Here is a 55,954-nt window from a genome sequence, read left to right on the forward strand (position 1 = left end):
CCCCCGACCTCGCCCTGCTGGCCGGCGACGTCATCGTCGTCGTCGGCACGGCCGAGTCCACCGCGGCGGTCGCCGAGATCCTCGCCACCGGATAGAAAAGACACCGCGTGCACCACACCGCCATCCTCATCCTCGAACTCGGCGCCATCATCCTCGGCCTCGGCGTGCTCGGCGCCTTAGCGGTACGGGCCGGCATCTCCCCCATCCCCCTCTACCTCGTGGCCGGCCTCGCCTTCGGCCAAGGCGGCATCCTCCCCCTGGCCACCAGCGGCGAATTCATCGCCACCGGCGCCGAGATCGGCGTCATCCTCCTGCTCCTCACCCTCGGCCTCGAATACAACGCCTCCGAGCTCGTCTCCTCCCTGCGCAGCAACGCCCGCGCCGGCCTGGTCGACCTGGTGCTCAACGCCGCGCCCGGCGCGATCGCCGCCCTGCTGCTCGGCTGGGGCCCGGTCGCCGCCGTCGCCATGGCCGGCGTCACCTACGCCACCTCCTCCGGCATCACCGCCAAAGTCCTGTCCGACCTGGGCTGGATCGGCAACCGGGAAACCCCCGTCGTCCTGTCCCTGCTGGTCTTCGAAGACCTCACCATGGCCCTCTACCTGCCCATCCTCACCGCCATGCTGGCCGGAGTCAGCTTCGCCGGCGGCGCGGTGACGGTCGGCATCGCGCTGGCGACCGTCAGCGTCGTCCTGCTCATCGCGCTGCGCTTCGGCCGCTACATCGAAAAGTTCGTCGCCAGCCCCTCCAGCGAGGTCCTGCTACTCAAAGTGATCGGACTCGCGCTCCTGGTCGCCGGCATCGCCACCAAACTCCAGGTCTCCGCCGCGGTCGGCGCCTTCCTCGTCGGCATCGCCCTGTCCGGCGAACTCGCCCACGAAGCCCGCACCCTGCTCGCCCCGGTACGCGACCTGTTCGCCGCCGTCTTCTTCGTCTTCTTCGGCCTGCAAACCGACCCCGCCGCCATCCTGCCCGTCGCCGGACTGGCCATCCTGCTGGCCGTCGTCAGCATGATCACCAAACTGCTCACCGGCGCCTACGCCGCCCGCCGCGCCGGCATCGCCAAAGCCGGCCAAGCCCGCGCCGGCATCGCCCTCATCCCCCGCGGCGAATTCAACATCGTCATCGCCGGACTGGCCGTCGCCGCGGGAGCGCACCCCGACCTCGGGCCGCTGGCCGCCGCCTACGTCCTCATCCTGGCCGCCTTCGGGCCGCTGGCCGCCAAACTCGTCCAGCCGCTGATCACCGCGATCGCCCGCCGTACCTGAAACTGAAAGACATGGGGCGGTTCGAACGGTGGGCGGCAGGCTACGACGACAGCCTGCCGGCCGCCGTGAGCGAGCCCGTGCAGGCCGCTCTGCTGGACCTGCTGGACAGCCATCGGCCGCCGCCCGGCGTACTGGTGGACGTGGGCTGTGCCACCGGGCGCCTGCTCCGGCGCGCGCGCGAGCGCTATCCGGACGCGCGCCTGATCGGGGTGGACGCCGCCCACGCCATGCTCACCGCCGCCCGCCCCCGCCCGTCCGGTTCCTGGCTGGTGCGGGCGCGGGCGGAACGGCTGCCGCTCGCCGACTCCGGCGCGGACGTGGTCACCGCCACCCTGAGCTGCCGCCACTGGCACGACCTGGCGGCCGGGCTGCGTGAGATCGCCCGCGTGCTCGCCCCCGGCGGGGTGTTCGCCTACGCCGACCTCACCCACCCACCGCCCCGCCGCCTGAACCCCCGCCCACGCCCCGACGGCCTGTCCCGCCACCTGGCCGCCGCCGGACTCGCGATCCAGGCGCAGCGCGTGATCAGCGGGACGGTGCTGTTCCCCTGGTTCCGCCTGGTCATCGCCGGGAGATGACGCGACACCGGCCTCTCCCCGGATCGGCACGGGTGGGGAGCGTCGTCCCACGGTCCTCGACGCGGCTGGGAGCAGGCCGTACCCACGAGGTGACGGTGACCTGCGAGGCGTTCTCCCTCGACGCGAAGGTGTCCGGCACCTTCGACGGCATCCTCTTCGGCTAGACCCGCCGGTCCTTCGCGGTTGCCTCAGCCTGACGACATGGCCTGGGGGCGCTCATGCTCACCGACGCCGGGAATCGCGACTCTCTCCGGGCGGCTGATGATTCCCAGGAGATTCGCGGCGGGCCGCTTCGCCGTACCGGCACGACTGGAAGGGTACGGCGGAGCGGCGCGGCCGTGACCTCAGCCCGCGAGCAGGCTGAGTGCCTTGGCCAGGGCGGGGTCCTTTCCGGTGCTCAGGTCCTTGGGCGTCGTGGGGACGTGGTGGTCGGGAGCCACGCCGATGCCGTCGATGACCTCCCGGTTGGGCCCGAGGTCGTGGGTGATGGGCAGGCCCAGGACGCTGTTGTCGTTCAGGAGCAGGGGACGCGCCGGGCCGGAGACCAGGCCGGCGGTGCGGGTGCCGACGATGGGGCCGAGCTTGAGGTCGCGGACGGCGGCGGCGGTCGCGTCGCAGGCCGAGGCGCAGTCGCGGTCGGTCAGCACGGCCAGGGGCAGGCCGAGCAGCGGAACGCTGTCGTCCACCTTGTACGGCGTGCAGACCTCCTTCTGGTCGCAGCCGTAGCGCCAGACCTTGCCGTGCACGAACGCGCCGAGCAGGCGCGGGACCTCCATGGCGGCGCCGCCGCCGTTGCCGCGCAGGTCCAGGATCAGGCCGGTGAGTTTGCCGCCCTCGCGCAGCTTCTTGATCTGCTTGAACACCTCGTCGGCCACGCCGCGCCCGAAGCCGGCCAGCTTGACGTAGCCGATGCCGTCTTTCAGGCGCTTGCCGGAGACGTACCGCACCGGCATGCTGAACAGCCCCGGCCGCACGGTGACGGTCCAGGTACGGCCGGTGGAGGGGCGCCGGACCTTGAGGCGCAGCTTCTCCTGCTGCGGATACTGCTGGTTCAGCCAGCGGGCCACGCCGGGCGAGAGCATGCCGTTGGCGAACGGCGGCACCCCGTTGACCGCCTCGATCACGTCACCGGGACGCAGCCCCTTCCCCGCGGCGGAGCTGTTGGGGCTCACCCCGGTCACGTGCAGCGGGGGCGTGGCGCGCTCCGGGCCGGACTGCGCGATGGCGCCGGAGGGCGAGGTGATGAGTCCCGTCCCGTAGAAGGCGGGCTTCGTCGGGTCGATGCCGGGCGGATCGACGTTCCTGTTCCACATGACGTGGTTGTCGTGCAGGCCGGCCAGCATTCCCCGCATGGTCGACTCGCCCACGGCCTGACGCGCCGCGGGGTCGTCCGGCAGGGAGTCGATGACCTGCTCGTACACCTTCTTGAAGGCGTCCCAGTCACGGTCGCGGTCACCGGACAGGACCGGCATGGTCGCCTCGGTCCTGTCCAGGCCGCGCCGGTGGAGCTCCCGTGTGAGCCCGGCGAACGCCCCGGTCAGCAGGTCGCGGTGGTTGAGCTTGGCGCCGGCGGCGTAGTGGGTGAACAGGCAGAAGTAGCCCTGGCCGACGGTGTCGGCCGTGGTCGGCTTCAACGGCAGCGGCTTCGGGGCCGTGGGTTCCGCGCACGCCGGTGGCCGGTCGACGGCCGCGGAGGCCGTGGCCGAGCTTGACAGAACGGCGACGGCGCACAGCGTCACGGCCAGCCAATTCTTCATGAGGGTGTCTCCTCGCATGGGATTCGAGCTGCACTTTCACGCTAGGGAGCGCCGGGAGCGGCGATCTCCCCTCCGGGGACGAAATGTGCGACGGGCCAGTTGGCGGGCGTCGTCCTTCCCGGGGATGAGGCCTACGGGCAGAGCACGGCGGCCGCCGCCTTCCGCATCCCCTCAGGATCGGACAGCGCGTCGCCGCGCAGCTTGTCCGGCCCGCTGAACGTGACGGAAAGGGCGAACTGCCGCCTGCCGTCCTTGGAGGAGACGGTGGCGCTGATGTAGCCGGGGAAGCTGCCCGCGTTCGTGTGGACGTCGCACTTCTCCTGCGGCCCGGTGGGCACGCCTTCCGGCGGGTCGGTGAGCACCTTCATCAGCTCCGGCGGCAGCAGCGTGCCCCGCAGATAGGCTCGGGCGAAGGCGCTGAGGTCGCGGGCCGTGGAGACGACGCCGCCCGCCGCACCGCCGAAGGACGGGTTCTGCCTGGTCACGTCGCGGAGCCTGCCGGAACGGTCGGGCACATAGCTGTGCGCGTGCCTGCCCTTGATGCCCGGCGCGGTGGACAGGTAGCTGCGCGTCATGCCCAGCGGCCTGAAGACCCGCCGGTCGAGCTCGCCCGGCAGTGAGCGGCCGGTGACCTTCTCCACGATCATGCCGAGCAGCGTGTAGTTGGTGTTGGAGTAGGAGAAGCGCTCGCCGGGCGCACCGGTGCGCGGCAGCCCGCTCGACATCTTGACCACCTCCAGCGGGCGGTAGTCGCGATGGACGTTCGTGAAGAGGTACCGGTCGGGGTCGGCTGCCATGGTGACCGACCAGTCCGGGATGCCCGAGGTGTGGCGCAGGAGCTGCCGCAGGGTGATCTCGTCCGCCTTCTTCACGACGGCGTCGCCGGCGACCACGGGCAACAGCTCGCTCAACGTGTCGTCCAGCCCGATCCTGCCTTCCTTGACCAGCTGCAGCACGGCCACGCCGATCATGAGTTTGGTCTGGGAGCCCGCCCGGTAGCGGGCGTCGGGCGACACCTTTCCGCCCTTGCCGTCACGCAGCCGGGATCCGGCCGAGCCGCGGCCGACCACGCGCCCGTCGACTCGCGCCTCGCCGATCGCGGCCAGCACACCCGGCCGCCGGGCCAGGGCGTCCAGCGCCTCCTGCACGTCGCCGAGCCGCTCCCGGTCCGCCGCCCGCGCCGTCGCGGGCAGCCCGCAGACCAGCACCACCGACAGCGCGGCCACCATGGTTCGCTTCATGTTTCGCTTCCCTTCTCACGAGGTCCTTTCACGCTAGGAAGCGGGCACGGCGCCGGAATCGGCCCCTGGAACCGGATCGGCGGCAGGCCGGTCGGCGGGGCTCTCACCCGCGAGGATGACGGGCCGGCTCACAACGGCCATAACAGCGGGTCCGTATCTTGGCCCGCATGGAATGGACGGTCGGGCTGGGCGACAGAGGCGTCACGCTCGGGCTGTCCGACCCGGCGCAGTTGTGGTGGCCGGCCGCTCTCCTGCTGGTCATGGTTGTGCTGTACGGCCTCGCCGTACGGCACCTCGCGGAGACGGCCGTGCTGGCGGCGGGGATCGCGGTGGCCACGACGGCCGTCGTGATCGCGGCCCGCGGCCACCAGCCCCAGGCCGTCGCCGGGGCGACGCTGCTGACGGCCGGGCTGGCGGCGTCGGCGTGGGCGCTGGGCCGCGCGTCCAGGCGGCGTGCCGCCCGCCGCCGCGCCCAGGCCGCGCACCGCGCCGGGATCCGGTCGGTGCCCGGGTTCGCCGCCGACACCGAACGGCTCAGGCTCGCCACCGAGCTCCACGACACCCTCGTCCACCGGCTCACCGGCATCGTGGTCGGCCTGTCCGCCGCGCTGCGCCTGCGTGACCAGGACCTGCTGGCGCGGGCCATGCGGAACGCCGGGGAGGCGGGTCGCCTGGCCGTCACCGAGCTGGACGCGCTGGCCACCGGCCGCCCCGTCCCGGTCGAGCCGGCCGCCGTCGACGCCCTCGTGGCGGCCTGGCCGCAGCCCGGCCTGTCCTACACCAACACCGCCGGCCGGATGCCGCCGCCGGTCGCCGCCCTCGCGTACCAGGTCGTGCGTGAGGCGCTGACCAACACCGCGCGCCACGCGCACGGCGGCCGGGCGCGGGTCGTGATCGAGGAACGCCGGCACGGCCTGCTGGTGACGGTCACCGACGAGGGCGGATCCGCGCTCGGCGGGCCCGAGGGCGGTCAGGGCCTGCGCGGGCTGGCCACGGTCGTCGCCGCGCGCGGCGGCAGCCTCACCGCCGGTCCCCGGGGACGCGGCTGGCGGGTGCGGGCGGTCCTTCCCCTGTCCGGGGAGGAGGCGCGGACCCCGATCCGGTCCTGGCGCGGCGCTCGCGCGGCCGACCACGCGCTGGTCCTGCTGGCCGTGGCGCTGTCGCTCGGCTCCATGCTCCTGCCCGGACGGCTGCCGCGCGTGACGGGCGAGCAGGTCATCGTGCTGGCTCCGCTGCTCGTCCTGCACGCCCTGCCGCTGGCCTGGCGGCGCCGCGCGCCCGGACCCGCTCTGGCGATGGCCCTGGCCGTCCATCCGCTTCTGCTTCTGTGGCCGGTCCAGCATCCCGGTGACGTCTTTCTCACCGGTTGCTGGGTCGAGCTCACGCTCGTCTTCACCCTCGCGGCCGTACGGCGGCGCGCGAGCCTCCCGGCGTCTCTGGCCGTCACCGTCGTCGCCGCCGCGACGCTCACGACCGGGCCCGGGGCGGCCTCGGGGGCCCTGCTGACCCTGCTGACCGCGGCGCTGGCGACGGCGGTCTGGGGTTTCGGCCTGGCAGCCGGAGCCGCCGGGGCGCGCCGCCACGCCGCCGACGCGCGCGAGCGCGCCGTACTCGCCGGACGGGCGACGGCCGCGACGCTGTCCGAACGCGAACGCGTGGCCGCCGGCCTGCGGGAGTCGGTGGCCACGCGAATCAGGACGGTCGCCGCCACCGCCCGGGCGGGATGTCCCGAAACCACGCTCGCCGAGGCCCGCGCCGCGCTCGCCGTGCTCAGGCAGGTGCTCGCGACGATGCGCGACCCGGTCGGCGGCGACGACCCGCCGCCCACCCTGCCGGGGATCGCCGCCCTCGCCGCCCGGCACGGCGTCTGCGCCCGCTACACCGGGATCCGCCGCGACCTGCCCGCTGCGACCGAGGTCACCGCCTTCCTCGCGGCCCAGGCGATCCTGCCTCATGAGCCGACCGTGTCCTACCTGCCCGCGGGCGTCACGGTGTCGGGCAGCGCGGGACACGACGCCCGGCGCCGGCTGCGGGAGCTGGCCGACGTCGCCGGCGGCCGGATGACCCGTTCCGACGGCGGGGTGCGCGTCTGGTTCCCGGCGTGAACGCCTTACCGAGGAGACTTCCGCGTCGTCAGCATCGTCCGCGTCGTCAGCGGAGGTAGCGGGGTGGCGGCGGCGGGGCGCAGCGCGTCCAGCAGAAGCACCAGGTAGCGCCGCCACCCCTCATTGGGCTCGCTGCCCAGGCTCCTGGCGCCGATGAGCAGGTCTCCGGGGTCGCTGCCCAGCCGCTGCACCGCGATGAGCATCGTGAACAGCCTGGGCACGTCCTCCCCTGTCAGGTCCGCGCGCACGAGCCCCGCCTCCTGCGCGCGGCCGAGCAGGACCGTCAGCGAGTCGAAGTACTGCGAGGCGAGCCCGAGGAAGGCCGCGGGACCTCGGGCGGCGGCGAACGTCGCCCTCTCCCCCGCCGCCACCTCCAGCACCGTTTCGAGCAGCAGCACGATCCCCGCCCAGGGATCGGGGTCGGCCAGCGCCCGATGCATGGCGGGTTCGACGTCCTCGTCGAATCTGCGCCTGACGATCGTCAGGATCAGGTCCTCCTTGCTGGCGAAGTGGCGATACAGCGTCGCCTGTCCCACCCCCGCCCGCCTGGCGATGTCGTCGAGTTGCGCCTCCGCGCCCTGCTCGGCGAACACCTCACGCGCGGCGGCGATGATGCGTTCGACGTTGCGGGCGGCGTCGGCGCGCAGTCTGCGCGGGGCTTCGGCGTTCACGGAGTACATCCTACCTGAGTGAGAGTTGGCTCCCAGTTGTGCTACCGTCGAAATCAGCCATAAACGAGAGTCGACTCTCACTCATGTTCGTGCGAGAAAGGACGACACCATGGCCCTCCACGTGCAACGCGACGGCTACCACCCCGGCGAGACCCTCTACCAGCTCCGTGACGAGGCCCCCGTCGCCGAGTACCGGCTGCCGATCGGCCTCCAGTCCATGCCCGCCTGGCTCGTCACCCGCCATGAGGACGTCCGCCGGGTCCTGAGCGACTCCGCCCTGTTCAGCAGCACCGGCGGGGCGCAGGTCGCGTACCTGGGCGAGGAGTCCGCGGCCCGGCTCAGCATGAGAGCTCCCGGCAAGTTCATCGAGGAGGACCCACCCGAACACACCCGCCTGCGCCGCCTGCTGACCCGGGAGTTCACCGTCAGGCGCATCCAGGCCCTGGTGCCGCGCATCGAGACGTACGTGGACGACCTGCTCGACACCATGGAGAGCAGCGGCGGGCCCGTCGACCTGATCGAGTCGTTCGCGCTGCCGCTGCCCTCCCTGGTGATCTGTGAGCTGTTCGGCGTCCCGTACGAGGACCGCGACGAGTTCCAGGAGCGCAGCAGCGCCCAGCTCGACTTCCAGCGCAGCATCCCGGAGAGGGTCGCCATCGCCGCCGAGTCGCATGCCTACATGGCCAAGCTGGTCGCCCTCCAGCGTGCGGACCCCGGTGACGACCTGCTCGGCATGCTGGTACGCGAGCACGGTGACGCGATCACCGACGAGGAGCTGTCGGGGATCGGCGCGTTGCTGCTGCTGGGGGGTCACGAGACGACCGCCGCCATGCTCGGTCTCGGCACGCTGCTCCTGCTCGACCATCCCGAGCAGGCCGACCAGGTCCGCGACCGGCCGGGAGCGGTCGAGCAGGCGGTGGAGGAGATGCTGCGCTACCTGTCCGTCGTGAGCATCCCCGTCATCAGGACCGCGACCGAGGACGTGACCCTGGGCGGCCGGCTGATCAAGGCGGGCAGCGCGGTCGTCTGCTCACTCGCCATGGCCAACCGTGACCACACGCTCGCCGAAAGTCCCGATGTCTTCGACATCACCCGCGAAGCCGCGTCGCACATCGCGTTCGGTCATGGCATCCACCACTGCATCGGCGCGCCCCTGGCCAGGACGGAGATGCGGATCGCCTTCCCGGCGCTGCTGCGCAGGTTTCCCGGCCTGCGGCTGGCCGTACCCAGGCAGGACATCGTGTTCCGCGTCAACTCGGTCTCACACAACGTGCAGGCCCTCCCGGTCGCCTGGTGAGCGGAGCCTTGACGGGGGAAGGCTCACTGTGGATCGCTGGCTGATCGACGCGCTCACGGGAGTGAGCCCCGGATGGCTGTACGTCGTCGTGGGCGCGCTCGTCACCGCCGAGTCGGTGCTGTTCGGCCTCGTCCTGCCGGGCGAGCTCGTCCTGCTCCTCTCCGGCTTCCTGGCCTACCACCAGAAGGTGAGCCTGGTGGTCATGCTCCTCGTCACCGGCGGGTCGGCGGTCGGCGGATACCTGCTGGGCTACGAGGTCGGCCGCAGGTTCGGGACGGGGCTGCGGACCCGCGGGATCGGGCGGCGCATCGGCGAGCGCCGCTGGAGGCGGGTCGACACCGCCCTGGCCACCAAGGGCGGCAGGGCGATCCTGATCGGGCGCCTCGTCGGCCTCCTGCGCGCGATCATGCCGGTCGCGGCGGGCATGACTCGCATGCCGTACAACACCTTTCTGACCTACTCCACGCTGGGTGGCCTGGTGTGGGCGCCGGGGTTCGTGCTGATCGGGTACACGGTGGGCGGCTCGTACCAGAAGATCGCGCAGGTGGTCGGGCCCGCCAGCCTGGGGCTTCTCGCCGCAGGCGTCGTGATCCCCGTCGGCGTCATGATCATCCGCAGGTACGCGCGCCGTGACAGCCACCGCGGGAGCGACAGTGGCTGACCGCAAGCCCGGTTCGATCTACTTCGGCGTGTTCGGCCTGATGCTCGGCATGTTCCTGGCGATGCTCGACGGCATGATCGTGGGTACGGCGCTGCCCATGATCGTCGGTGACCTGGGCGGGCTGGAGCACTTTTCGTGGGTGGTGACGGCCTACCTGCTGGCCACCTCCGCGACCACGCCCCTGTGGGGGAAGCTCGGCGACATGTACGGCCGCAAGGGCGCCTTCATGGCCGCGATCACGCTCTTCATGATCGGTTCGGCGCTGGCGGGGCTGGCCGCGAACATGGGCCAGCTCATCGCCTTCCGGGCGGTACAGGGCCTCGGGGCGGGCGGGCTGATGGTCGGCGCGCTGTCGATCGTCGGCGTGCTGGTGCCGCCGGGAGAGAGCGGCCGCCTGCAGTCGATCACCGGCGCGATCACGCCCATCGCCTTCGTCGGCGGGCCGCTGCTCGGCGGCCTGCTGACGGAGCGGCTGGACTGGCGCTGGACCTTCTACGTCAACCTGCCCGTCGGCCTGATCGCCCTGCTGATCATCGGCATCGGGGTGAAGCTGCGGACCGAGCGGATCAAGGCGAGCGTCGACTACCTGGGCGCGACCCTGCTGACCACCGCCATCGTGGCCCTGACGCTGGTGGCGGCCGGCACCGTCGCGTGGACCTCGCCGCAAGGCCTCGTCCTGTCCTTCGTCGCGGTCGCCGCACTCGCCGGGTTCGTGTACGCGGAAAGGCGCGCCGCCGAACCCGTCATCCCGCCCCGCTTGTTCGGCGACCGCGACTTCACCCTCGCCCAGATCCTCACCTTCGTCTTCGGCGCCGTCGTCTTCACCGTGACGAACTACCTCCCGCAGTACATGCAGTTCGTCCAGGGCGCCTCGCCCACCGCCAGCGGCATGCTGCTGCTGCCCCTGATGTTCGGCATGCTCGCCACCCAGCTCACCGCCGGCCATCTCATCGGCCGCACGGGCCGCTACCGCGTCTACCCGATACTCGGCGCGGTCGCGATGGCCGCCGGTTCCCTGCTCCTGCTTCTGCTCGACGTGGACACCGGCGCGATCCTCGCCTCCGCCCTCACCCTGGTCGTCGGCCTCGGCCTCGGACTGCTGATCCAGAGCACCATCCTGATCACGATCAACGGCGCGGCCCCGCGCGACATGGGCGCCGCGAGCGGAACCGTCACGCTGATGCGGACGGTCGGCGGTTCGCTGGGCATCGCGGTGTTCGGCGCCGTCTACTCAGGTCGCGTGGAAGGCGTGCTGACCGACCGGCTCGGCCCCGCGGCCGCCCACCGGCTGGCCACGGGCGGCGAACGGCTCACGCCCGCCGTCCTGCAGTCCTTACCCGGCCCCGTCCGCGAGGCCTTCCGCACCGCTGTCACGGGCGGCATGCACGCGCTCCTGATCGGCTGCGCGATCCTGTCACTCCTCGCCGTCGTCGCGGCCTTGTTCCTCAGGGAAACCCCGCTCCGCGAGTGACCCACCGGCGGCGCGGCCCGATCCCGCCACGGCCGTACCAGCTGATGGAAGGGAACCGACGCGGGAGCGCAGGCGGGCCCTTGCGCGGATCACAGCTGGGACAGGACGCGCTGCTCGGCCGCCGGGTCGGCCCAGGTGCCGGGGTCGGTCCCCGCCGGGTGGATCGGGGGGTCGCCTTCGGACTGGAGCCAGGCCCAGGTATCGGCGAGGGTGTCGCGCAGCGGGCGGACGGTCAATCCGGCGTCGAAGACCGCGGTGGTGTCGGCGTCGTGCATCCCGGCCGGTGGCGAGCCGTCGGGCATGTACATCGACAGCTCCTGGCCGAGTGGCAGCTTCTCCCGGGCCAGCAGGTCGCCGGGGGCCCAGACGAGTTCGGCGGTGGAGCCGGTCACGTCCATCGCGGTGGTCAGCATCTCCCGCGTCGTGACGGCGTGGGGCCGTCCGGTGACGACGAAACCGCCGCCGAGCCCGTGTTCCGCGGAGCGCAGCAGCCAGTCGGCCATGTCGCGCACGTCGACGTACTGCAGGGGTGTGTCGGCCGGGCCGGGGGCGAGCACACGGCCGCCCTTTTCCAGGCGGCGCAGCCACCACGGGATGCGGCCGACGTTCTCGTAGGGGCCGAGGATCATGCCGGCCCTGGCCAGCAGGGCGCGCTCGCCGAAGGATTCCAGGACGGCGAGCTCGCCGCCGCGCTTGGCCGCGGCATAGTCCGAGCTTTCGGCACTGGCGAGGTCGCCCTCGACGAGCGGGGCGCTCTCGTCGTCACCCGGCGACCAGGGCCAGCTGTACACGCCGCGGGTGGAGACGTAGACGTAGTGCCGCGCGCGGCCGGCCAGCAGGCGGGCGCTGTCGCGCACCACGCGCGGCGCCCAGTACCAGGTGTCGAGCACCGCGTCCCATTCGCCGTCGCCGAGGGCGCCGGCGACCGAGGCCGGGTCGGTGCGGTCGGCGATGAGCGCCCGGACACCGGGAGCAGGCGGACGGCTGACGCCGCGGTTGAGCGTGGTCACCTCGTCACCACGGCGGAGCGCGGATTCGACGACGGCACGGCCCACGTGATGGGTGCCGCCCAGAACGAGCAGTTTCACGGGCTTCCTCAGATCATGGAGGGGTCGAAGGGGATGGGAGCGAGCCGGTAGTCCTCCGGGGGCTCGGCGCCCATCAGGTGGCGGACCAGGAAGTCCCAGCACCGCCGGGTCACAAGGTCCCCGGTGTGGTCGAGCCGCAGGTCCCCGCTACTGGCGGAGGCCCGGACCTCACCGAGGCGGCCGTGGCAGAGCAGGTTCCCCTCGACGAGCCTGACGGTCAGCTCGCAACCGCTGGGCAGGTCGAGGGTCACCGCGACGCGGCCGGAGCCCGCGCTTGAACCAGGTGCGGGAGCTGTCCTTCACCGACAGGCGGCCGTCGGCGAACTCGACCGCGACGCGTTCGGCCGCGGCGACGTCGCTGGTGCCGGCCGGATCCCGCGGGCGTACCTCGGCGGTGGTCCGGGCGGACGCGCCCGCGCTGACGGTGACGTCGGCGGCGGCCACTTCGACTGTCACGCTGATCGGTCCCGGCGTGTCGAACGTGGGCATGAGGCGCTACATCCCCTTGCCGAACTCTGCCTTGACGAGGTCGAAGACGATGTCCCAGGTCTTCCATTCGGTGTTGGTGTGCAGGGAGATCGCATGGTCGCCGTCGGGGGTGGCGATGGTGCAGGTGTAGGAGCCCCAGAGGCTTCCGCCGGCGCCGCGCAGGGTGAGGCCGTTGGTGATGTCCCGGTCGAATTCGAAGACGCCGAGGCCGTAGCGGGCGTAGGGCATCCAGTGGCCGCCCTCGGTGGAGATGGTGGTCCACATCTTGTGGTGCTGTTCTTCGGGCAGGAGGCTGCCGGAGGCCAGGGCGTTGATGAGGCGGATCATGTCGGTGGTGGTGGAGACGACGTCGCCGGCCGCCCAGCCGAGGGAGGTGTTGAACTCGGTGACGTCCAGGGGCGGGGTGCCGGGGTCTTCCATCACCGTCTGCCAGTTGTCGGCGGTGACGGCGGCGGGGTCGGTGCCGTCTTTCATGAACAGGGAGGAGTAGGCGCGGGGATGGGGGTGGGGGTAGGTGGATTCGTCCTGGCGGCGGACGTGGGTGTGGGTGAGGGCGAGGGGCTGGATGACGGTGCGGTCGACCTCGTCGGCGTAGCTGTTGCCGGTGACCTTTTCGATGATGGCGCCGGCGAGGTAGAACCCGCCGTTGGAGTAGGTGAAGGCGGTGCCGGGTTCGAAGACGGGTGGCTGGGAGACGGCCAGTTTGAGCAGGTCGTCCTTGGTCCATTGGTCGAGGTGGTGCCGGGCGAAGCCGGAGCGGGTGGCGTAGCGGTGGCTGGCTTCGGGGGCCAGGCCGGTGGCGAACAGGCCGCTGCTGTTGCTGAGCAGGTGCCGGATGGTGATGTTGTTGCCGTCGTAGCCGTTGGTGAGGATGCCGGGTAGGTGGTGTTCGACGGTGTCGTCGATGTTCAGCCGTCCTTCGGCTTCCAGGGTCAGGAGCGCGGTGGCGGTGAAGGCTTTGCCGGAGCTGCCGATGTGCAGGTGTTCGCCGGGGACGCGGCGGGTGCCGGTGGTGAGGTCGGCGACGCCGGCGGTGCCGAACCAGGTGTCGTCGCCGTGGCGGATTTCGGCGACGATGCCGGGCACGCCGTGTTCGGTGACCGCGCGGTCGAGGGCGTTCTGGATGTCGGTGTGGGTCATGGGGTGTCCTTGCTTGACGGGTCTTTGCGACATCTCGAAAGTTACGTTGCATACACGGAATCGTCAATCACGATTCTGCGAATCATCATGCAAATATGCAGGTCAAAGCGATGATATCGTTGCTTGGCGACTGTCAGCTAATGCAACGATCGTTTGCATGCAGCTGGGCTCACTCGGCGGGACCGTGGGCAAGGTCAGGGCTCTGCCCGTTCTCCGGGGTGTGCGGGACGGAGCAGTAGGTTGTTCGTCATGCTCTGGGGAAGGCGGCGGGAGACCGCCGAGATCGAGCGGCTGGTGGCGGGCGCCCGGTCCGGGCGCAGCGAAGCGCTGGTCCTGCGCGGCGAGCCCGGCATCGGGAAGTCGGCGCTGCTCCGGCACGCCGTCGACGTCGCCGGTACCGCTCGGGTCCTGCGCGGCACCGGGATCGAGTCCGAGAGCGAGCTGCCGTTCGCGGGCCTGCACCCCCTCCTGCACCCGTACCTCGCCCGCGCGGACACGCTGCCCGGCCGCCAGGCCACCGCACTGCGCGCGGCGCTCGAACTGGGCCCAGGCGCGGACGGTGATCGGCTCCTCGTGAGCGCGGACGACGACCGATCCCTCGTGGACGCGGACGGTGATCGGCTCCTCGTGAGCGCGGACGACGACCGATCCCTCGTGGACGCGGACGGTGATCGGCTTCTCGTGGGCGCGGACGGTGATCGGTTTCTTGTGGGTCTCGCGGTGCTGACCCTGCTCGCCGACCTTGCCGAGGGCGGGCCCGGCGCCGCCACCAGCAGCGACACCATGACCGGCACGCCCGGCAGGAACACCGAACCCCACCAGAAGTACTCCAGCAGCACGCCGCCCACCACGGGGCCGAGCGCGGTTCCCACCGAGAAGCACGCCGTCGAGGAAATCCGGCAGCGCAGGCTTCGGGCATGTTCCTCTCCGGGACGCCCCCCGGAGAGGGTGACGCATTCTCGTCGCAGGCCCTGCGTCATGGCCTGTCGGATGCGCCCGCCGAAGGGAGGTGCGCCTGGCTGTCCGGGTGGGTCAAGGCCCGGACATGAGGAGACCAGGCGGGAAGCTCGGGCGCGGATGGAGCTTCAGGTCATGGCTTGTATGGGCGGTCGGTCGTCCGTGTTCGTGATGTGGTCCGCGCGCGCCTCCGGTGTGACGCGTGCGGCCTCCTCCAGGTAGAGCGTCAGTCGGCCGATCTGCGGCGTCGGGTCTGGGATCGGAGCCAGAACAGAGACGCGGTGATACAGCCGGTGGTGGTTGCTGCTGCGGCGACGGCGATAAGCCAGGGTGGGGCGGTGGCCAGCCAGAGCAGGATGCCGATTCCCGTGCCGGGGACGAGGCCGGCGAGCGCGATCAGCAGGATGGACAGGGCCGGTCCGAAAGAGGCGTCATCCCTCGATTCTGTGGTGATCGTGAAGCGCAGGTTCTTCAGGTCAAGATCAACGTTGATCTTCTGGCGGGCGGGCAGTACGTCCGCACGCGAGGTGGGCTCACCTTCCTCTTGCGTCAGATCTGTGTCGGCGTCGACTTTTGATTTACGCACTGGCGGGTGGCTTTCTGATCATTGCCTGCGCTGGCGCGCGGCAGGTAAACGAACAGCGACTAACCCCATCGACCAGCACACACAGTGCACCTCACGTGCCTGGGCGTGGTCTCCAGGCCGCACTGTAGCACCCAACATCACATCAAGGCCACATCACGCGCACATGATGAGTGGTTTACGTATGCCTGTCTGCAGTCTTCTGCACGTAAAACAGAAGCTAACATGCAGGTAATTGCTTGACGTACGATGTATGCCTGCGTACTGTGGTGCGCGTGCATCCCGACGAGTTAGTTGGAGGTCGTATGTCCCCGCATCCCTCGAAACGCAGGTGGAGATCGGTGCCAGATCTACCACCCACGTGACGCACCATCGTTCTACGAGCGCGCCGCCGGCGCCCCAGGCCCAGCGTGCCCCCCTCCGCGAGTGAAACCTTCCTCCGCGAGGCTTTGGGCGTTCGCGCCACCAAGAGCGCGCGCTGAATATACGCAGGTCGACTGCGCGATCGACCACCCCTCCCCACCAACCTGACATTTCAATCGTTCCCCCCGGACGCAGACAGACGTGTGAGCTCGATCCACGTTGGTCTGCCTGGCTGTGCGATGGCGAAGCAAGACACAGCCCCTTATCGCGAGGGATCACGAATGACCAAGAACGGACCTGCTGTCGACGGGACTCCCACCACTACAGCGAAGCTTGAGCGCGTAACGGTCAACCTGACCCAGCGCGCAGCCCGCGCACTGGAAGAGGCAGTGGAGTTGTCCGGCGACAGCAAGACCGACATCATCAACCGCGCTCTGCAGGTCTACGCCTACCTTGAGCGCATCGACCACGACGGTGGCAAGGTCTACGTCCATGACCCCGATCAGGAACACCCTGAGCGCCTGAGATTCTTCTAGGCCCGTCCTGTCTCCGCGTTCATCAGAGCCCGCCTTCTCGCCTGGTGAACCACACCCGAAAGCGAACCGTTGACGAGATCACTCAGACAACCACGGCAGCCGCCCTGAAGCGGCGTGTAGCCCGCACAACGATCGTCGCGTGGCCCGACATCACCTGACCGGGGTAGGTGAGAGTCGGGCCACGCGCATGTTCGAGGCCGATCTGCTGCCGGCGAGGTCGCGCGGCGGGTCGGCGGCGAGATCGTTCCCGGCCGGGCCCAGGACCGTGGCAGGCGTGATGCCCGGCGCTTTTGGTCAGGAACTGGACGGCGAATGGCCTGGGAACTGGCCGGCCGAAAGCTCGACACTCGGCAGGCTGAGCCGGCGACGCCGAACACCACGGCGCCGGCGGCGCAGTCTCCGTGTCGCTGAGGAAGGCTGATCAGATCGTGACTGAACGCGTACGCGTGGCCGTGCTGGCGGGTGGGCCGTCCGCGGAGCATGAGGTGTCGCTGCAGTCGGCGAACGCCGTGCTCGACGCTCTGCCGAGGGATCTGTACGACCCCGTCGCCGTCATCATCGACCGGCAGGGCAGATGGCCGGTGGAGCTGCGACGCGATCGGGTGGACGTGGTCTTCCCCGTGCTGCACGGGCCGTTCGGCGAGGACGGCGTCGTCCAGGGCCACCTGCAGACCCTGGGCATCCCGTACGTGGGCTGCGGCGTCCTGGCCTCCGCCGTGGCCATGGACAAGGTCGCGATGCGGCGCGCCTTCCTGGCGGAGGGCATTCCGGTCACGCCACACGTGTGGTTCACCGAGCACGAATGGCGTACCACCACCGACTCCTGGGGTCTGGTGAAGTCGCTCGACTGGCCGATGTACGTCAAACCGGCCGGCATGGGCTCCTCCATCGGCATCTCCCGTGTCACCTCCATGGAGGAGCTGCGCGCGGGCGTGGATCTGGCGCTGGCCTACGACCGGGTGGTCATCGTCGAGCAGGAGGTGGCCGCGCGCGAGCTCATCTGCAGCGTGCTCGGCGGCTACGACACTCCGGACGCGTCGGTGCCCGGCGAGCTCATCGTGCCCGGCGACTGGCTCGACTACGAGGCCAAGTACCTCAGCCAGGCCGAGATCGCCGCCATCCCCGTCGTGTTGCCGGAACGGGTGGCCGAGGACGTGCGTGAGCTGTCCCTGCGCGCCTTCCGGGCGATCGGTGGCTACGGCCTGTCCCGTGTCGACTTCCTCTATGAGGAGGGCACGGGACGCCTGTACGTGCTGGAGATCAACACCATGCCCGGCTTCACCTCCCGTTCGGTGTACGCCAGGACGTGGGCCGCGAGCGGTGTCCCCTACCCCGACCTGCTGCGCCGCCTCATCGACCTCGCGTTCGCCAGGAGCGGCTCATGATCCCCATGACCCTGGACACGATCGCGCGGGTCGTCGGCGCCCGCCTGTGCGACGTGCGCGACCCGCGGGCGACGGTGACGGCGCCCTCGGCGGTCGACTCCCGCGAGGTGGTGCCCGGCGGCCTGTTCGTCGCGACGGCCGGCGCCCACGTCGACGGGCACGACTACGCGGCCGGCGCCGTCGCGGCGGGCGCCGTCGCCGTGCTGGCCTCAAGGCCCGTCGGCGTGCCCGCCCTCGTGGTCGAGGACGTCCAGCTCGCGATCGGCCTGCTGGCCAAGCGCCTGCTCGAACACATCAGCCCGGCCGTGATCGGCCTGACCGGCTCGGTGGGCAAGACCACGACCAAGGACCTGCTGGCCCAGGTGCTCGAACGGCACGCCGCGACGGTCGCCACCGACAGGTCGTTCAACAACGAACTGGGGCTGCCGCTCACCGTGCTGCGTGCCGATGCCACGACCCGGTACCTGGTGCTGGAAATGGGCGCGGGCCGCAAGGGCGACCTGACGTACCTGACCGGGCTCGCGCCGCCCCGGGTCGGGCTGGTGCTCAATGTCGGCAGCGCGCACGTGGAGCGCCTGGGAGCCGGGCCGGCCGACGTGGCCGAGGCCAAGGGCGAGCTGGTCGAGGCGCTTCCGGCGGACGGGTTCGCCCTGCTCAACGCCGACGACCCGTACGTCATGGGCATGGCCGACCGTACCAAGGCCACGATTCTGTTGTACGGCAGGCCGGCGCAGGCACACGTGCGAGCCGAAGACGTGCGGATGACCGATCGCGCGCGAGCCGCGTTCGAGCTGGTGACGCCCTCCGGCCGCGCCTCGGTCGAGCTCGACCTCATCGGCGAGCACCAGGTGAGCAACGCCCTGGCCGCCGCCGCCGTCGCCACCGCGCTCGGCCTGGGCGCAGCCGAGATCGCCGATGGTCTGAACGCCGCCCGGCGGCGCTCGGCGGGCCGGCTGGAGATCGTCGAACGGCCTGACGGCGTCACCGTCGTCAACGACGCCTACAACGCCAGCCCCGAATCCATGCGGGCCGGGCTGCGGGCGGTGAAGGCGCTGGCCGGCTCCCGCCGTACCGTCGCCGTGCTCGGCGCGATGGGGCAGCAGGCGGACGCCTCCCGCGCCCGGCACGCGGAGATCGGCCGGCTCGTCGCCGACCTCGGCTTCGACGTGCTGATCGCGGTCGGGGCGGGGGATCCGCTCGCGTTGGCGGAGGCGGCGGAGTCCGCGAACCGGGGCGCGGCCGTCCATGCGGTCGAGGACGTGGCCGGTGCCCTCAGCCTGGCCACCGCGCTTCTCCAACCGGGGGACGTGGTGTTCGTCAAGGCTTCCAGCGAGATCGGCCTCGGTGTCTGCGCCCGCGCCCTCGCGATTCTTTGAAACGGAGTTTCATGCGCACGATCGGTCTCATCGGCGGGCTGAGCTGGGAATCGACGGTGGTCTACTACCAGATCATCAACCAGCGGGTACGCGAGCGGCTCGGCGGCAGCCATTCCGCCAACAGCCTCATCTGGTCGGTCGACTACACGACCGTCGAGGATCTCATCTTCGCCGACCGCTGGGAGGAGGTGAGCACGTTGCTGACCGGTGCGGGCCGGAACCTGGAGGATCTCGGCGCCGACCTCCTGCTCGTCTGCAGCAACACCTTCAGCCGGGTCAGCGACGACGTGGAGCGGGCCGTGAACGTCCCCGTGCTGCACATCGCCGACACCCTGGCCGACGAGATCCGCGCCAGCGGGATGCGCAAGGTCGGTCTGCTGGGCACGCACTTCACCATGGAGCAGCCCTTCTACCGCGATCGGCTGGCCGCCCACGGCCTCGACGTGGTCGTCCCACGGCGTGAGCAGCGGGAACTGGTCCATAACGTGATCTTCGACGAACTGGTGCGCGGGACGCTCCGGGACTCGTCCAGGGACGCGTACACCAAGATCATTGACGACCTCGCGGACGACGGCGCTGAAGGCGTCATCCTGGGCTGCACGGAGATCGAGCTGCTGATCGGTGCGAAGGACAGCTCCCTTCCGGTGTTTCCGAGCGCCCGGCTGCACGCGGAGGCGGCGGCCAGTTTCGCGCTCGCCGACTGACGCGTCCGCGGCGGTTCAGGTGCCGTACAGCTCCCGGTGCCACAGGCCGGCGCGGACCCGTTCGATGCCGGCGGTCAGATGGCGGCGGTAGGTGGTGAGAGGAAGGCCGAGCCGTTCCGCGGCCAGCTCCTGGGTGGGCGTGCCACGCAGGAACGTGACCGACAGCGCCCGGTGGAGCTTGGCCGAGCGCGGGTCCTCACCCAGGTCGTCGATCGCCTGGCGGAGCAGGTCGCCCAGTGCCGTGGCCGGGTTCTGCCCGCCCCGCTCGGCGATCAGCCTGGTACGCGTCAGCGGGGAGCCGGCCAGCGCGTCCTTGCGCGGCAACTGGCGCAACGCCTGGCGGACCGCCTCGGCGAACTCCGCCTGGGACAGCACCTCCAGTGCCGCGACGGCGGGCCGCTGGTTCCTCCCTTCCAGCCACGCCCGCGCCGGCACCGCGCGCCAGTCGTGCGCGAACAGGGTGTGCGCGTCGTCGGAGACGGCCCGCATCCCGTAGCGCTCCGCGTTCTCCAGGTAGGACCATGCCAGCCGCTCGGACCGCAGGCAGTCGCCGATCGCCCGGCACCGGATCAGGTCCATCACCGGCGAGTTTCCGCGATACGGCGGCAGCGCCCAAGTCCGGCTGATCGCCACGTGCTCACCGGCGCGCAACGGCGTGGTGGCACGCGCGTGCGCCCACGCCATGGCCACGACGGGATCGGCCGCCAGTTCCTCCTCGTCGGGTTCCGACAGTCGCAGCCACGCCGTGAACGCCACGGGCTCGCCGGTCTCGGCCCGCCGGTACAGCCGGAACGCCTCCGGCCGGCGTTCCGCCCAGAATGCGGCGCCCTCCGTTCCGGCCGCCACCCGGAGCAGCGTGCCGACGTCCTCCTCCCGCAAGGGCTCTTCCCGGAACCGGTCGTCGGCCGGCTCTCCGTGGTCGCGGTGCAGGTAGAGCAGCGCCGCCACCGCGCCGGGCACGTCCGCGTCGCTCACCGTGCGCACCCTGTCCGCGAGATGCGCGTGGATGCGGTCGTGCATCGCCGCGTACCCCTGGGGATCCCGCCAGCGCAGGTCCGCTTCCAGGACCTCTCGCACCACGTCGAGCGGAAACAGGCCGAGCGGGCCGGACCGCACGAACGGCAACCGCCGCAACCAGCGGAACAACGTCCCGGCGTCCTGCGGCAAGGCCGCGCGCAGCAGGTCCTCCGTGGTCGTGTGCGCGTGCGCGCAGATCTCCAGAGCGTGCCGGTGCGCCGCCGACGGCACCTCGCCCACCAGCTGATCCAGCAACGCGGCCACCACGTCCTGATGCGGCGTCCACCGACCGCCGTCCTTCACCGCCACGGCCGCCCCGAGCAGCAGCGCCAGCGGATGACCACCGGCGAAGGCCAGCAGCGGCTCGCGCGCCTCGGCCGGCACCCCGCTGGAGTCCAGCAGGGCCCGCGCGTCTCCGGGCCGCAGGCCGCGCAGCGGCAGCACCTCCAGCGCCCCCGCCCATCCGGGATCCGCCCGCCACCGCAGGTCAGGAGGGTTGCGCCCCGCGATGACCACCAGCGCTCCCATGGGCACCCGCGGCAGGTACCACTCGCGCAGCCATTCCTCCCAGTCCCGCACGCGTTCGACGTTGTCGACGAGCAGCACCGCGTCCGCCTCGCGGACAACCGGCATGCGCCCGTCCACCATGGACACCGGCCGGCCCGCCGCCTCGGCCTCGCGGGCGAATCGCCGCAACAAGGCCGTCTTCCCCATGCCGCCGGGACCGTGCACGTACAGGACGCTGCTGCCGCCGCCGTACAACGCCGTGGTGAAGACCGCGAGCTCTTCCTCCCGCCCCGCGAACGCCGTCTCGCGCGCTGCTCGCAGGCGGCGTCCCAGCAGTTCGTCACTCCCCGCTGACATACCGGTTCCCGTACTCGCTCATGTGGGCCACGCCGGGGTGAGGTCGTCGTCGTGGTGGTATGCCGCAGCGCTGCGGGTGGTGCTCGAAGTGCCACCACTCGTTGTCGTACATGCGGTAGAGGTCGTAGCGGGCGCCGTGCTCCTCCAGCCATTGCGCGCCCTCGTGAGGGCGCACGTCCAGCGCGATGCCCTTGACGTGGCAGGATTCCGCCGGTGGCAGCACGAGCATGCGTGCCAGGGCCGGGGAGCCGGTGCGGCGTACCTCGTCGTCGAACATCCGTTGCTGGACGACGGGGTCGCGGTGTCCCGAGGTGAGGCCGATGAGCTGGCCGTAACGCCAGAACGCCTCGGTGCGCGCCGCGGTGAACGCCGCCAGCGCGCCCTCGGCGAGCCCGGTGAGGTCCTCGGCGGGAAAGCGCATCCGCAACGCCCAGCCGCAGGCCAGTTCGCGGGCCCGGCCGGGGTCGCGGGCGAGCGCCACGGGCAGCAGGAGTACGGCGAGCACCTGCGTGACCACGGCGAACAGCCGATCTCGGGGCCGGGACGGGATGGTGCGTGGTTCGTCCATGACGAACTACGATTGGCGCCGAATGTGTGTGCGTCGTCTGTCGTTTGTCACCGTTTGACGACGGCGGCCACCGCCGGCGTGACCGTGACACAACCATGACATGGCACGGACGAGGCGGGGACATGACCGGCCGACAGTGGATGGAGTTGACCGGCGGACGAGTTACGGAGCGTGCTGTGGTACTCGGCGGCGTGTCGCGAGTGTTGTTGATCGAGGATGACCCGGCCGTGCGGGAGGGCCTTGAGCTGGCCCTGACCCGGCACGGGCATCGGGTGGGCGCGGTGGAGTCCGGCGAGCAAGGGCTGGACCGGCTGCGTACAGACCCTCCCGACGTCGTCGTGCTCGACCTGATGCTGCCCGGCATGGACGGGTTCGAGGTCTGCCGCCGCATCCGGGCCATCGGGGAGATACCGATCATCATGCTGACCGCCCGCGGCGACGACATGGACGTGGTGGCCGGGCTGGAGGCGGGCGCCGACGACTACGTGGTCAAGCCGGTGCAGCCCAGGGTGCTTGAGGCGCGCATCCGCGCGGTGCTCCGGCGGATCGGCCGGGACCAGGCGGAGCTGGAGCGGCACGGGGACCTGACCATCGACCGGGCCGGCCTGGTGGTCGCCAACCGCGGGGTGCCGGTCAGGCTCACCCCGGCCGAGCTGCGCCTGCTGCTCGAACTCTCCGGTACGCCGGGCCGGGTGCACAGCCGCCAGCAACTGCTGGACTCGGTGTGGGAGCACGGGTACTTCGGTGATTCGCGTCTGGTGGACGCGTGCGTGCAGCGGTTGCGCGCGAAGATCGAGGACGACTCGGCGGCGCCCGTCTACGTGCAGACGGTGCGGGGGTTCGGGTACCGGTTCGGGCCGGTGTGAGCCGCCGATGACGCCTCGGCCGAGCCTGGGGCTGCGTGCCCGGCTGCTGTCCGCGTTCGCGCTGCTGTGTGTGGTCACCACGGCGGCGGTGGCCGGCGGGATCTACGTCCAGGCCCGCAACGACATCCTGCAGCGGGCCCAGGACGCCGCTTTGCAGGCGATGAAGGGCCGCCTGGAGGCGCTCTTCCCGTTGCGCACGTCGACGCCGGACCAGACCGAGCTCGGCAGGATCGCCGAGAACATGACCGAAAGAAACAGCGCCACGCTCGTCATCTACCAGAAAGCGTACGCGCAGGTCGGCCCGCCGGAGGGCCCACCGCCCGGCGCCCCGCCGGGCCCGCCGTGGGGCAGGGGGCCGGGCGGGAACACGCCGCCGTCTCTGGGTCCCGGGGACGTCTCACGGGGGCTCCGGCAGGAAGTGGCCGGCGGCGACATCGCGTGGCAACGCGTCGTGCGGGAGGGCAAGCCGTTTCTGATCATCGGCGCGCCGTTGCTGATCGTCGAGCGGGACGGGACGCGGAACTCCGGCATCGAGGTCTACACCACGCGCAGCCTGCTTCCCGAACAGCGCAGCATCGACTGGCTCGCCACGAGCGCCTGGCTCATCGGCGGGGCGGCCATGGCGTTCGCGGTTCTTCTCGCGTTGCTGGCCACCCGTAGCGTGCTGCGCCCGGTGCGCGAACTCGGCCGGGCGGCACGCCTGCTGGGAGAGGGCGAGCTGCGCACCAGGATCGCGGTCAGCGGCTCCGACGAACTGGCCGACGTGGCACGTACGTTCAACAACACCGCCGCGGAGCTGGAACAGCACGTCACGCAGCTGCGTGAGATGGAGGCCGACGCCCGCCGGTTCGTGGCGGACGTGTCCCACGAGCTGCGCACCCCTCTGGCCGCGCTCGCCGCGGTCGCCGAGATCCTCGACGAGGAGGCGGCCCGGCTGCCCGAGACCGCCGGCAAGGCCGCCAGGCTGGTCAGCCGGGAGACGCTCAACCTCACCGAGCTGGTGAACGACCTCATCGAGATCAGCAGGTTCGACTCCGGCGTCGCGGCCCTCACGCTGAACGAGGTCGACGTGGCCGAGCTGGTGCCCGCGACCCTGCGTGCCCGGGGCTGGACGGAGCAGGTGCGCACCGAGCTTCCCCCCGCGGTGACGGCCCGGCTGGACCCGCGCCGGGTGGACGTCATCCTCGCGAACCTGGTCGGCAACGCCCTGCGGCACGGCGCGCCTCCGGTGTCGGTACGGCTTTCCGCCGACCCGCACTGGATCACTCTCGAGGTCCGCGACCACGGACCGGGGCTGGACGAAGCGGTGCTGCCGCACGCGTTCGACCGCTTCTACAAGGCCAGCGCGGCCAGGACCAGGTCAGAGGGCAGCGGCCTCGGCCTGGCCATCGCGATGGAGAACGCGCGGCTGCACCGGGGCGACCTCACCGTCGTCAACGCCCCGGACGGCGGCGCCCTGTTCGCCCTGCGCCTGCCCCGCCGGGCACCCGACCCGGAAGGAGACTCCGCATGAGGGCCGGGCTCTCCCGCCTCGTGCTGGCCGCGGGCCTCGTGTCGTTCGTCGCCGTGGCCGGCTGCGGCGTACGACCCAGTGACGCCATCTCCGCCGGCGAACCGCCGAGCGGAGGCGTCGCGCTGACCAAGACGATGACGCTCTACCTGGTCAAGGACGGCCGGCTCAGCGTGGTGACGCGGCCGCGTATCCGTCCGATGTTCCTGACGGACACCCTCGCGCTGCTGGCGGAAGGCCCCACCGCGGAGGAACGGGCGCGCGGGCTCACCACCGACGTCCCGCCCGAAGCCGGCCCGATCGCGGCGACCGTCAAGCCGGGCGACCGCCTGGTGCTGAACCCGTCCGTTCCGGGCGACGAACTGTCCCCTCTGGCCGTCCGGCAGATCGTGTGCACCACCGCCGCGCTGCAGGAGGGCATTGCCCAGATCACCGTCGTCGGCGCGGGGAAGAGCATCGACCCCAGGGACTGCCCGGAGTAGCGGCAGCGCGGATCAGGTCGCCGAACGTCTCCTCCTCGGCTCCTTCGCCGTTGGGGGCCAGCAGGTGGGCGGCGTCGCCGATCAGCGCGCGGGGACGAGCATCGTGCCGCCGCCCGCCGGGCGATCCCAGGACGGCGTCGACCTGCGCGGCGCGTTCGTCTGGGGACTGCTCGACGGCTGGGAGGTCTACGGCGCTACGCCTGACCCGGGTCGAAGGACCCGTCCGGAGCGCTCCGGACGGGTCGTGCTCGTTCCGCGGTCAGACGCAGTTGGTGACGCCCCAGCGGGTCGTGTCGGCGGGCGGGAACTTGGACGGCGGGATCTCCCACCACCTCGTCGCTCCCGGCGCGACCACGTAGCAGTTGCCGACGTAGGTGTAGGTGCCGTCGAAGGCGACGGCGTGGCTGTTGGGGGTGATGACCGCGGAGGCGCCCCCGCAGTTCCGGTAGTACACGGTGATCGTGGTGCCGTTGCCGCCTGGCTGCGCGATCGTGGTCCAGCAGTTGACGGCCGCCACGGCCTTCTGCGTGCTCTCGCCGCTCCTGATCTCTTGGCCCGGCGATGGAGGAGCCGCCGCGGCGGAGGCGCCGCCCATGGGGGCGAGAAGACCGAGGCCGGCGAGGGAGAGCCCGGCCAGGACCCTTCTGATGCGCGATCGGTGTGCCATGAAGCGACCTCCTGGGTCGGCTGCGGGGGGTTGGGCACGCGGCGTCGATGAGTCGCCGCCGGCGTCCAGCGCTGCACTATAGTTGTGCGAGCAATACAAGGGACATAACCACGCCAACAGACAGCAGTCAACCATTGTGCAGTGGCGTTGATTGTGATTCACAATAGTCAACCAAGGATGATCGAATGGCCTCGCCGGCAGACGGCCGCAAGAGCTTCGCCGACAAGCTGAACCTTCTCTTCGAGACGGTCCGGCCGCCGGACGCGCACAGGGAGTACACCAACAGCGAGGTCGCCGCCGCGACGGACGTCTCGGCCAGTTACGTCGGCTACCTCCGCAAGGGCGTACGGGACAACCCGTCGGTGGAGACGATCCAGGCCCTGGCACGCTTCTTCGAGGTGCGCCCCAGCTACTTCGTCGACGAGGATGTCGACGAAGAGCACGCCGCCGCCGTCGAGGCGCGGCTGAAGCTGGTCCAAGCCCTGAACGATCCGGGGATCAAGCGCCTGGCCATGCGCGCCATGGAGGCCGAGCTGTCCCCCGCCGCCCTCGACGCGATCACCGCCATGATCGATCAGGTGCGCCGGCTGGAGGAGACGATCGCGCCCAGGCCGCCCCGCAAGCGTGACCCGGACCAGTCTTGACCGGTCGAGATCTTCGGTCAAAACTGAGGTCGTGGCGTCGGGGGAGCTCATGTGCGCTGTTCGCGGGCGGCGGCAGGTAGGCGCGTTATGCCGTCAGTTCGAGGCGCTGCTCGACTCCCTGGGATTGCCGGGAACGTTCACGATCCCCGAGTTGTGCCGGCGGATCGAGGAACGCCGCGACCGCTCGATTCACCTCATCGCCCGAGAGCTCCCGGTGCGCGCACCGCACGGGCTCTGGGTCGCCGGCGAACACGCCGACTACGTCTTCTTCGACAGCTCCATCGGGCCCGTCCGGCAGTACCAGATCATCGCCCATGAACTGGGCCACATGCTGTTCGACGACGACACGGCCGCCGCGGACGTCCGCGAACTCCTGGCGATGCTGAGCCCGGAGATGGACCACTCGACGGTGCGGAAGATCCAGCAGCGCAACAGCTACGCGGAGCCGGCCGAGCTGCGGGCGGAGTTGTTCGGCACGGTGACGGTGCGGCGCGTGCAGACCTGGTCCTCGTTGTCCTGGAGCCGGACGGCCGCTCCCGAGCAGTTGGCCCGGCTGACCGAGACGCTGGAAGGCCGAGCGTCCCGGCCGTGACGCCGGTCCAGGTGGCCCAGCTGGCCGTGGCGCTCGCCTGCTGGGTCATGACCGCGATCAAGATCGCGCATCTGGTTCACCGGCTGCGCGACCGGCCCCTGATCTTCATGTGCCTCACCCAGACGGCGATCACGCTGGCGTTGACCGTCCAGCCGATCGCCCCGCAGCTCGACCAGGCGCTGGGAGTCCTCGGTGTGAGCCGGGCGCTGGGGAACTGCCTCGCGCTGGTCGCGGTCGCGGCGGGACACGCTCTGATCATCCTCCTCACCGCGCAGGACCCGGCCGCGCTCCGGCAGGTCCGCCACGACCTGGCCCTGGCGGCGGCCTCCGTGGCCGCCATCGTGGCCGTGTTCCCGCTGGCGCCCGCGCCGTACGACCTCGCCGATCATTACGTACGCAGCATCGCCTACTACACCGCCACGCCGACACCGGCCGAGGCCCCGCACACCGTGCTCTACCTGATCTGCCTCGGCTGGTGGGTGGTGCATCTCGCGATCGCCGCCACCCGCTACGCCCGCATCGCTTCCCGCCCGCTCCTGGCCGTCGGCACCCGGCTGATCGCCGCGGGCGTGCTGATCGGCCTGGCGTACGTCGTGGCCAAACTCGCGGCGATGATCGCCGCGAGCGTGGGAGCGTCCACCGTCGTGCTCGACCAGCTCGTTCTCGCGCTGTACGTCGTGGCGATCCTGACGGTGCTCATCGGCGGCACCGTTCCCGCCTGGGGCCCGAGGGCCGGCGTCGACCGCCTGCTCGACAGCCTCCTGGCCCGCCGCGACTGCCGGCGCCTCAGGCCGCTCTGGCAGATCATGCACGACGCGGTGCCGCAGATCGCGTTACGGCCCCGCCCGGTCGAACCCCGGCTACGGCGCATCCGGCTGACCGTGGAGATCCTGGATGGCTACGTCCTGCTCAGCCCGTGGATGTCCGCGGGCGCCGAGCAGGAGGTACGGCGGCACGCCTCGGGCAGGCCCGATCCGGAGGCCGCCGTCGCCGCCAGGATGCTCACGCTCGCCATCTCCCTCAAGCGCGCGGGCCGGCCACCGGTGGACGACCCCGCCGCGATCCGGAGCTTCGTCGACGCGGCGCCCGGGGAGCACCAGGCGAACGCCGCGGCGCAGGTGCAGTGGCTGGCCCGGATCGCACGGGTAATGCGCCGGCAGGCGGGCATCCGCGTTCGACAGCCCCCGTGATGACCAGCTGATCACCACGTTTCGTGGGTCCATCCCTTACGCCAGCTGCCATAGGTCATGCCGCCCGCGTTGCAGCCCCCGCTGTAGCAGAGCTGGGTGCGCTTGGTGAGCCGGCTGACCTTTCCGGCGTCGATCCCGTAGTAGATCTCCTGGATCGTCTTGGAGCAGACCCGTTCGACACGGGCCTTCACGAAGCCTGTTTCGCGTCCCAGGGTGTACTTGTAGTTCCCGACGGACCAGGTTCTGATGAAGCTCCCGCCGTACGAGTGCCGCGGAATGTCCTTGCTCGGGATATGGGGAGGGCTGACCTTACAGAGGTTCGCCGTGTTCCGGTAGTACAGGTAGTAGGGCGGTGACGCGCTCGTGGCTCCCGCTGCGACGGCCGGGAGCGCGGTGAGGGCGGCCGCGACGACTAACGCGAGCTTGGCAACCGATCCAGTCTTCATGTGACCTCTTCACGTCGGAATGTTGGCCCGAAGCTATAGATCACGGCTTTTGATTTGCTTTTGCGCGACGTTGGCGGGATCGCGGCTGCCAGGAGGCGGTCGGGCGACGGCTGCGGCCGGTGTGGTTCTGGCAGCCGTCGCCGGACGGGCCCGCCCCGCAAGCCGGTTACATGGTGGCGGAGGTGTTGGTGAAGCCGGTTCTGGCCACGATGTCCGCGTAGCCGTTGACGTTGAAGTCCTCGGTGTAGAAGTAGGTGAAACCGCCCGGCCCGGCGCTGACCGCGGTGGCGAACTGGTTGCCGACGGTGTTCGGGTTCATCCGCTCGGCGGGAAAGCGTCCGGTCGCGGATCCGTCGGCGTTGAAGCCCTTGGCGTACACCTCGTGCGTGCGGTCCTGGTTCCAGATGTCGGTCTCGGTCCAGCCGACGACGAAGCTTCCGGACGGCTCCGCGGCGATCGACGGCGTCCCCTGCACGGCGCAGACGTTCAGGTGGCAGAGGGGCGGGTACTCCAGGTTGCCGTCGGCCTGGTCACCCAGGGTGTAGCGGCCGTTCTTCACCGGCTTCTCGGCGAACCGGCCGGCGAGCGACGGGGTGAATCCGCGGGCCCGCACCCGCCAGATGCCGCCGAGGTTGTCGCTCCAGGCCACCACGCTGTTTCCTGACGAGGTGGTCGCGACCGCGGGTGCGAGGTGCTGGCCCGCGTTGTTGGCGTTGATCTGGGTACGGCCGGCCACCACGGCCCCGGTCGTGCCGAGCCGCTTGCCGTACACGTGAGGGGCCTGTTGCCAGACCACGGTGGCGACGCCGGAGGCGTCCACCGCGACGTCGGGCCGGTTGCCGGCGCCGACCTCGTCCGGGCCCCAGAGCCGGGTGACGGTCGAGGAGTATCCGGCGGCGCGGACGGTCGAGGTGTGACCGTCCTCCCAGGCCACGGTGAACGCTCCGGCGCCGGTGACCGCGATCCTGGGCCGCGTCTGGTCACCGCGCCATTCCGGCTGGTTGACCCAGATCGTGGCGCCGAGCTGGCCGGTGACGGAGAGCTTGCGCACGGCGATGTTGTGCTCGCCGCGGCAGTCGCCGTCCTCGGCCCAGGCGACGTAGGCGTTGCCGCCGTCGTCGACTCCGGCCGCGGGCTGGACGTGGTTCCAGCCGGTGGCGCAGCCCGCTCCGCCCATGTCGACGCGGATCGGGCCGGTGACGGGCTGGCCGTACCGGAAGATTCTGGCGAAAATCCGTGCGCCGCTCTCCCAGGTGAGGGCGGTGTAGCCGTTGCGTTCGGCCGAGGCTCTGGGGTTGCGCTCGTCGGCCGCGTCGTTGGCGGCCATCCGCAGGGCGGCGTTCGGGTAGGCGGCGGGCACGACCTTGATGGCCTGCGCGTACAGCAGATCCATGGTGGCGGTGTAGGCGGCGTAGATCGCGGCATCGTCGATCTTGACGAAAGAGTCGTCGGCCGTGGTCAGCGAGCCCATGTTGATGTTGTGCGAGCCGGTGTAGACGTACTGCCCGCCCAGCGCGTCCTCGGTCAGCATGATCTTGGAGTGGAGTGTACCCACGTCGCAGGTGGTGACGGGCTCGTGGCAGCCGCCGGGGCGGAAGGTGTGGACGACGAGGCCGTCCTTGGCGAGTTCCTTGGCCACGTCCGTGGTCTGGTTGCCCTCCGGTACGAAGATCTGGATCGAACAGCCCCGCTTCTTGCGGTTCACCAGCGCGGTGCGGACCGCGACGCGGTCGAGCGCGAACTGGGAGTGCGCCAGCCGGATCGAACCCGGGCACTCGACCGCGTCGATCGCCTCCGCCATCGGGTCGTCGGCGCGTGGTGTCATCCAGACGGTCACCTTGCCGCTGTCGGAGGTGAAGGAGCCCGACCAGGTGTGGATCTGCTGCGACCACAGCTTGTCGAAGACGCCGCGATATCCGGCGGCCAGCCCGGCGTCGCCCGAGCTGACCAGCATGTTCTGGTGGGCGCCGAACTTGGCGTCGAGGTTCTGCGAGCTCTGCGCCACCACGTCGGTACGGCCGTCCAGCAACCGGCTGAAGACGGCGAACTTGTGGTGCATGACATCCTTGGCGGTGCTGTTGCAGGCGTCCGCGCACAGCACCACGCGGCCCGGACCGAGATCGTTGGCCAGCTGGTCGAGAAGGGGGTTGTGCCCGGTCTTCTCCGCCACGACCCGGACGTCCACGCCGCGCCCCGCGGCCTGGACGAGCTTGTTCTTGATGACCGCCCGTTCGAGCACGAACGTGGCCAGCCGGAGGGTGGAGCCCGGCGCCGCCTGGTCGATCAGCCCGGTGAGCTGGGTCTCCAGCGAGTCGTCGGTGGGGCCGGTGACGCCCGGGGCGGCGAAGTACGCCTCGAGCTGCGGGGTGGCTGCCGCCTGAGCCGGTACGGCCAGGCCGAGCAGCATGACTAAGCTGGCAAGAATCTTGAGCATGTGACCTCTCTCGCGGGAAGAAGCACCGGCCGTGTCAGTTCGTCCCCCGAGCCGGACGGGTGCGGAGGATAGTGGGGGGTGACCGGTTCGAAGGTGGCGGACACAAGATCGTCTCTTAGCGCTGATCCCCGAAATCGCATTTATAGTGGACTCCACAATTAATAACCGTCAAGAGGGGATCAACGCAGTGACCCTCGCTGTCAGCGGTGGCGACCTCCAGCGACTGCGGCGGCTCAACGCCCTCGCCGTCGTCTCCGCCCTGCGCGGGGCCGGGCCGCTCCCGCTCACCCGGCTCGCCGAGCACACCGAGCTGGCCAGGGCGACGATCAAGGAAGTGGTCCGCGACCTCATCTCCATGGGCTGGGTCGCCGAGATGGATCCGAGCACCGGCGGCGGCAAGGGCCGCCCCGCCCGCCGCTATCGCTTCCGCGCCGAGAACGGCCGGGTGCTCGGCCTCGACATAGGGGCGCACAAGGTCCTGGCCGCCATCAGCGACCTCGACGGCGAGGTCCGGCACGTCTCCCGCGAGCCGATCACCCCCGGGCACACCAGGCGGGAGCGCCTGGCCGCCGTCGACCGGGCCGTCGACGCGTGCCTGGCCGCCACCGGCACCTCACCGGCCGACGTGTGGATCACCACCGCCGGGAGCACCGGCTACGTCGACAACGAGGGCAACGTCGTCATCTCGCGCGCCATCCACGACTGGTCCGGCGTGCCCCTGGCCGGCCACCTGTCCGGCCGTCTGGCCGGTGAGGTCCTGGTGGACAACGACAGCCGTCTCGCCGCGCTCGCCGAATGCCGGCGCGGGTCCGCCCGCGACGCGCGCAACATCGTCTACCTGCACATCGGCCGCCGGGCCGGCGCGGCCATCATCCTGGACGGCGTCCCGCTGCGCGGCTCCACCGGAGCGGCCGGTGAGATCGGCCTTCACCCGCTGTTCCACCTGGCCGACTCCAGTGACGTGCTGACCGCGGGGAACTCGGGGCAGGCGGTCTTCGACGCGGCCCGGCGCGGTGAGGCCGACGCCCTCAACGCGGTCCTGCGCTACGTCAAGGTGCTCGCCCTGGCCACCGCCGCCATGGCGCTGACCGTCGACCCCCAGGTGATCGTCATCGGCGGCGGGTTCTCACGCTCGGCCGACGTCCTGATGCCGCCGCTGCGCGCCGAACTGGAGACGATGTGCCTGCGCACCCCCGAGCTGCGCGCCTCGACGCTCGGGGACGAATGCGTGGCCATCGGGGCCGTCTGCCTCGGGGTCGAGCACCTCAACCAGCGGTTCTTCAACCCGGAGGACGGACCGGTGGCCCCGCTTCGTTAATTATGGCCTCCACCATATATAGCGATCCGTGCGCGAAATCGCTTCAAGTCTTGTCTTTTCAATCACCATTAGGCATCTTGATCGCAACGGCATCACGCCTTGACGACTCAACGTGATGGAGAGGCCGACAGAGCATGGACGATCTCCGCATTGCCGCCATCGGGCTGGGACAGAGGCGCAGCCTCGCCGTCGCCGCCCACCGAGAGTCAGGCCGCGGATCGCGTGTCACCGCCGTCTGCGACCTGGATGAGACCACCCTCCGCGCGGAGGCCGGCTTCTTCGGCGCGAACGCCGCCGAGACCGACTACCGCCGCCTGCTGGACCGCGACGACGTCGACGCGGTGCTGGTGGCGACCCCCGACCACACGCACGCCCGGGTGGCGATCGACGCGCTGCGCGCCGGCAAGGCCGTCTACCTGGAGAAACCGATGGCGACGACGGTGGCGGACGCCGACGCCGTCCTGCGTGCCGCCAGGGAGTCGGGCTCCCGGCTGTACGTCGGGCACAACATGCGGCACATGGAGGTGGTACGCCTCATGCGCCGGCTCGTGCTCGAAGGCCGGATCGGCACCCCGAAGGCGGTGTGGATCCGCCACTTCGTGGGCCACGGCGGCGACTACTTCTTCAAGGACTGGCACGCCGAGCGGTCCAAGGTGAACAGCCTGCTGCTGCAGAAGGCCTGCCACGACCTCGACGCCATGCACTGGATCGTCGGCGGCCACACCGAGGAGGTGCAGGCACTGGGCGGGCTGACCGTCTACGGCGACCTGCCGCGGCGCGCGGCCGGGGTGCCCAAGGCGGAGAACTGGCTGAGCCTGGAGCACTGGCCGCCGTCGAGTCAGCGTGACCTCAACCCGGTGATCGATGTCGAGGACCTGGCGCTGCTGAACCTGCGCCTGGGCAACGGGGTGCTGGCCGCGTACCAGCAATGTCACTACACCCCCGACTACTGGCGCTCCTTCACGGTGATCGGCGACGCCGGGCGGCTGGAGAACTTCGGCGACGAGCCGGGCGGCACGATCCGGGTGTGGAACTCGAGCCGTCGCGGCTACGATCCGGCCGGGGACGCGGAGTTCCGCATCCCGGGGCCGGTCGGCGGGCACGGCGGGGCGGACGCGAAGGTGATCGAGGAGTTCGTCCGGTTCGTGCGTGAGGGCGGTCGTACCGACACCTCGCCGGTGGACGCGCGGACGGCCGTGGCCGCCGGTGACCTGGCCACCCGCTCGTTACGGAACGGCGGCGCCGTACTGCGGGTTCCCGAGCTGGAGAAGTCGCTGCGGGCCTACTTCGACAACGGACAGGTGGAGGCGGCATGAGCGGACGTCAGGACCGGTTCGACCTGAGCGGACGGGTGGCGCTGGTGACCGGCGCGGCAGGAGGCGTCGGCCGGGTGACGGCACGGCGGCTGGCGGCATCGGGCGCGGCGGTGGCCGTCACCGACATCGACGAGACCGGAGCCGTTGACCTCGCCCGGGAGATCACCGCCGGCGGTGGCAGGGCGCTCGGTCTCCGGCTGGACGTCACGTCCGCCGAGAGCGTGTCCGCGGGATTCGCCGCGGCCGCGCGGGAACTGGGCGGCCCGGTGGACGTGCTGATCAACAACGCCATCGTGGCCTGCCCGGTGCCGCCCCGCTTCCACGAGGGGCCAGAGCGGCTCTGGGACACCGACTTCGACGTGATCGTCAAGGGCGCGGTGCGCTGCGTACAGACGTCGCTGCCCGAGATGATGGCTCGCGGCGACGGCGTGATCGTGAACGTCGTCTCGGTGAACGCCTTCGCCTTCTTCGGCCACCCCTCCTACAGCGCGGCCAAGGCGGCGATCGTCTCGCTGACGCGCTCACTGGCCGTCGAGTACGGCGGGCACGGCATCCGGGTGAACGCGATCAGCCCCGGCACCATCCGCACCCCGGCGTGGGACGAGCAGATCGCCAAGAACCCCGCCACCTTCGACGCGCTCAAACAGTGGTACCCGCTGGGCCGGGTCGGGGAGCCGGAGGACGTGGCGGCGTCGATCTGCTTCCTGGCCTCCGACAGCGCCGCCTGGATCACCGGGTCGGTCCTGACGGTCGACGGCGGGCTCACCGCGGGCAACGCCCTCATGGCCCGCTCCGTCGAAGGCAACTGACCCCTCGACCCCACAGGAAAGGACGCAACGCATGCGTGTCATGCATCTGGTGCAGTGCGGCCCCACGACCGGTGGAACCGTCAGCCACGTCGCCACCCAGGTGACCCACCAGATCGCCCGCGGGCTGAAGGTCGCCGTGGTGGCCGGGAGCGACGGCGTGCTGACCGGGCACTGCCGCGAGGCGGGCGCCGACGTCTTCGTCGACCCGACCCTGCTCCCGGTGCCGGCGCCCGGACAGCCCGGCGACCCCGCCGCTCTCCTCGCCGCCGGCGCCGGCTGGCGACCGGACCTGATCCATGCCCACCTGATGCACGCCGGCTTCCGCGGTGAGGAGCTCTCCACGGCGATCGGGACGCCGTTGCTGTACACGCAGCACATGTACAAGCCGGTGGACCCGTTCCTGGAGGCCGCCCTGGCCACGGGAGCGGGCTTCCCGGTCATCGCCGTCGCCGAGTTCGCCCAGCGGGCCATCGGCAAGTTCCTCGGCGACGCGGGCCGCGTCCACTACGTGCCGAACGGCGTCGACGTCCCCGCCCCGTCGGGCTTCCGGCTGGAGCGGGGCGCGGGGCCACGGGTGCTGTACTGCGGACGCCTGTCGCCGGAGAAGGGCGCGGATGTCGCCGTCCTCGCGTTCGAGCTCATGCTCGGGCAACTGCCCGGCGCGAAGCTGCACCTCGTGGGGACGGGCCCCGACGAGACTCTGCTCCACCGGCTGGTCTCGGCTCTCGGGATCGCCGAGCACGTACGCTTCCACGGCAGCGTGTCGGGCGCCCTGACCGCCGAGATCGGCGCGGACGTGCTGCTGGCCTCGTCCCGCGGCGACGCGGCCAGCCTCGTCGTCCTGGAGGCGATGGCCTCGGGCGTCCCGATCGTGTCGACGGCGGTGGGCGGCATCCCCGAGCTGGTCCGGCACGAGGTCGACGGCCTGCTGGTCGCTCCCGACAACCCGCACGCCCTGGCACGCGCCGCCCTGAACGTCCTGGCACGCGAAGACGGCGGCGCCGCTATGGCCGCCCGCGCCCGCGACCGGCACCGGGAGCTGTACACGGCCGCCCTCATGGTGGAACGCACCTGCGCCGTCTACGAAACCGTCACGCGGTGAGCGGTGGCAGAGGGCGGTTGATCTGGCAGTCCGCTGCGCTGGTCCTCCTGCTGGCCTCGACCTGGCTGGTCGTGGAGGCCTCCCTGCGCGACGCGAGCACCGGGATCGTGTCGGCGGGCCGTACCGCGTTCACCGTCCTGGGCCTGGTGGCGCTCACCTGGTGGTCGCCCGCCTCCGCGTCGCCCGCCTCCCCGGCCACGGGTTATCGATGGTGGCAGATCGGGCTGCTGGCGCTGACCGGTGTGACCGCGTACACGGTGCTCTCGACCGTCGCGATCAGCCTCGCCGGACCGGCGCTGCCCGCGCTGACCCTCTCCCTGACCCCGGCCGTGGTGCTGATCGCCGAGAGCGTCATGCTGCGCACCCGGCCCTCACCACGCACCATCGCCGGAACCGTGATCGCCGTCGCCGGCGCCGTGCTCTACACGGTCCCCCGGCTTGCGGGATCGCTCGGCGACGACGTGGCGCTCGGGGCGCTGGTCGCGCTCGCGGCGATGTTCTCCATGGCCTTCTACGGTCTCTACTTCAGCAGAACGAACCGCGGCTACCAGGGGGCGATGGCGCCACGCATCCTGCCGATCTTCGCGGTCGGGACGATACCGCTCGCCGCTTGGGCGGCGACGGACGTCGCGGCCGGCGAGCGGGTCAGCTGGCCGGTGCTGGGCATGCTCGTGCTCCTGGGCATCGTCATCTACGTGCCCGTCTACCTCCTTCAACATCGCATCCTGCTGACCGGCGGGCCGTCCTACTCCGCTCTGCTCGGCCTCGCCGTACCGCCGCTGGTAGGGGTCAGCTCGGCGCTGCTGCACCTGGCCGGGGCGCCGACGTCGATGCAGATCGCCAGCATGGGGCTCACGCTCGCCGGGATGGCACTCGTCATCCGGAGCAAGCTGGCTCGGGAGAAGAAAGATGAGCCCGCGCACGCCGCGTCTTCGTAGAGTGATGCGAGACTCACGCCTTGCCGCCCTGCCGCCGGGAGGACCAAGCGGCCGTCCCCCGGTGGATGAAGATCACGAAAATCGACGGGAGAGCCGCCCCTCTCGTACGCTCCCGGCTGGGCGTGCACGATGCCCGGGGACGGCTCCTCAGCCGGCATGGTCGAGCCGGAGGTCGAATCCGTCGGCCGCGAGCTCGGTCAGGAACGCGATCGGGTCCACCATCTGCTCGATGTGCCGGACGCCGGGTGGTTGCGCGGGCAGGTCGCGGATGAGCAGTGCGGCTGCGCGCCCGGTGACGCGGCTCTGCCGTCGCCCGCTGAAGGACGCCCCGCCCTTGCCCGAGGTGACGGTCACGGCGAACCCGTCGCCGCCATAGTGGAACCTCGCCAGCGCGCCGAGCAGCAAGGAGCGGACCCCCTTCCGGCGCAGCAGGCGCGCGGCGGCGGGCCGGCCGGCCACGGCCAGCAGCCTGGTGAGCAGCCGGGAGTCCAGGCACAACCCGGTCCGTACGGCGGGCACGCCGAGCGTCCCGGGCAGCGTGTACTGATCCGAGAACGGAAAGCGGTGGACGACGCGGGAGCCGTACGGCAGGGGAAAGTCCATCGTCCAGGAGCCGTCCAGGGCGCCCAGCCCGTCCAGGGTCCAGGCGATCGCGGCCGGGCCGTGGTGTTCACCGGAGCCGAGCAGGACGCCGACGCGCAGTTCCGTGGCCGGTGAGCGCTCGGCGCAGACGCGGGCCAGCAGGTTGGTGACCCCGGGGACCAGGCCGACGCTGAGCGCGGCGGTCGCGCCGGACGCACGGGCCACGTCGTCGAGGCGGCCGATCTCGGCCAGCAGGTCGTGGGAGGCCGACACGTCCACGTAGTCGATGCTCCTCTTCAGGCAGGCGTGGGCGACGCGGGCGTTGTCGATCTCGGCGCACATCAGGACGGTCGTGACCCCGTCCAGCGCCCTGGCCAGGTCGGCGGGGTCGGCGGCGTCCACGCGCATCGCGGCGATGCCGGGAACGGGCGCCGCCCGGCCGGGGTTGCGCCCGGCCACGATCACCCGGGTACCGGGAACTCCGGTGAGCGCGGCGGCGGCTTCCCGGCCGACCGCGCCGTAGCCGCCGAGAATGAGGACGGTGTTCATCTCTGACTTCCTCCTTGCCGGCGAACTGTTTGGCTGAGCGCGCCGGGCGGGTGCGGGCTAGGGGGTGACGACCGCGCGTCCGCCCGCCATCACGAGCAGCGGGTACTCGAGGTTCTTCACGCCGGCGTGCCCCTTGCGGATGTCCCCGGCGGCGGCGATGAGGTCGGCGGGCGCGCCGGGCCGCAGAGTGCCGAGCGGCGCTAGCCCCAGGTGCTCGCCGGCGAGCGAGGTGGCCGCGGCGAGCGCCTGCTCCAGGGAGAGCCCGGCGTACATCATCAGGCTGAGCTCCTGGGAGTCGAACCCGTGCGGGATCTCGGGATGGGCCATGTCGGTGCCGTAGAGCAGCCTGCCGCCGTGGGTGACGAACTCCTTGGCGTTCCTCATGGCGCCCTTGGTCCTGGCTTGGGTGTCGAGGGTGCCGATCATGCGTACACCCTGCCGGACGGCCTTTTTGAGCAGGTCGGCCGGCAGCGGGTCGGCGGGGCTGTGCGCCCATTCGTCCACGCCGGCCGCCAGCGCGAGGCGGGCCCCACGTTCCTCCCCGATGTGCGCGCTCACCCCGCGTCCGCGCCGGTGCGCCTCGCGCACCACGGCGAGCACCGTCTCGAGCGACGGCATCGGCCACGGCGGAGGCGTCGTGGCATGCTCCCCGCCCCACGGCGCCCCGGACTCCCCTCCGGGCTCCAGCGCGATCTTGATGACGGCCGCTCCCTGGTCGACGAGCTTGGAGACGGTACGGCGAGCCGAGTCGGCCCCGGTGACCACGGCGGCCAGCCCCGTCCCCCAGGTGGGGATCGGATAGCCGCGCGGCGCGGTGACCAGCGGCCCGGAGCCCAGGTAGCGCAGCCGCCCGGGTCCTTGCGGGCCGCCCCGCACGTGGCCGCCGAGGTCGCGGACCGTGGTCACCCCGTGGCGCAGGATCCGGTCGAAGGGCACGTGGTTGTGGGTGGCGTGCACGTGAAGGTCGATCATGCCCGGCGCGATGGTCGCCGCCCCCAGGGCGAACCTGCGGGCCGAGGGCGCGCCCACCGCCCGTGCCGGGCCGGACCGCACCACCTTGCCGTCCCTGACGAGCACCGCGGCGTCTTCGACGAAGCGCCGGCCGTCGAACATGAGGTCGGCGGTGACGAGTACTTCCTTGCCGGGGGCGAAGGCCGCGCCCGGCACGGCGACCAGGGCGCCCAGCTTGATGCTTTCGCGTCTGTTCATCTCACCTCATTTTTGTAGTGTGACTATAAGAATGTTTTTGTAGTGCTGCTACAGTCAAGTGGATGGGAGAAAGATCACAGCAGACGGACGGCCGCACCGCACGGGCGCAGGCCACCAGGGCACGCGTCGTCGCGGCGGCGGCCGACCTGTTCACCGGCGCCGGCTACACCTTGACCAGCATCGGCGCCATCGCCGCCGCGGCCGGAGTGAGCGAGCAGACCATCTACTACTCCTTCGGCACCAAGAAGGCGGTCCTCGCCGCCGCGCTCGACCGGGCCGTCGCCGGTGACGACCAGCCGATCCCCACGCTGGAGCGCCCCTGGGCACGGGAGGCGGTCGCCGACCCCGACCCGCGCGGGCAGCTCCGCCGCCAGGCCGCCGGGGCGGGCGACATCTACCTGCGCGCCGCGCCGCTGCTCGACGCCGTACGCAGCGCGGCGCCCACCGATCCCGACCTGAGCGAGCTCTGGGCGACCAACCTGCGGCAACGCCTGACCGTGCAGCGGGTCTTCGCCCGAGCCCTGGCGGGCAAGACGCCGCTGCGCGACGACATGGAACCGGAGACCGCCGCCGACATCGCGCTGACGATCTTGTCTCCCGAGACCTACACGCTGCTGGTCGCGGAGCGCCGGTGGAGCCACGCCGCCTGGCAGGCCTGGGCGGAGAACGCCCTCACCCGAATGCTCACACTCCTGTGACTCCGCGCGCTGCTACGCTCGTACTAGTACGATCGTAGTGAATGCGAGGGAGGACTCATGCGGATCGCGGTGGTCGGTGCGGGGCTGGGGGGAGTCGCGGCGGCGGTCGGGCTGCACCGCCAGGGTCACGAGGTGAGCCTGTACGAGCGGGGCGCCGAACTCAGGGAGGCGGGCACCGGGGTGGTGATCATGCCGAACGGCACCCGGGCCTTGCAGCGGCTCGGGCTGGACGGCTACGTCCGTACGCTGTCCCTGCCCCCCACCGACGCGGGCCTGCGCGACTGGCGCGGACGGCCGCTGCTGGTCACCGACTCGGCCCAGGCGCAGCAGGAGATCGGCGCCGCCGCCGTCGTCGACCGGGCGGAGCTGCACCGGTCGTTGCGCGCCCCGCTGCCCGACGGCCTCGTACGCACCGGCATGCCCGTCGAACGCCTGGACCCCGGCCCCGGCGGAGTCACGGTGATCAGCGAGGGGCGTCCCGTCGAGACGGTCGACGCCGCGATCGCGGCCGACGGTGTACGCAGCAAGCTGCGCGCGCACCTGTTCCCCGGCCACCCCGGGCCGAGACGGACCGGCCGGATGGACCTTCGCGGCACGCTCCCCCGAAGCCCGGAGGCGGCGGAGAACGGCCTGCTGGCCGCCATCATGGTCGATCGGCGCACCGGGGCCGGCTTCGGCCTCTTCCCCCTCGGTGACGACGCGTTGTACTGGTACACCGACACCCCGCAGGACGGCCCTCCCCCCAGCCCGGAGGAAGGGCGGCGGGAGGTGCTGGCCATGATGGCCGGATGGCACCCCGGAGTGCTCAAGGTGATCGCGGACACTCCGGCCGAGGCCATCCACGTCGATCCGATCGTCAAACTCGCCGAGCCGCTGACCTCGTACGTGTCCGGCCGGATCGCGCTTCTCGGCGACGCCGCGCATGCCATGTCACCCGACCTCGGGCAGGGGGCCAGCCAGGCCTTCGAGGACGCGGCGGCGGTGACCCGGCACCTGACCGGCGCCGAACCGGGAGAGGTCGTCCAGCGACTGCGCCGCTACGACGCCGAGCGCCGTCCCCGCGCCAACCGCATCCTGCTGGCGGCCGCCCGGCAGTCGCGGCTGACCTCCCTGACGGGCGCGCCGGCGTGGGTACGCGACGCCATGCTGCGCCTGGTCCCGAAGCGGCTGGCCACCCGACAGCTCGCCGCCCTCTGGCACGCTTAGAGGCGGCCCGCTTCAGTCGGGACCCGCGACCACCAGAACGACCATCATCCCGGCGATGGCCAGAAAGACGAGCACGGCGAGGGTGGTGAGGACGGCGACGACCACGCGCCGCCATCCCCTACGGGGATCCATGCCGGATACCCGCCTCCGCGGCGATCAGCGCCTCGATCCCGTCGAGGATCAGCCCCAGGCCGAAACCGAACTCGTCCTCGGCCCCTTCTTCGGCGGGCGCCCGGAACACGCTGGAGGCGAACAGCTTGGCCGCTTCGGGGAAGCGGGCCGGCTCCACCAGCGGCGAGAGGGCCGTCCCGTAGTCCCGCTCGCTCTGCGCCTGGTCGAGTCCGCTGCCGAGGCGGCCCTGCGCGAGTTGCTGCTCCAGGGCGCTGACGGTGCGGACGTATCCGCCCAGGAGGTTCAGGATGCCGAGTTTCGCCGGCCAGCCGAGGCCGGTCTCACGGAGGGCGCGCAGCAACGCGTCCATCCAGCCGATCGCGTTCGGACCGACGGGCGGGCCCGCGATGGGCAACTGCGCCAGCCAGGGGTGACGCCCGTAGACCCGGCGGCTGGTCAGCGTCCACCGCCGTAGAGCCTCCCGCCAGCCGACGGCCTCGTCGACCTCGGGCGCCGGGCCGATGGCCAGGTCGCCCATCAGCTCGCACAGTTCGTCCTTGGAGCCCACGTGGCGGTACAACGACATCTTCGTGAACCCCAGCGCCTCGGCGACCTTGGGCAAGGTGGCGCCGCCCAGGCCGTCGCGATCGGCGAGCTCTATCGCCTTGCGCACCACCTGCTCCACGTCGAGCTCGGCCGGACGCCCGCGCTGGCGTCCCGGAGAAAGGCGCCACAGCCGTTTGATGTGCGCGGAAGCCTGCGCCGACTCGTCCTGCATACCTATAGTCTCCCATAGATAGTATATGGAGGACACTAATCGAACGGAAAGGAAGACGCTGTGTGGGTACGGGTGGCCACGGACGACGTTCCCGCGCGCGAGAGGACGGACTGGTACCAGGACGTGGTGGCACAGACCATCGCGCCCCACCGGCTGAAGATCACCGACCCCGCGGGCTTCCAGGCATCGGCACGCGTGCTGCGCCTGGGCCGGATCGAACTGTCCCAGCACGTGCAGTCCGACCATCTCGCATGGCGTACGCCGCACCTGATCCGCCGTGGCGACCCGGAAGACTACCTGCTCGGGCTGATCACCCACGGGCGGAAGGCGATCTCCCAACGGCGCACCGTCAGCGTCATGGACCCCGGGGACGTGGTCCTGTTCGACACCTCGCACCCCTACTCGGCCGGATCGCCCGCCCCCCGCGGCACAGCGGTCACCCTCCTCCGCATCCCCCGTGGCACGATCCCCCTCCCCCAGAACCGGCTCGACGCGGCTCTCGGCCACCGGTTCGGCACCCGCCAAGGACTGGGCGCCGTCTTTCGCCGGTTCCTGACCTCCATCGACGCCCACGCCGCCGAATGCACGCCCTTGGGCTTGCGGGTACTGGAACGCACCGTGCTCGACCTCGCCGCCGGCCTGCTCGCCCAGGAACTCGCCAGATGGCGGCACCTTCCGGAGGAAACCCGCCGGCAGGTCCTGCTGCACCGCATCGACGCCTTCATCGACCACCATCTGGCCGACTCCCGGCTCACACCCCAGGCCGTCGCCGCCCGTCACAACATCTCGCTCCGCACCCTCTACGCCCTCTTCGAAGGCCGCGGCGACACGGTGTCCGCGCTGATCCGGCGACGCCGCCTCGAACGATGCCGCGAAGAACTGGCCGACCCGTCCAGGCACCGGCATCCCATCCAGGCGATCGGCGCCCAGTGGGGCTTCCCGAACACCTCCTCCTTCTCCCGCGCCTTCCGCCGGGCCTACGGCATCACCCCCAGCGCCTACCGCCAGTCCCACCTGACCCCGGCCGTTCCACCGGCAGGACGACGCCAGACTCCATCAGAGGGGTGAACCACCAGGAGGCCCGGCCGGCGTGGACGTGCCGGCGAGGGGCGCCGACGCGGGTCAGCGGTCCGGGGGGCGGGCCACGCGTCTGGCCCAGCGGGCGATGCCCCACAACCGGTCGCCGCCCGATCGATCCGGGTCCGCCTCCGCCTCTGTCGCCGTCGCCGCGGGGGCGGCCTGGCCGAGGAAGTACTCCGTGAGCCCGATGGCCATGGCAAGGTGCCTCATGCCTTCAACGTAGGTGGCATCTGGCTCAGAGATATAGTCCAGATTTATGCGAGATCAATGGTCCAGTTCGGGGTTGGATCTTCATCTTCAGGCAGGCACGGGTGAAGGGCTGAGAGCCGGGCTCGAGCTCGCTCTGCGTGAGGCCGTACGGAGCGGACGGCTCGCGCCGGGAACGCGGCTGCCTTCGTCGCGGACGCTCGCGAACGATCTCGGGGTCTCGCGTGGCACCGTCACCCAGGCCCTGGACCAGCTGGTCGCCGAGGGGTATCTGGAGTCGAAGCCGCGCTCGGGCCTGCGCGTGGCGCCGCAGCCCGCTCCGCCCATCGAGTCCCCGCGCCCGTCGCGCGCGACGCTGCCGGCCGTACCGGGGATCGATCTCAGGTCGGGCTTCCCCGACCTGGCGGCGTTCCCGCGACGTCAGTGGCTCGCCGCCACGCGCCACGTCCTGCGGACCGCGCCCAACACCGCGTTCGGCTACCGGGATCGGACCGGCGCCGTCGAGCTGCGGCAGGCACTGGCCGAGTACCTCGGCCGGGCACGCGGAGTCGCCACCACCCCCGCCCACATCGTGGTGTGCGCCGGATACGCCCAGGCGCTCCGGCTGGTGTGCCAGGTCCTGAGCCACCACGCCGGTCCCGGGAGCGCGATCGCCTACGAGGATCCGACCGAGCCCGACTACCCCGCCCTCACCGAGCAGCTGGGACACCGCGCGCGTCACATCCCCGTCGACCAGGACGGGCTGCTCGTCGACCGGCTCACCGACGAATCGGCCGCCGTCGTCACCCCCGCCCACCAGTATCCGCTGGGGGTCACGCTGAGCCCGGCCCGGCGGGTCGAGCTCGTCTCCTGGGCCAGGCGGTCCGGCGGACTCATCGTGGAGGACGACTACGACGGCGAGTTCCGTTACGACCGCCGCCCCGTCGGCGCGCTCCAGGGAATGGCCCCCGACCGGGTCATCTACGTGGGAACCACCAGCAAGACCATCGCCCCCGGCCTGCGCCTCGCCTGGCTCGTCCTGCCCGGCAGCCTTGTCGACCCGCTACACGAGGCGACGCGCTGGGACGAGTCGTACGTCAACGTGATCGACCAGCTCGTCCTCGCCCGGCTCATCCAGACCGGCGAACTCGACCGGCACATCCGCCACTGCCGAACCCGCTACCGCCGCCGCCGCGACCTCCTCGGCCAGGCGATCGCCGGGCAGCTGCCGTACGCGCGGCTGTCGGGCGTCGCCGCCGGGCTGCACGCCGTGCTCCAGTTCCCCGCGCATACCGGCTCCGAGGCTTCCCTGCTCGGCCACCTCGAACGAAGCGGCATCCACGTCGAGGGCCTGTCGCCCTTCTACCACCGGCGGGAGAACACGCCGCCGGCCATCGTGATCGGCTACGCCACCCCCGCCGAGCACACCTACCGCCACGCCCTCGGCGCCCTCGTCGACGCCCTCCGCGCCGCTCCCACATGAGAGCCCTTCATCGGTCCGGTACGGCTCCCGCCTTCCTCGGCGGGAGCCGTACCGGATGACAGGTCAGGACGGGGACGGGAGGGTGATGTCGAGCGTGCGTTCGCGGCCCCGGGTGACGCGGACCGGGTCCGCCCCCTCGAAGGCCGCCGCGTCCTCGTGCCAGCGGAAGCCGCGGCCGGACGCCCAGAGTTTGATCTTCACGTGCTGGCCGGCGAGCCCGCGGAGGGTGTAGGCGCCGCCGTTGCCGTACTCGGCCGGTCCCGCGACATCGCCGGTGCGGGTGTTGTAGCTCCACAGGTCGACGAATCCGGAGTAGACGGTGCCGTCCTTGTTCAGGGTGCGGCCGGTCAGCGTTCCCCCGCTTCTCAGTGCGGCGTCCGCGGTCACGCTCTGGCCGGAGGTGACCTTGACCGGTACGGCCGAGCGTCTGTCGGCGGCGCGCCCCGACCATTCCCAGGCGTAGTACTTGGAGAAGAGCTTGGCCGTGTACTGGATCGGCCAGGCGTAGGGGCCGAGGCCACGGAGTTCGAACGTGCCCTCGGCCGTGGTGCACGTTGCTCCGCCGACGCTGCTCTGCCCGGTGCGCAGGGGGAGGATGGTCACGCAGGCGTTGCCGTGCCGGATGGGCTCGCCCGTGTCCGCGTCGGTGATGGCGCCGGTGACGGTACCGGCCTGGTCCAGCCGAATCTGGCTCGCCCGCGTGGCCGATCCGACCACCGCCTTGAGCCGCTGGGCGCGGTACTGGCTGCCGGTGCCGCCGGAGGATCCGACCCACTGGATGCCGTGGTCCAGGCCCGGCACGGCGAGCAGGGAGTAGGTGCCGCTGTCGAGTTCGCCCACGACCACCGTGCCGTCGGCGGCGCTTCGGTACTTGCAGTCCTGGTAGCCGACCTGACCGAAGTAGCGAGGCAGGGCGATGACGCACACGCCCTGAACCGGGCTTCCCGTCACCCGGTCGCGCACCACCGTGGCGATCGCCGCCGACGGCGCCAGGCGGATCTCGACGTCGGTGGTCTGGCCGAGGACGGTGGCGACGCGCCGGGTCACCGCACGGTGCAGCCCGTCGGGGGCGTTCACCTCGACGTTGTGCTCGCCACCGGGAAGGTCGGTGAACGTGAACAGCCCGCCCGCCTGGTCGCACACGCGGTCGATCCCGACGGAGACGCAGGCCGAGCTCACGGGGTTTCCCGAGCGGTCGTCGACGAGCTTGACGTTCAGCACCGCGCCGGGCAGCAAGGTCTCGTCCACCACGGTGGTGGCCCCGGCGGTGACGGTGAAGACGGCGCCGTCCTCATAGGCGATCTTCTGGGGTACCCATTGATAGCGACCCTGGTAGCGGATCTGGAGCTTGTAGATACCCGGGCGGAGGTTCGGACGGGAATAGCTGCCGTCGAACTGGGTGAAGACCTCGCCCTGACCGATGCCTGTGGCGGCGTCCGTCAGAGCCACCGCCGCGAACCGGGCGGGCGCGCCTTCGGCTGTAACGATCTTGCCGGTGATGGCTCCCGTGTCATCAGCGGCGTGGGCGGGCTGGGCCAACGCCCAGCCGGGTAAGAGGAGAAGGGAGATAGTGGCCAGGATCTTGCGCATCTTGCTCCTATGCGTTCGGCGTTCTAGCTTTCAAGATCCTTATACCCCGGCAAATCCGAATTGTCAGCGACGGCCTGGCTACGCGGGCCTTCGTAAGTGAGGAGCATGGCGCCGGAAGCGAACGGGCGCGTGTGAGTCAGGCGGAGTTCAGCTCTGGGAGACACGGCGTCGAACAGCCGGGTACCACCGCCGAGCAGGACGGGATTGACAACAGGACATTGACCGCGCGGCCACGCCCGCCTCCTCGTCGCCCTCGTGCAGGCGCACACCCGAGGCTCACCGGTCGAGCCCGAGCAGGCGCATGCCCTCCTCCCGCATCTCGACCTTGCGAATCTTGCCGGTGACCGTCATCGGGAACCCGTCGACGACGTGGACGTAGCGCGGGATCTTGTAGTGGGCGAGCTTGCCCGCGCAGAACTCCCTGACGGCCTCGGCGGTCAGCGGTGCGCCGCCCCGGCGAAGGACGATCCAGGCCATGAGCTCCTCGCCGTACTTCTCGTCGGGCACCCCGACCACCTGCACGTCGGCGACGTCGGGGTGGCGGTGGAGGAACTCCTCGACCTCGCGCGGGTAGACGTTCTCGCCGCCCCTGATGACCATGTCCTTGATCCGGCCGACCACGTTGACGTAGCCGTCGGCGTCCATGGTGGCCAGGTCGCCGGTGTGCATCCAGCGGGCGGCGTCGACGGCCTCGGCCGTCTTCGCGGGCTCGTTCCAGTAGCCGAGCATCACCGAGTAGCCGCGGGTGCACAGCTCGCCGGGTTCGCCGCGTGGCACGGTCAGCCCGGTCTCCGGGTGCGTGATCTTGACTTCGACGTGCGGCATCACCTGTCCGACGGTCTCGGTGCGGCGCTCCAGGCTGTCGTCCGGCCTGGTCATGGTGGAGACGGGCGAGGTCTCGGTCATGCCGTAGCAGATGGCGACCTCGGCCATGTTCATCTCGGTGACGACGCGCTTCATCACCTCGACGGGGCAGGGCGAGCCCGCCATGATGCCGGTGCGCAGGCTGGACAGGTCGAAGCGGGCGGCCAGCTCCAGCTCCGCGATGAACATGGTCGGCACGCCGTACAGGGAAGTGCATCTTTCTTCCTGTACGGCCCGCAGCGTCGCATCGGGGTCGAAGCCGGGCGCGGGGATGACCACGCACGCGCCGTGGGAGGTGGCGCCGAGGTTGCCCATCACCATGCCGAAGCAGTGGTAGAAGGGCACGGGCAGGCAGATCCGGTCATCGGGGGTGTAGCCGAGCAGCTCGCCGACGAAGAAACCGTTGTTGAGGATGTTGTGGTGCGAGAGCGTGGCGCCCTTGGGGAAACCGGTCGTGCCCGAGGTGTACTGGATGTTGATCGCGTCGTCGGCGCCCAGCGACGCCATGCGCTCGCGCAGCCGCTCCTCGGGGACGGTCCGCGCCAGCAACGCGTCCCAGCCGGGCTCGCCGAGGTAGACGACGTCGGCGAACCCGATCTCCTCGACCATCGCGCGGTAGTCGCTGCCCTTGTGCGTGAGCGCGCTGATGAGCAGGCGCAGGCCCGACTGCCTGACGACGTAGTCGAGCTCGTGGGCGCGGTAGGCGGGGTTGACGTTGACCAGGATCGCGCCGATCTTGGCCGTGGCGTACTGCACGAGCACCCACTCGGCGCAGTTGGGCGCCCAGATGCCGATCCGGTCGCCCTTGGCGATGCCGGAGGCCAGGAGCGCGAGCGCCAGCCGGTTCACGTCGGCGTCGAGCTCGGCGTAGGTCCAGCGACGGCCGGAGGGCGCGTCCACCAGGGCCTCCCGGTCACCGAAGCGGGCCACCGTACGCTCGAAGTTGTCGCCGATGGTCTCGCCCAGCAGCGGGGCCGGCGCTACCGCGCTCGCGTAGGACCGCATGTCAAAACCTCCGTAGAAGATCAAGTGGCCAGCCTGGATCGCCGGTGCGGGCGAAGCGGACCCACGCGGCGTGCATCGCGTCGGCCAGTTCCTGGGGCGCGTCCGGCCCCGCGGTGCGTTCGACGCCGGGCGCGTCGAGCACGTCGAAGACGAACGGCAGGTCGAGGTTGTGCACCGCGCCCACACGTCCGCCGCCGGCCGGGCTCTCGACGGGCGACTCCCACCGGAACTCGTAGGCGTAGGCGGGCCTGGCCTCGCGGATCCAGCGTGTCTCGCGGGCGAACAGGTGCTCGGTGAAGGCGCGCCCGACCCGCTCGGCGGGTGTGAGGCCGGCTTCGCCGACCTGGACGCCGAGGTGGTCGAGCAGAGCCTGCGCGGAGGCCTCGTCGACGTCGGCGGCCATGCGGCGGACGAACACGTCGGCCTCCTGGGAGGTGCAGCCGACCAGCAGCGGAACGTGAGCGCTCGCGGGCAGGGCGGCCAGCGGGACGGCCGGGATCAGGTCGCCGTCGACGACCGGCTTGATCGGCACCGACTCGTTGAGCCCGCCGGAGCCGCCGGCCAGCGGCGGCGGCTGCTCGGCGACGAGCTCCGAGGGGGACAGCCGGGCGAAGGCGGACCTCGTCGGCGCTATCCCCAGCCGGGTGGCGAGCGTCTTGGCGTAGTCGCGCGCCTCCTGCTCGGTGGCGACCAGGCCGGCCGAGCCGCTCATCACGATCGCGCGCCGGAACAGCCCTTCCGCGCGGGGCATCGTCAGCAGGGTCGCGACGGCGGCGGCGCCCGCCGACTGACCGGCGATCGTCACGTTGCCGGGGTCGCCGCCGAAGGCCGCGACGTTGTCGCGTACCCATTCCAGCGCGGCCAGCCAGTCGAGCACGCCCCGGTTGAGCGGGGCGTCCTCCAGGGCCAGGAAGCCCTCGAAGCCGAGCCGGTAGTTGATCGCCACGCAGACCACGCCGTCGCGGGCGAAGCGGTGGCCTTGGTGCCAGGCCGCGCCGTTGCCGCCGATGGAGAACGCGCCGCCGTGGATCCAGACCAGGACCGGCAGGCCGGTCCCGCCGGGCGACGGGGTGCGGATGTCGAGGTGGAGACAGTCCTCGCCGGGCTCGAAGACGTCGGGCGCGTACAGGCCGACGTCCTCCCCCGCCGCCTGCGGGGCGGCCGGGCCGTGGGTGACGGCCGGCCGTACACCGTGCCAGGGAAGTGCGGGAGCGGGCGGGCCGAAGCGGTGCTCGCCGAAGGGCGGGGCGGCGTACGGCACGCCGAGGAAGGCGAGCACGCCCTCCTCGGCCTTGCCCTCGACCAGCCCGGCGGTGGTTCGCACGATCATGCCCGGCGCCATCCGGCCGTCCCTTCGACGATTCTGATCGCCGCCCGGGTGAGCGGCTCAAGGCTGGGCTCGTGCACCTTGTCGAGGGTGTCGGCCGAGTCGAACAGGTACATGGGCGCCGACAGGAAGTGCACGAGCGGCACCCCTTCCGGATGGAAGAAGGCCCCGTCGGTGGGCGGCATCGGGGAGAACACGTCCGGCGGCAGCACGAACGAACGTTTCAAGTCCTCCGCGACGAGGGCGCTCGCCACCAGGCTCTCCAGCTCCGGCTTCCTGGTGGTGAACCACCAGCCGGGTTCGGGATCGCCGGTGGGCACCAGCTCGCCGTCCACGACCACGCACCGCCGCGCGGCGTGCTCCAGGTGGAGTTGGAGAACGACGTCGCCCAGCAGGTCGCGGTGGGTCTCGATGAAGGCCCGGGTGCCCGCGGCGTGCGCCATGTGCCCCGCGGTGAGCAGGAAGATCAGGTTGTGCGGCCGGTCGTGCTCGGGCACGCCCGCCCAGTGGCGGGCGGCGGCCAGCACCAGCGCGATCCCCGAGGCGTCCTCGACGGCGGAGGCCCAGGGCGCGTCGTGGTGCGAGCCGATGATCACCCACTGATCGGAGCGGCCGGGGAGCGTGCCGATCACGTTGTGCGAGACGGCCGGACCCGTCTCCGACTCGACCGTGAGCGTGCCCGTGCAGGGGCCGTCGTCGACCAGGTCGAGCACCCGCCGCGCGTCGCCGCCCGACAGCCAGACGGCAGGGAGGTCGCGGTGCACGGCGTCGTAGGGCACGTAGTAGTCGCGGGTCTCCCACGGCACCCCGGTCAGCGCCCCCGCGAAGGCGGCGGCGCCGCCGTCCATGACGCCCTGGATGACGTCGAGGTAGTCGAGCTGGAACGGCAGCGTCTGGACCAGCTCGTCGAAGACGCCCTCGGGGTCGTGCACGGCCGTCGCCAGATCCCTGACGAACGACTGCGGCAGCTCGGTGAAGGTGTACTCGGGCACGACGATCGCGCCCGGCACGACCTCACGGCTGACCGGGGCGCTCACGACCGCCTTCGGTGTGGTGTACGGCAGCGCCGACGCCGCCACCCGCACGACCCGGGACGGATCGGCGTCGAGGCGCACCTCCAAAGAGGCGGAGACCGGCCGCCAGACGGGCAGCTCGACCGGCTCCAGCCGTACGTCATGGAGCCCGAACTCCGTGAAGCGCTCGGCGGCCCACGCGGCGGTCCAGTCGTCGGCCGGGTAGCCGGGGCGCCTGATGCCCTGCGAAACGATCGTCTCGATCCAGTCCATCATCGCTTCAGCCCTCCGAAGGTGAGCCCCGCCACGTAGTAGCGCTGCAGCGCCACCATCAGGATGAACGGTGGCACGGCGGTGACCAGTGCCGCGGTGGTGGTCAGGTGGTAGGTGATGCCGACCTCGCTCTGGAAGTTGGCCAGTCCCACCGGCAGCGGCCACAGCTCCTGCTCGTTGGCCACGATCAGGGGCCACAGCAGGTTGTCCCACTGCGCCAGGAAGTGCACGAGGAACAGGGTGATGAGCGCGGGCTTGAGCAGCGGCACGGCGATGCGCGCGAAGATGCGGAACTCCCCCGCGCCGTCGACCCGCGCGGCCAGCAGCAGTTCCTTCGGGATGCCGAGGGCGAACTGCCGCACCAGGAAGACGCCGAACGCGCTGATCATGCCGGGCACCATCATGCCCTGGAAGGTGTTGACCCAGCCGAGTTCCTTCACGATGAGGAAGACGGGGATGACCAGGACCATCGGGGTGAGCGCGAGCGTACCGACCACCAGCGCGAACAGGACGCGGCGGCCGGGGAAGGACAGCTGGGCCATCGCGTATCCGGCGGCGGCCGAGAAGATCACGTCCAGGAGGCCGGTGCCGACGCACAGGATGAGGCTGTTGCGCAGGTAGGTGGGCAGGTTGCCCGCGCCGAACAGCACCTGGATGTTCTCGGGCAGGTGGAAGCCGTTGAAGACCAGCCCGCGCAGGTCGGTGTCGTCGGGCGCCGAGGCGACGACGAGCATGACGTAGACCGGCAGCAGCATCGCCCCGACCGCGGCGATCAGCCAGGTGGCGCGCAGAATCCTCATTCGTCGCCGCCCTTCAGGAACCCGAACTGCAGCGCCGAGACGATCACCATGGCGACGAGCAGCACCATGCCCATGGCGGCGGCGTAGCCCATGTGCTCGTAGGGGAAGGCGTTGGCCCAGATGTAGTACGGCAGGACCTGGGTGGCGTCGGCGGGCCCGCCGCCGGTGAGCAGGAAGGCGGGCACGAACGCCTGCATCGATCCGGCCACCGAGATGACCAGGACGAACAGCAGGGTCCTGCGCAGCAGCGGGAGCGTGATCCGGGTGAACGTGGTCACCGCTCCCGAGCCGTCGATGGCGGCGGCCTCGTACACCTCGCCGGGCAGGGCCTGGAGACCGGCGGTCAGGATGATCACGAACAGTCCCATGCTCTTCCAGACGACCATCACGACCAGGGCCCAGATGGCCAGGTCGGAGCTGGTCAGCCAGGACTGCGGCTCGATCCCGGCCAGGCCGGCGAGGGTGTTGGCCAGGCCGCGGTCGGAGTAGATGATCACCCAGACCATGGACGTGGCGGCCAGCGGCATCACGGCCGGGATCATGACGAGCGCCCTGAGCCAGCGGTTGAGGCGTCCCGGCTTGCTCAGCGGCACCGCCACCAGCAGGGCCAGCACGATCGTCGGGACGACCGTGCAGACCGTGTAGACGACGGTGATCCACGCCGAATTGAGGAAGCCGGGGTCGGCGAACATGCGCTCGTAGTTGGCGAGGCCGATCCAGCTGGGCGTCCCCGCCATCTCGTAGTCGGTGAAGCTGAGATAGATGGCGGCCAGGAACGGGACGAGCCAGAACACGACGAAGAAGACGGCCACCGGGAGGGTCAGCGCCACCCCCGCCGTGGCCTGGGGCCGGGTTCTCATTGGATCAGTCGCACGGCGGAGTCGAAGGTCGCCGCGGCCTGGGCGGGGGCCGACTTGCCGTGGGCGACGGAGTCGATGGCGCTCGCCGCGGCCTTCGCCAGTTCGAGGGTGCCGGGGATGATCGGGCCGAAGTCGACGTGCGGGAGGCTGTCGGCGACGATCTTCATGATCTCGGACTTGCCGCGCGGCCCGGCCTCGCGCCAGCCCTTGGTCGGGATGATGATGCCGTTGTCGAGGTTGGCGGTCACCGACGGGGCGCCCTGCAGGTAGTTGACGAGGTGCCAGGCGGTGAACTGGTTGGGTGAGTCCTTGGCCACGCCCCATCCCCACGTGTAGGCGGGTACGACGGACTTGCCGCCGTCCCAGGCGGGGATGGGCGCGACGCCGTACTGCTTGCCGAAGGTGAGTTTGTCCTTGCCCAGCTTCTCCAGGGCGGGACCGAGGAAGGCGCCGCTGACGACCATGGCGGCCTCGCCGGAGTAGAACAGGCCGAGCGCGCCCAGCGGGTTGGAGAGCTTGGGGTTGCCGATCCCCGACATGTACGTCAGGGCGTTGACGCCATGCTCGGTGGCGAGCGCCGGGAACGTGCCGCCCTTGCCCTGGATGAGGGCGGTGAGCATCATGAGGGCCCACTGCGGGTCGCCGTAGAGCCACTGCAGTCCGACCCGCCTGCGGTCCCCCGAGGTCAGCTTGGCGCTGTACTCGGCGACCTCCTCCCAGGTCGCCGGGGGTTTGTCGGGGTCGAGTCCGGCCTCCTTGAACCGGTCCTTGCGGTAGTAGAGCATGCAGGGGTTGAAGTCGATGGGCACGCCGTAGGGCACGTTCTGGTAGGTGAGCGGGGTGGTCGTGCCCGGCTCGTAGTTCTGCAGCGGGAGCGCCTTGGTGTCGACGGGCGCGAGCCGCTTCTTCTTGGCGTGCGCGGGGAAGCTCCAGTGGCCGATCTTGAAGACGTCGGGCGGGGCGCCGCCGCTGAAGGCGGTCAGCAGTTTGGCGTCGAGCTGGCCCACGGGCAGGTAGAGCAGTCTCACGTCGATCTGGAAGTCGGCCATGTAGCGGTGCACGAGTTCCTGGAACTGCCGGCCGGTGTCCTGCGAGCCGTGCAGCCAGACGTTGACCGTGCCCTGCGGCTTGCCGTCCGCGGCCTGCTGCCGAGGCTGGTCGTCGCCGCATCCGGCGAGCAGGGTGAGCGCGCCGGCGGCGAGGAGCCCACGCCGCGTCAGATCCGCCATGGTGGTTCTCCTAGGTGAGGTTCTTGAGGGCCTGGTTCTGCCAGGCGGTGTTGGTGGGGAGCTCGGGGGTGGCGCCGGCGAACGCCCCGCGGGCCTGGGTGTCGGACTGGAGGCGGTATCTGAGCCAGGCGGTCACGTAGCCGAGGAAGGCCCCGCCGGTGTTCTGGATGTCGTTGTGTCCCGCGCCCTTGAGCAGCGCCTTGCCCGCTCCGGCGGTGGCCTGGTCGTAGTGGCCCTGCACGGTCGCGGCCGAGGAGATCAGCCAGTCGTTCGCGCCGCTGAGGAAGAGCACCGGGCAGGTCAGGTCGGCGACCGAGAACTCGTCCCCCGGACTGGCCATCCACGGCGCGGGCACGGCGATCGGCACGACGGTCTTGATCAGCCCGGCGGAGTCGTTGGCCGCGTTGATGGATCCGCCCGCGCCCTGGGAGTGCCCGACGGCGGCGACCTGGGCGGTGTTGAGCTTGCCGTGGAAGACGCTGGCCGGGTCGGTGTTGAGACCGGCGAGGTGCTGGGCGGCGGCGAGGATCTCGGCGCCGGTGCCCGTGGTCGTGTCGGTGGAGGCGACGACCGCGAAGCCCCAGGAGGCGAGGTGGTTGAGCAGCCCCGGGTAGTTGTCGGGAGTGGCCCACGAGCCGTTGCCCCAGGTGACGATCGGGTGGGTGGCGCCGCCCGAGCCCAGGTTCGACGGGTAGTAGAGCCGGTGCCCGCCCGAGGTGCCGGTGGCGACCGGCCACGGACCCGCTGCCTTGTAAATCGTTTCGATCGTGGAGGCGGCGGCGCCGGCCTCGGTGGTCGACGACAGGAATCCGGCCGACATGAGGCCGAGCGCCCCTGCCCGTAATGCCTGCCGACGGGTGAAGTTCTCCATGGTCACCTCGTAGATTATTTGGAGACGTGAACGTCTCCCAACAGAGGGAAGTACGATCGGTGAGCGATGTCAAGACATGAACAGAAGGAAGTTCCGGCGGCCCGGCCACTCCCCAGGGGGCGGCACGGACTCTCCCCCGACACAGTGCGCACCTCCCAGCGGGAACGCCTCGTGGAGGCCATGCTGAAGCTCGTCGCGAGGCGTGGATACACCGCGACGAGCGTGCCGGACGTGATCGCCGCCGCGCGGGTCTCGCGCAACGCCTTCTACGCCCAGTTCGCCGACAAGGAGGCGTGCTTCCTCGCCGGATGCGAACGCGACCTGCCCGAGATGATCGACTCGATCTCCACGGCCGCGTCGGGTGCGGGCGAACGCTGGAACGAGGCGCTCCGGCTCGGGATGAACGCCTACCTGCGGTGGTGGCAGGAGCGCCCGGAGTACGCGCAGGCGTACTTCGTGGAGTTGCCGAGGGCGGGTGAGCGGGCCGTCGAGCAGCGTGAGGCCGCCTACCGGCCCTTCCTCGACATGCTCGCGGCGCTGGCCGCGCGGGCCAGGCTGGAGGATCCCTCGCTGCCGCCGCTGCGTGCCGCGGTGCCCCGCCTGATCGTCTACGGGACCACCGAGTTCATCGCCTCGGAGGTGCGCGCGGGCCGCGTCGCCACCCTGACGTCGTCGGCCGGCGACCTCTACCACTACACGGTCGCCCTGCTCGCCGGCCCCGATCACGGCATCGCGACCACCCCTTCCGCCTGAACCCGCCAGCCTTCCGGGAAGCACTTCGACGCCGCCATGTGGGCGACGGCGGCCAGCAGGCCGCCGTTGCCCGGCAGGTAGAGCGGCAGCAGATCGGGCCACTGGTGGTTGTGGCCGCTGGCCAGGTAGGTGTTCTTCGGGGCGTCCATCAGCAGCGCGTCCACGGCGGTGCCGGGCTCGCCGAGCCTGGCCGCGCACATGGCGAGCATCGGATAGTCCCAGCCCCAGGTGCTCTCCAGGTCCCAGTCGGCGAGCACGTCGTGCAGGGTGGCCCGCATGATCTCGGGGTCGATCAGCGGGGTCGGCGGCACGAACCCGAGCGCGCCGGTCATCGAGGGGTGATCGGTCCTGATCGTGTACGGCTCCACGCCGACGGCCGCGTAGACGCCGTCGCGCACCGTCGGCCGGGCCAGGCCGCGCAGGACCCGCGCCCACTCCGGGTCGGGATCGAGGCCGAGCAGGCCCCGCCACCGCTGGGCCGTCTCCAGCCCCCACCACCAATAGGCCAGCTCGAACGTGGGATCGCGCACCACCCGCCTGGACTCGTGGTAGGACTCCTGCGCCGGGACCAGCGGCGGCCCCAGATGCCCGCCGCCCGCGAAGGAGGCCATGAACGCGGCCGTCTCGAACACCAGGTCCCGGTAGTCCTCCAGCGCCTCCGGGCGCACCCGGCGGAGTAGCTCGGCGAAGTAGATCAGGTGCGGCTGCTGCCAGACGATGAAGGCGCCGATCTCGCTCGGGCTCTCCCTGCCCTCCGGCCCCACCTGCTTGGGCCAGCGGGCGCCGCGGAACCCCTGCCGCGCGGCCGTGGCCCTGGCCGCCGGCAGGATCTCGCGGTACCAGGGCAGGCTGCGCTCCAGCAGTTCCGGCCTGCCCCACAGGGCGAAATGGGCGGCGTGCCACCAGTGCATCTCCAGGTGGAACTTGCCGCTCCAGGAGTTGACGGCCAGGCCCGTCTCCTGCGGCGGGGTGGAGCCGGCGCAGTTGACCGCGGTGAGGTACTGCGAGAGCACGACCCGGCGTTCGAGCTCGGGCGCCCGCGGGTCGGCGCTGC

General features: G+C 71.1%; 52 protein-coding genes and 1 pseudogene (1 of these 53 cut by a window edge). 28 read left to right on the top strand and 25 right to left on the bottom strand.

The features are described 5' to 3' along the window. Positions 1-107 precede the first annotated feature (107 nt). The 3 genes from ACIBI5_RS51875 to ACIBI5_RS51885 are packed head-to-tail and all read left to right on the top strand — an operon-like array spanning position 108 to position 2,010. On the top strand, positions 108-1,268 hold the full coding sequence (locus ACIBI5_RS51875; protein WP_397258853.1) for a cation:proton antiporter: 1,161 nt from the start codon (positions 108-110) through the stop codon (positions 1,266-1,268). An 11-nt stretch (positions 1,269-1,279) separates the two neighbouring features. Next, positions 1,280-1,846 (top strand): class I SAM-dependent methyltransferase, encoded by a 567-nt coding sequence (locus tag ACIBI5_RS51880; RefSeq protein ID WP_397258855.1) that lies wholly within the window; start codon positions 1,280-1,282, stop codon positions 1,844-1,846. A gap of 32 nt (positions 1,847-1,878) precedes the next feature. Beyond that, the gene (locus ACIBI5_RS51885; protein ID WP_397258857.1) at positions 1,879-2,010 is read left to right on the top strand and encodes a hypothetical protein; all 132 of its coding nucleotides are present in this window, start codon (positions 1,879-1,881) and stop codon (positions 2,008-2,010) included. Between the two features lie 180 nt (positions 2,011-2,190). Here the strand turns inward: ACIBI5_RS51885 and ACIBI5_RS51890 are convergent, their stop codons facing one another. Together ACIBI5_RS51890 and ACIBI5_RS51895 are read right to left on the bottom strand one after the other, a co-directional pair. Continuing rightward, on the bottom strand, positions 2,191-3,603 hold the full coding sequence (locus ACIBI5_RS51890) for a S41 family peptidase (protein ID WP_397258859.1): 1,413 nt from the start codon (positions 3,601-3,603) through the stop codon (positions 2,191-2,193). A 131-nt stretch (positions 3,604-3,734) separates the two neighbouring features. After that, positions 3,735-4,844: a serine hydrolase domain-containing protein gene (locus ACIBI5_RS51895; protein ID WP_397258862.1), complete on the bottom strand. Its 1,110-nt coding sequence runs from the start codon at positions 4,842-4,844 to the stop codon at positions 3,735-3,737. 167 nt (positions 4,845-5,011) lie between these two features. Between ACIBI5_RS51895 and ACIBI5_RS51900 the strand changes: the two genes are divergently transcribed. After that, positions 5,012-6,949, top strand: a complete 1,938-nt coding sequence (locus tag ACIBI5_RS51900; RefSeq protein WP_397258864.1) for a sensor histidine kinase — start codon at positions 5,012-5,014, stop codon at positions 6,947-6,949. Positions 6,950-6,954: 5 nt separating this feature from the next. Here ACIBI5_RS51900 and ACIBI5_RS51905 read toward each other — a convergent pair whose 3' ends face one another. After that, complete coding sequence (locus tag ACIBI5_RS51905) at positions 6,955-7,620, bottom strand: TetR/AcrR family transcriptional regulator (protein ID WP_397258866.1); 666 nt, start codon at positions 7,618-7,620, stop codon at positions 6,955-6,957. A 109-nt stretch (positions 7,621-7,729) separates the two neighbouring features. Between ACIBI5_RS51905 and ACIBI5_RS51910 the strand changes: the two genes are divergently transcribed. Genes ACIBI5_RS51910 through ACIBI5_RS51920 form a run of 3 tightly spaced genes read left to right on the top strand, consistent with a single transcriptional unit; the run spans position 7,730 to position 11,049 of the window. Next, positions 7,730-8,917, top strand: a complete 1,188-nt coding sequence (locus ACIBI5_RS51910; protein WP_397258868.1) for a cytochrome P450 — start codon at positions 7,730-7,732, stop codon at positions 8,915-8,917. 28 nt (positions 8,918-8,945) lie between these two features. Further along, positions 8,946-9,578 (top strand): DedA family protein, encoded by a 633-nt coding sequence (locus tag ACIBI5_RS51915; protein ID WP_397258870.1) that lies wholly within the window; start codon positions 8,946-8,948, stop codon positions 9,576-9,578. Then, positions 9,571-11,049, top strand: a complete 1,479-nt coding sequence (locus tag ACIBI5_RS51920) for an MDR family MFS transporter (protein WP_397258872.1) — start codon at positions 9,571-9,573, stop codon at positions 11,047-11,049. Before ACIBI5_RS51915 ends, ACIBI5_RS51920 begins: the two co-directional genes overlap by 8 nt. 89 nt (positions 11,050-11,138) lie before the next feature. On the opposite strand, the gene ACIBI5_RS51925 is transcribed toward ACIBI5_RS51920, so the two are convergent. The 3 genes from ACIBI5_RS51925 to ACIBI5_RS51935 form a co-directional block, all read right to left on the bottom strand. After that, positions 11,139-12,137, bottom strand: coding sequence for an NAD-dependent epimerase/dehydratase family protein (locus ACIBI5_RS51925; RefSeq protein WP_397258874.1), 999 nt, complete (start codon positions 12,135-12,137; stop codon positions 11,139-11,141). An 8-nt stretch (positions 12,138-12,145) separates the two neighbouring features. Beyond that, positions 12,146-12,388 (bottom strand): hypothetical protein, encoded by a 243-nt coding sequence (locus ACIBI5_RS51930; protein WP_397258876.1) that lies wholly within the window; start codon positions 12,386-12,388, stop codon positions 12,146-12,148. Between the two features lie 244 nt (positions 12,389-12,632). Next, the gene (locus tag ACIBI5_RS51935) at positions 12,633-13,766 is read right to left on the bottom strand and encodes a serine hydrolase domain-containing protein (RefSeq protein WP_397258878.1); all 1,134 of its coding nucleotides are present in this window, start codon (positions 13,764-13,766) and stop codon (positions 12,633-12,635) included. A gap of 249 nt (positions 13,767-14,015) precedes the next feature. On the opposite strand from ACIBI5_RS51935, the pseudogene ACIBI5_RS51940 reads away from it, so the two are divergent. Next, positions 14,016-14,294: pseudogene (locus ACIBI5_RS51940) on the top strand (ATP-binding protein); the annotation flags it as partial. Between the two features lie 655 nt (positions 14,295-14,949). Here the strand turns inward: ACIBI5_RS51940 and ACIBI5_RS51945 are convergent. Continuing rightward, positions 14,950-15,309, bottom strand: coding sequence for a hypothetical protein (locus ACIBI5_RS51945; protein ID WP_397109714.1), 360 nt, complete (start codon positions 15,307-15,309; stop codon positions 14,950-14,952). 641 nt (positions 15,310-15,950) lie between these two features. Between ACIBI5_RS51945 and ACIBI5_RS51950 the strand changes: the two genes are divergently transcribed. From ACIBI5_RS51950 to ACIBI5_RS51965, 4 genes are all read left to right on the top strand, one after another. Next, complete coding sequence (locus ACIBI5_RS51950; protein ID WP_397109716.1) at positions 15,951-16,205, top strand: hypothetical protein; 255 nt, start codon at positions 15,951-15,953, stop codon at positions 16,203-16,205. A gap of 428 nt (positions 16,206-16,633) precedes the next feature. Further along, positions 16,634-17,590 (top strand): D-alanine--D-alanine ligase family protein, encoded by a 957-nt coding sequence (locus tag ACIBI5_RS51955; RefSeq protein ID WP_397258879.1) that lies wholly within the window; start codon positions 16,634-16,636, stop codon positions 17,588-17,590. Next, a complete protein-coding gene (murF, locus tag ACIBI5_RS51960) occupies positions 17,587-18,966 on the top strand; it encodes a UDP-N-acetylmuramoyl-tripeptide--D-alanyl-D-alanine ligase (RefSeq protein ID WP_397258881.1) in 1,380 nt (459 codons plus the stop codon). The genes ACIBI5_RS51955 and murF overlap by 4 nt, the downstream gene beginning before the upstream one ends. A gap of 11 nt (positions 18,967-18,977) precedes the next feature. Further along, positions 18,978-19,670 carry an aspartate/glutamate racemase family protein gene (locus ACIBI5_RS51965; RefSeq protein WP_397258883.1) on the top strand — a complete coding sequence of 231 codons (693 nt, stop codon included), beginning with the start codon at positions 18,978-18,980 and terminating at the stop codon, positions 19,668-19,670. A 15-nt stretch (positions 19,671-19,685) separates the two neighbouring features. On the opposite strand, the gene ACIBI5_RS51970 is transcribed toward ACIBI5_RS51965, so the two are convergent. Both ACIBI5_RS51970 and vanY-N read right to left on the bottom strand, forming a co-directional pair. Beyond that, positions 19,686-21,551 (bottom strand): AAA family ATPase, encoded by a 1,866-nt coding sequence (locus ACIBI5_RS51970; protein ID WP_397258885.1) that lies wholly within the window; start codon positions 21,549-21,551, stop codon positions 19,686-19,688. Continuing rightward, positions 21,535-22,119 (bottom strand): D,D-peptidase/D,D-carboxypeptidase VanY-N, encoded by a 585-nt coding sequence (gene vanY-N, locus ACIBI5_RS51975; protein ID WP_397258887.1) that lies wholly within the window; start codon positions 22,117-22,119, stop codon positions 21,535-21,537. The genes ACIBI5_RS51970 and vanY-N overlap by 17 nt, the downstream gene beginning before the upstream one ends. 191 nt (positions 22,120-22,310) lie before the next feature. Between vanY-N and ACIBI5_RS51980 the strand changes: the two genes are divergently transcribed. Genes ACIBI5_RS51980 through ACIBI5_RS51990 form a run of 3 tightly spaced genes read left to right on the top strand, consistent with a single transcriptional unit; the run spans position 22,311 to position 24,977 of the window. After that, positions 22,311-22,985: a response regulator gene (locus ACIBI5_RS51980; protein ID WP_397258889.1), complete on the top strand. Its 675-nt coding sequence runs from the start codon at positions 22,311-22,313 to the stop codon at positions 22,983-22,985. A 7-nt stretch (positions 22,986-22,992) separates the two neighbouring features. Continuing rightward, the gene (locus ACIBI5_RS51985) at positions 22,993-24,498 is read left to right on the top strand and encodes an ATP-binding protein (protein ID WP_397258892.1); all 1,506 of its coding nucleotides are present in this window, start codon (positions 22,993-22,995) and stop codon (positions 24,496-24,498) included. Continuing rightward, positions 24,495-24,977, top strand: a complete 483-nt coding sequence (locus tag ACIBI5_RS51990; protein WP_397258894.1) for a hypothetical protein — start codon at positions 24,495-24,497, stop codon at positions 24,975-24,977. The genes ACIBI5_RS51985 and ACIBI5_RS51990 overlap by 4 nt, the downstream gene beginning before the upstream one ends. Positions 24,978-25,236: 259 nt before the next feature. On the opposite strand, the gene ACIBI5_RS51995 is transcribed toward ACIBI5_RS51990, so the two are convergent. Further along, positions 25,237-25,644, bottom strand: coding sequence for a hypothetical protein (locus tag ACIBI5_RS51995; protein ID WP_397258896.1), 408 nt, complete (start codon positions 25,642-25,644; stop codon positions 25,237-25,239). 185 nt (positions 25,645-25,829) lie between these two features. On the opposite strand from ACIBI5_RS51995, the gene ACIBI5_RS52000 reads away from it, so the two are divergent. From ACIBI5_RS52000 to ACIBI5_RS52010, 3 genes are read left to right on the top strand one after another with little or no spacing between them, the layout of a single operon-like run. Then, positions 25,830-26,288, top strand: coding sequence for a helix-turn-helix domain-containing protein (locus ACIBI5_RS52000; protein ID WP_397258898.1), 459 nt, complete (start codon positions 25,830-25,832; stop codon positions 26,286-26,288). 49 nt (positions 26,289-26,337) lie between these two features. Next, entirely contained in the window at positions 26,338-26,880 is a 543-nt protein-coding gene (locus ACIBI5_RS52005; protein ID WP_397258900.1) for a hypothetical protein, read from the top strand. After that, positions 26,877-28,070 (top strand): MAB_1171c family putative transporter, encoded by a 1,194-nt coding sequence (locus ACIBI5_RS52010; RefSeq protein ID WP_397258902.1) that lies wholly within the window; start codon positions 26,877-26,879, stop codon positions 28,068-28,070. Before ACIBI5_RS52005 ends, ACIBI5_RS52010 begins: the two co-directional genes overlap by 4 nt. An 11-nt stretch (positions 28,071-28,081) precedes the next feature. Here the strand turns inward: ACIBI5_RS52010 and ACIBI5_RS52015 are convergent, their stop codons facing one another. Next, on the bottom strand, positions 28,082-28,516 hold the full coding sequence (locus ACIBI5_RS52015; RefSeq protein ID WP_397258904.1) for a hypothetical protein: 435 nt from the start codon (positions 28,514-28,516) through the stop codon (positions 28,082-28,084). Between the two features lie 166 nt (positions 28,517-28,682). Next, positions 28,683-30,950: a phosphatidylserine/phosphatidylglycerophosphate/cardiolipin synthase family protein gene (locus ACIBI5_RS52020; RefSeq protein ID WP_397258906.1), complete on the bottom strand. Its 2,268-nt coding sequence runs from the start codon at positions 30,948-30,950 to the stop codon at positions 28,683-28,685. Between the two features lie 187 nt (positions 30,951-31,137). Here ACIBI5_RS52020 and ACIBI5_RS52025 point away from each other — a divergent pair, with 187 nt between their 5' ends. The 5 genes from ACIBI5_RS52025 (at position 31,138) to ACIBI5_RS52045 (ending at position 36,433) form a co-directional block, all read left to right on the top strand. Continuing rightward, the gene (locus tag ACIBI5_RS52025; protein ID WP_397258908.1) at positions 31,138-32,268 is read left to right on the top strand and encodes an ROK family protein; all 1,131 of its coding nucleotides are present in this window, start codon (positions 31,138-31,140) and stop codon (positions 32,266-32,268) included. A 134-nt stretch (positions 32,269-32,402) separates the two neighbouring features. Next, positions 32,403-33,584, top strand: a complete 1,182-nt coding sequence (locus ACIBI5_RS52030) for a Gfo/Idh/MocA family protein (protein WP_397258910.1) — start codon at positions 32,403-32,405, stop codon at positions 33,582-33,584. Then, positions 33,581-34,393 (top strand): SDR family NAD(P)-dependent oxidoreductase, encoded by an 813-nt coding sequence (locus tag ACIBI5_RS52035; RefSeq protein WP_397258912.1) that lies wholly within the window; start codon positions 33,581-33,583, stop codon positions 34,391-34,393. Before ACIBI5_RS52030 ends, ACIBI5_RS52035 begins: the two co-directional genes overlap by 4 nt. Positions 34,394-34,424: 31 nt before the next feature. Next, positions 34,425-35,495, top strand: a complete 1,071-nt coding sequence (locus ACIBI5_RS52040) for a glycosyltransferase family 4 protein (RefSeq protein ID WP_397258914.1) — start codon at positions 34,425-34,427, stop codon at positions 35,493-35,495. Beyond that, positions 35,492-36,433 carry a DMT family transporter gene (locus ACIBI5_RS52045; RefSeq protein WP_397258916.1) on the top strand — a complete coding sequence of 314 codons (942 nt, stop codon included), beginning with the start codon at positions 35,492-35,494 and terminating at the stop codon, positions 36,431-36,433. Before ACIBI5_RS52040 ends, ACIBI5_RS52045 begins: the two co-directional genes overlap by 4 nt. A gap of 147 nt (positions 36,434-36,580) precedes the next feature. Here ACIBI5_RS52045 and ACIBI5_RS52050 read toward each other — a convergent pair whose 3' ends face one another. Both ACIBI5_RS52050 and ACIBI5_RS52055 read right to left on the bottom strand, forming a co-directional pair. Then, a complete protein-coding gene (locus ACIBI5_RS52050; protein WP_397258918.1) occupies positions 36,581-37,564 on the bottom strand; it encodes a saccharopine dehydrogenase family protein in 984 nt (327 codons plus the stop codon). Positions 37,565-37,621: 57 nt separating this feature from the next. Further along, on the bottom strand, positions 37,622-38,773 hold the full coding sequence (locus tag ACIBI5_RS52055; RefSeq protein WP_397258920.1) for an amidohydrolase family protein: 1,152 nt from the start codon (positions 38,771-38,773) through the stop codon (positions 37,622-37,624). A 62-nt stretch (positions 38,774-38,835) separates the two neighbouring features. Between ACIBI5_RS52055 and ACIBI5_RS52060 the strand changes: the two genes are divergently transcribed. Both ACIBI5_RS52060 and ACIBI5_RS52065 read left to right on the top strand, forming a co-directional pair. Further along, a complete protein-coding gene (locus tag ACIBI5_RS52060; protein ID WP_397258922.1) occupies positions 38,836-39,471 on the top strand; it encodes a TetR/AcrR family transcriptional regulator in 636 nt (211 codons plus the stop codon). A 57-nt stretch (positions 39,472-39,528) separates the two neighbouring features. Further along, positions 39,529-40,677: an FAD-dependent oxidoreductase gene (locus ACIBI5_RS52065; protein ID WP_397258925.1), complete on the top strand. Its 1,149-nt coding sequence runs from the start codon at positions 39,529-39,531 to the stop codon at positions 40,675-40,677. 118 nt (positions 40,678-40,795) lie between these two features. On the opposite strand, the gene ACIBI5_RS52070 is transcribed toward ACIBI5_RS52065, so the two are convergent. Then, complete coding sequence (locus ACIBI5_RS52070; RefSeq protein ID WP_397258927.1) at positions 40,796-41,566, bottom strand: TetR/AcrR family transcriptional regulator; 771 nt, start codon at positions 41,564-41,566, stop codon at positions 40,796-40,798. Positions 41,567-41,626: 60 nt separating this feature from the next. Here ACIBI5_RS52070 and ACIBI5_RS52075 point away from each other — a divergent pair, with 60 nt between their 5' ends. Continuing rightward, positions 41,627-42,634 (top strand): helix-turn-helix domain-containing protein, encoded by a 1,008-nt coding sequence (locus ACIBI5_RS52075; RefSeq protein WP_397258928.1) that lies wholly within the window; start codon positions 41,627-41,629, stop codon positions 42,632-42,634. 54 nt (positions 42,635-42,688) lie between these two features. Here ACIBI5_RS52075 and ACIBI5_RS52080 read toward each other — a convergent pair whose 3' ends face one another. Next, the gene (locus tag ACIBI5_RS52080) at positions 42,689-42,856 is read right to left on the bottom strand and encodes a hypothetical protein (protein ID WP_397258930.1); all 168 of its coding nucleotides are present in this window, start codon (positions 42,854-42,856) and stop codon (positions 42,689-42,691) included. A gap of 73 nt (positions 42,857-42,929) precedes the next feature. Here ACIBI5_RS52080 and ACIBI5_RS52085 point away from each other — a divergent pair, with 73 nt between their 5' ends. Continuing rightward, positions 42,930-44,315 (top strand): PLP-dependent aminotransferase family protein, encoded by a 1,386-nt coding sequence (locus ACIBI5_RS52085; protein WP_397258931.1) that lies wholly within the window; start codon positions 42,930-42,932, stop codon positions 44,313-44,315. A gap of 63 nt (positions 44,316-44,378) precedes the next feature. On the opposite strand, the gene ACIBI5_RS52090 is transcribed toward ACIBI5_RS52085, so the two are convergent. From ACIBI5_RS52090 to ACIBI5_RS52125, 8 genes are all read right to left on the bottom strand, one after another. Further along, on the bottom strand, positions 44,379-45,905 hold the full coding sequence (locus tag ACIBI5_RS52090) for a carboxypeptidase regulatory-like domain-containing protein (protein WP_397258933.1): 1,527 nt from the start codon (positions 45,903-45,905) through the stop codon (positions 44,379-44,381). A 276-nt stretch (positions 45,906-46,181) separates the two neighbouring features. After that, positions 46,182-47,774 carry an AMP-binding protein gene (locus ACIBI5_RS52095; protein WP_397258935.1) on the bottom strand — a complete coding sequence of 531 codons (1,593 nt, stop codon included), beginning with the start codon at positions 47,772-47,774 and terminating at the stop codon, positions 46,182-46,184. Between the two features lies 1 nt (position 47,775). Next, positions 47,776-49,104, bottom strand: coding sequence for a carboxylesterase/lipase family protein (locus ACIBI5_RS52100; RefSeq protein ID WP_397258937.1), 1,329 nt, complete (start codon positions 49,102-49,104; stop codon positions 47,776-47,778). Further along, positions 49,101-50,390: a M28 family metallopeptidase gene (locus tag ACIBI5_RS52105; RefSeq protein ID WP_397258938.1), complete on the bottom strand. Its 1,290-nt coding sequence runs from the start codon at positions 50,388-50,390 to the stop codon at positions 49,101-49,103. The genes ACIBI5_RS52100 and ACIBI5_RS52105 overlap by 4 nt, the downstream gene beginning before the upstream one ends. Beyond that, complete coding sequence (locus ACIBI5_RS52110) at positions 50,387-51,187, bottom strand: carbohydrate ABC transporter permease (RefSeq protein WP_397258940.1); 801 nt, start codon at positions 51,185-51,187, stop codon at positions 50,387-50,389. Before ACIBI5_RS52110 ends, ACIBI5_RS52105 begins: the two co-directional genes overlap by 4 nt. Then, positions 51,184-52,047 carry a carbohydrate ABC transporter permease gene (locus ACIBI5_RS52115; protein WP_397258942.1) on the bottom strand — a complete coding sequence of 288 codons (864 nt, stop codon included), beginning with the start codon at positions 52,045-52,047 and terminating at the stop codon, positions 51,184-51,186. Before ACIBI5_RS52115 ends, ACIBI5_RS52110 begins: the two co-directional genes overlap by 4 nt. After that, entirely contained in the window at positions 52,044-53,276 is a 1,233-nt protein-coding gene (locus tag ACIBI5_RS52120) for an extracellular solute-binding protein (RefSeq protein WP_397258944.1), read from the bottom strand. Before ACIBI5_RS52120 ends, ACIBI5_RS52115 begins: the two co-directional genes overlap by 4 nt. 10 nt (positions 53,277-53,286) lie before the next feature. After that, positions 53,287-54,147 (bottom strand): alpha/beta hydrolase, encoded by an 861-nt coding sequence (locus tag ACIBI5_RS52125; RefSeq protein ID WP_397258972.1) that lies wholly within the window; start codon positions 54,145-54,147, stop codon positions 53,287-53,289. A gap of 180 nt (positions 54,148-54,327) precedes the next feature. Here ACIBI5_RS52125 and ACIBI5_RS52130 point away from each other — a divergent pair, with 180 nt between their 5' ends. Then, positions 54,328-54,900 carry a TetR/AcrR family transcriptional regulator gene (locus ACIBI5_RS52130; protein ID WP_397258946.1) on the top strand — a complete coding sequence of 191 codons (573 nt, stop codon included), beginning with the start codon at positions 54,328-54,330 and terminating at the stop codon, positions 54,898-54,900. Here ACIBI5_RS52130 and ACIBI5_RS52135 read toward each other — a convergent pair. Further along, a protein-coding gene (locus ACIBI5_RS52135; RefSeq protein WP_397258948.1) for a hypothetical protein crosses the window boundary here: on the bottom strand, positions 54,870-55,954 show its 3' portion. It continues 784 nt past the right edge of the window; the window shows 1,085 of its 1,869 coding nt (coding positions 785-1,869); its start codon lies beyond the right edge, outside the window; it ends in the stop codon at positions 54,870-54,872. The genes ACIBI5_RS52130 and ACIBI5_RS52135 overlap by 31 nt on opposite strands.

The organism is Nonomuraea sp. NPDC050540 (assembly GCF_044457485.1).
Lineage (GTDB): Bacteria > Actinomycetota > Actinomycetes > Streptosporangiales > Streptosporangiaceae > Nonomuraea.

Bases quoted from the DNA above. Each gene is read 5' to 3' on its own strand.
- ACIBI5_RS51880 (WP_397258855.1), top strand. From the start codon at position 1,280: ATGGGGCGGTTCGAACGGTGGGCGGCAGGCTACGACGACAGCCTGCCG.
- ACIBI5_RS51890 (WP_397258859.1), bottom strand. From the start codon at position 3,603: ATGAAGAATTGGCTGGCCGTGACGCTGTGCGCCGTCGCCGTTCTGTCA.
- ACIBI5_RS51895 (WP_397258862.1), bottom strand. From the start codon at position 4,844: ATGAAGCGAACCATGGTGGCCGCGCTGTCGGTGGTGCTGGTCTGCGGG.
- ACIBI5_RS51900 (WP_397258864.1), top strand. From the start codon at position 5,012: ATGGAATGGACGGTCGGGCTGGGCGACAGAGGCGTCACGCTCGGGCTG.
- ACIBI5_RS51910 (WP_397258868.1), top strand. From the start codon at position 7,730: ATGGCCCTCCACGTGCAACGCGACGGCTACCACCCCGGCGAGACCCTC.
- ACIBI5_RS51935 (WP_397258878.1), bottom strand. From the start codon at position 13,766: ATGACCCACACCGACATCCAGAACGCCCTCGACCGCGCGGTCACCGAA.
- ACIBI5_RS51950 (WP_397109716.1), top strand. From the start codon at position 15,951: ATGACCAAGAACGGACCTGCTGTCGACGGGACTCCCACCACTACAGCG.
- murF (WP_397258881.1), top strand. From the start codon at position 17,587: ATGATCCCCATGACCCTGGACACGATCGCGCGGGTCGTCGGCGCCCGC.
- ACIBI5_RS51965 (WP_397258883.1), top strand. From the start codon at position 18,978: ATGCGCACGATCGGTCTCATCGGCGGGCTGAGCTGGGAATCGACGGTG.
- ACIBI5_RS51970 (WP_397258885.1), bottom strand. From the start codon at position 21,551: ATGTCAGCGGGGAGTGACGAACTGCTGGGACGCCGCCTGCGAGCAGCG.
- vanY-N (WP_397258887.1), bottom strand. From the start codon at position 22,119: ATGGACGAACCACGCACCATCCCGTCCCGGCCCCGAGATCGGCTGTTC.
- ACIBI5_RS51985 (WP_397258892.1), top strand. From the start codon at position 22,993: ATGACGCCTCGGCCGAGCCTGGGGCTGCGTGCCCGGCTGCTGTCCGCG.
- ACIBI5_RS51990 (WP_397258894.1), top strand. From the start codon at position 24,495: ATGAGGGCCGGGCTCTCCCGCCTCGTGCTGGCCGCGGGCCTCGTGTCG.
- ACIBI5_RS51995 (WP_397258896.1), bottom strand. From the start codon at position 25,644: ATGGCACACCGATCGCGCATCAGAAGGGTCCTGGCCGGGCTCTCCCTC.
- ACIBI5_RS52000 (WP_397258898.1), top strand. From the start codon at position 25,830: ATGGCCTCGCCGGCAGACGGCCGCAAGAGCTTCGCCGACAAGCTGAAC.
- ACIBI5_RS52005 (WP_397258900.1), top strand. From the start codon at position 26,338: ATGTGCGCTGTTCGCGGGCGGCGGCAGGTAGGCGCGTTATGCCGTCAG.
- ACIBI5_RS52015 (WP_397258904.1), bottom strand. From the start codon at position 28,516: ATGAAGACTGGATCGGTTGCCAAGCTCGCGTTAGTCGTCGCGGCCGCC.
- ACIBI5_RS52020 (WP_397258906.1), bottom strand. From the start codon at position 30,950: ATGCTCAAGATTCTTGCCAGCTTAGTCATGCTGCTCGGCCTGGCCGTA.
- ACIBI5_RS52030 (WP_397258910.1), top strand. From the start codon at position 32,403: ATGGACGATCTCCGCATTGCCGCCATCGGGCTGGGACAGAGGCGCAGC.
- ACIBI5_RS52035 (WP_397258912.1), top strand. From the start codon at position 33,581: ATGAGCGGACGTCAGGACCGGTTCGACCTGAGCGGACGGGTGGCGCTG.
- ACIBI5_RS52040 (WP_397258914.1), top strand. From the start codon at position 34,425: ATGCGTGTCATGCATCTGGTGCAGTGCGGCCCCACGACCGGTGGAACC.
- ACIBI5_RS52050 (WP_397258918.1), bottom strand. From the start codon at position 37,564: ATGAACACCGTCCTCATTCTCGGCGGCTACGGCGCGGTCGGCCGGGAA.
- ACIBI5_RS52055 (WP_397258920.1), bottom strand. From the start codon at position 38,773: ATGAACAGACGCGAAAGCATCAAGCTGGGCGCCCTGGTCGCCGTGCCG.
- ACIBI5_RS52060 (WP_397258922.1), top strand. From the start codon at position 38,836: ATGGGAGAAAGATCACAGCAGACGGACGGCCGCACCGCACGGGCGCAG.
- ACIBI5_RS52065 (WP_397258925.1), top strand. From the start codon at position 39,529: ATGCGGATCGCGGTGGTCGGTGCGGGGCTGGGGGGAGTCGCGGCGGCG.
- ACIBI5_RS52070 (WP_397258927.1), bottom strand. From the start codon at position 41,566: ATGCAGGACGAGTCGGCGCAGGCTTCCGCGCACATCAAACGGCTGTGG.
- ACIBI5_RS52080 (WP_397258930.1), bottom strand. From the start codon at position 42,856: ATGAGGCACCTTGCCATGGCCATCGGGCTCACGGAGTACTTCCTCGGC.
- ACIBI5_RS52090 (WP_397258933.1), bottom strand. From the start codon at position 45,905: ATGCGCAAGATCCTGGCCACTATCTCCCTTCTCCTCTTACCCGGCTGG.
- ACIBI5_RS52095 (WP_397258935.1), bottom strand. From the start codon at position 47,774: ATGCGGTCCTACGCGAGCGCGGTAGCGCCGGCCCCGCTGCTGGGCGAG.
- ACIBI5_RS52100 (WP_397258937.1), bottom strand. From the start codon at position 49,104: ATGATCGTGCGAACCACCGCCGGGCTGGTCGAGGGCAAGGCCGAGGAG.
- ACIBI5_RS52105 (WP_397258938.1), bottom strand. From the start codon at position 50,390: ATGATGGACTGGATCGAGACGATCGTTTCGCAGGGCATCAGGCGCCCC.
- ACIBI5_RS52110 (WP_397258940.1), bottom strand. From the start codon at position 51,187: ATGAGGATTCTGCGCGCCACCTGGCTGATCGCCGCGGTCGGGGCGATG.
- ACIBI5_RS52115 (WP_397258942.1), bottom strand. From the start codon at position 52,047: ATGAGAACCCGGCCCCAGGCCACGGCGGGGGTGGCGCTGACCCTCCCG.
- ACIBI5_RS52120 (WP_397258944.1), bottom strand. From the start codon at position 53,276: ATGGCGGATCTGACGCGGCGTGGGCTCCTCGCCGCCGGCGCGCTCACC.
- ACIBI5_RS52125 (WP_397258972.1), bottom strand. From the start codon at position 54,147: ATGGAGAACTTCACCCGTCGGCAGGCATTACGGGCAGGGGCGCTCGGC.
- ACIBI5_RS52130 (WP_397258946.1), top strand. From the start codon at position 54,328: ATGCTGAAGCTCGTCGCGAGGCGTGGATACACCGCGACGAGCGTGCCG.